Origin of the sequence: Chryseobacterium sp. 7, assembly GCF_003663845.1 — a bacterium.
Taxonomy (GTDB): Bacteria; Bacteroidota; Bacteroidia; order Flavobacteriales; family Weeksellaceae; genus Chryseobacterium.
Map to the genome: position 1 here is coordinate 3,979,328 of NZ_RCCA01000001.1, position 57,671 is coordinate 4,036,998.

Annotated in this window: 57 protein-coding genes, 7 tRNA genes and 1 other RNA gene (2 of these 65 running past the window's edge); 46 read left to right on the forward strand and 19 right to left on the reverse strand. The window is 37.4% G+C overall.

Annotated elements, in window-relative coordinates; translation table 11 throughout:
- Together CLU97_RS18245 and CLU97_RS18250 are read left to right on the forward strand one after the other, a co-directional pair.
- On the forward strand, positions 1 to 6,208 hold the 3' portion of the coding sequence (locus CLU97_RS18245; protein ID WP_228437795.1) for an RHS repeat domain-containing protein. It extends 521 nt beyond the left edge of the window; 6,208 of the gene's 6,729 nt are visible here — the last part of the coding sequence; its start codon lies beyond the left edge, outside the window; the stop codon is at positions 6,206 to 6,208.
- A gap of 9 nt (positions 6,209 to 6,217) precedes the next feature.
- Positions 6,218 to 6,724: a hypothetical protein gene (locus CLU97_RS18250; protein ID WP_147436517.1), complete on the forward strand. Its 507-nt coding sequence runs from the start codon at positions 6,218 to 6,220 to the stop codon at positions 6,722 to 6,724.
- A 121-nt stretch (positions 6,725 to 6,845) separates the two neighbouring features.
- Here CLU97_RS18250 and CLU97_RS18255 read toward each other — a convergent pair whose 3' ends face one another.
- From CLU97_RS18255 to CLU97_RS18265, 3 genes are all read right to left on the reverse strand, one after another.
- Positions 6,846 to 8,123, reverse strand: coding sequence for a tyrosine-type recombinase/integrase (locus CLU97_RS18255; RefSeq protein WP_121489201.1), 1,278 nt, complete (start codon positions 8,121 to 8,123; stop codon positions 6,846 to 6,848).
- 284 nt (positions 8,124 to 8,407) lie between these two features.
- A complete protein-coding gene (locus tag CLU97_RS18260) occupies positions 8,408 to 9,043 on the reverse strand; it encodes a hypothetical protein (protein ID WP_121489790.1) in 636 nt (211 codons plus the stop codon).
- Between the two features lie 54 nt (positions 9,044 to 9,097).
- Positions 9,098 to 9,904, reverse strand: a complete 807-nt coding sequence (locus tag CLU97_RS18265; RefSeq protein ID WP_121489202.1) for a helix-turn-helix transcriptional regulator — start codon at positions 9,902 to 9,904, stop codon at positions 9,098 to 9,100.
- A gap of 81 nt (positions 9,905 to 9,985) precedes the next feature.
- On the opposite strand from CLU97_RS18265, the gene CLU97_RS18270 reads away from it, so the two are divergent.
- The 15 genes from CLU97_RS18270 to CLU97_RS18340 all read left to right on the forward strand — a co-directional run bounded on the left by CLU97_RS18270 (position 9,986) and on the right by CLU97_RS18340 (position 20,349).
- On the forward strand, positions 9,986 to 10,186 hold the full coding sequence (locus CLU97_RS18270; protein ID WP_121489203.1) for a hypothetical protein: 201 nt from the start codon (positions 9,986 to 9,988) through the stop codon (positions 10,184 to 10,186).
- A 2-nt stretch (positions 10,187 to 10,188) separates the two neighbouring features.
- Positions 10,189 to 10,419, forward strand: coding sequence for a hypothetical protein (locus tag CLU97_RS18275; protein WP_121489204.1), 231 nt, complete (start codon positions 10,189 to 10,191; stop codon positions 10,417 to 10,419).
- Between the two features lie 188 nt (positions 10,420 to 10,607).
- Positions 10,608 to 11,183: a hypothetical protein gene (locus CLU97_RS18280; protein WP_121489205.1), complete on the forward strand. Its 576-nt coding sequence runs from the start codon at positions 10,608 to 10,610 to the stop codon at positions 11,181 to 11,183.
- Positions 11,164 to 11,958 carry a phage antirepressor gene (locus tag CLU97_RS18285; RefSeq protein WP_121489206.1) on the forward strand — a complete coding sequence of 265 codons (795 nt, stop codon included), beginning with the start codon at positions 11,164 to 11,166 and terminating at the stop codon, positions 11,956 to 11,958. The genes CLU97_RS18280 and CLU97_RS18285 overlap by 20 nt, the downstream gene beginning before the upstream one ends.
- Before the next feature lie 51 nt (positions 11,959 to 12,009).
- Positions 12,010 to 12,390 (forward strand): hypothetical protein, encoded by a 381-nt coding sequence (locus CLU97_RS18290; protein ID WP_121489207.1) that lies wholly within the window; start codon positions 12,010 to 12,012, stop codon positions 12,388 to 12,390.
- Positions 12,391 to 12,422: 32 nt separating this feature from the next.
- Positions 12,423 to 13,328, forward strand: a complete 906-nt coding sequence (locus CLU97_RS18295; protein WP_121489208.1) for a hypothetical protein — start codon at positions 12,423 to 12,425, stop codon at positions 13,326 to 13,328.
- On the forward strand, positions 13,294 to 13,935 hold the full coding sequence (locus CLU97_RS18300) for a hypothetical protein (RefSeq protein ID WP_121489209.1): 642 nt from the start codon (positions 13,294 to 13,296) through the stop codon (positions 13,933 to 13,935). Before CLU97_RS18295 ends, CLU97_RS18300 begins: the two co-directional genes overlap by 35 nt.
- A gap of 10 nt (positions 13,936 to 13,945) precedes the next feature.
- On the forward strand, positions 13,946 to 14,779 hold the full coding sequence (locus CLU97_RS18305) for an AAA family ATPase (protein WP_121489210.1): 834 nt from the start codon (positions 13,946 to 13,948) through the stop codon (positions 14,777 to 14,779).
- Positions 14,730 to 15,092 carry a hypothetical protein gene (locus CLU97_RS18310; RefSeq protein ID WP_183084609.1) on the forward strand — a complete coding sequence of 121 codons (363 nt, stop codon included), beginning with the start codon at positions 14,730 to 14,732 and terminating at the stop codon, positions 15,090 to 15,092. The genes CLU97_RS18305 and CLU97_RS18310 overlap by 50 nt, the downstream gene beginning before the upstream one ends.
- 237 nt (positions 15,093 to 15,329) lie before the next feature.
- On the forward strand, positions 15,330 to 15,869 hold the full coding sequence (locus CLU97_RS18315) for a hypothetical protein (RefSeq protein ID WP_121489212.1): 540 nt from the start codon (positions 15,330 to 15,332) through the stop codon (positions 15,867 to 15,869).
- Entirely contained in the window at positions 15,859 to 17,694 is a 1,836-nt protein-coding gene (locus tag CLU97_RS18320; RefSeq protein WP_121489213.1) for a phage terminase large subunit family protein, read from the forward strand. The genes CLU97_RS18315 and CLU97_RS18320 overlap by 11 nt, the downstream gene beginning before the upstream one ends.
- Before the next feature lies 1 nt (position 17,695).
- The gene (locus tag CLU97_RS18325) at positions 17,696 to 18,058 is read left to right on the forward strand and encodes a hypothetical protein (RefSeq protein ID WP_121489171.1); all 363 of its coding nucleotides are present in this window, start codon (positions 17,696 to 17,698) and stop codon (positions 18,056 to 18,058) included.
- The gene (locus tag CLU97_RS18330; protein ID WP_121489214.1) at positions 18,034 to 18,255 is read left to right on the forward strand and encodes a phage head-tail joining protein; all 222 of its coding nucleotides are present in this window, start codon (positions 18,034 to 18,036) and stop codon (positions 18,253 to 18,255) included. The genes CLU97_RS18325 and CLU97_RS18330 overlap by 25 nt, the downstream gene beginning before the upstream one ends.
- Positions 18,246 to 19,703, forward strand: coding sequence for a phage portal protein (locus CLU97_RS18335; RefSeq protein ID WP_121489215.1), 1,458 nt, complete (start codon positions 18,246 to 18,248; stop codon positions 19,701 to 19,703). The genes CLU97_RS18330 and CLU97_RS18335 overlap by 10 nt, the downstream gene beginning before the upstream one ends.
- Entirely contained in the window at positions 19,672 to 20,349 is a 678-nt protein-coding gene (locus CLU97_RS18340; RefSeq protein ID WP_121489216.1) for a phage tail protein, read from the forward strand. The genes CLU97_RS18335 and CLU97_RS18340 overlap by 32 nt, the downstream gene beginning before the upstream one ends.
- Before the next feature lie 127 nt (positions 20,350 to 20,476).
- Here the strand turns inward: CLU97_RS18340 and CLU97_RS18345 are convergent, their stop codons facing one another.
- Positions 20,477 to 21,448, reverse strand: a complete 972-nt coding sequence (locus tag CLU97_RS18345) for a HaeIII family restriction endonuclease (protein ID WP_121489217.1) — start codon at positions 21,446 to 21,448, stop codon at positions 20,477 to 20,479.
- Positions 21,448 to 22,539, reverse strand: a complete 1,092-nt coding sequence (locus tag CLU97_RS18350) for a DNA cytosine methyltransferase (RefSeq protein WP_121489218.1) — start codon at positions 22,537 to 22,539, stop codon at positions 21,448 to 21,450. Before CLU97_RS18350 ends, CLU97_RS18345 begins: the two co-directional genes overlap by 1 nt.
- 164 nt (positions 22,540 to 22,703) lie before the next feature.
- Between CLU97_RS18350 and CLU97_RS18355 the strand changes: the two genes are divergently transcribed.
- From CLU97_RS18355 to CLU97_RS18475, 26 genes are all read left to right on the forward strand, one after another.
- The gene (locus tag CLU97_RS18355; RefSeq protein ID WP_183084610.1) at positions 22,704 to 24,623 is read left to right on the forward strand and encodes a prohead protease/major capsid protein fusion protein; all 1,920 of its coding nucleotides are present in this window, start codon (positions 22,704 to 22,706) and stop codon (positions 24,621 to 24,623) included.
- A 27-nt stretch (positions 24,624 to 24,650) separates the two neighbouring features.
- Positions 24,651 to 24,971, forward strand: coding sequence for a DUF2190 family protein (locus CLU97_RS18360; RefSeq protein WP_121489220.1), 321 nt, complete (start codon positions 24,651 to 24,653; stop codon positions 24,969 to 24,971).
- The gene (locus CLU97_RS18365; RefSeq protein ID WP_147436519.1) at positions 24,964 to 25,299 is read left to right on the forward strand and encodes a hypothetical protein; all 336 of its coding nucleotides are present in this window, start codon (positions 24,964 to 24,966) and stop codon (positions 25,297 to 25,299) included. The genes CLU97_RS18360 and CLU97_RS18365 overlap by 8 nt, the downstream gene beginning before the upstream one ends.
- Complete coding sequence (locus CLU97_RS18370; protein ID WP_121489222.1) at positions 25,296 to 25,754, forward strand: Gp37 family protein; 459 nt, start codon at positions 25,296 to 25,298, stop codon at positions 25,752 to 25,754. The genes CLU97_RS18365 and CLU97_RS18370 overlap by 4 nt, the downstream gene beginning before the upstream one ends.
- A 21-nt stretch (positions 25,755 to 25,775) precedes the next feature.
- Positions 25,776 to 25,937, forward strand: coding sequence for a hypothetical protein (locus CLU97_RS23810; RefSeq protein WP_183084611.1), 162 nt, complete (start codon positions 25,776 to 25,778; stop codon positions 25,935 to 25,937).
- Between the two features lies 1 nt (position 25,938).
- Complete coding sequence (locus CLU97_RS18375) at positions 25,939 to 27,354, forward strand: phage tail sheath family protein (RefSeq protein WP_121489223.1); 1,416 nt, start codon at positions 25,939 to 25,941, stop codon at positions 27,352 to 27,354.
- Between the two features lie 6 nt (positions 27,355 to 27,360).
- The gene (locus tag CLU97_RS18380; protein ID WP_121489181.1) at positions 27,361 to 27,885 is read left to right on the forward strand and encodes a phage major tail tube protein; all 525 of its coding nucleotides are present in this window, start codon (positions 27,361 to 27,363) and stop codon (positions 27,883 to 27,885) included.
- A gap of 133 nt (positions 27,886 to 28,018) precedes the next feature.
- Positions 28,019 to 28,369 carry a hypothetical protein gene (locus CLU97_RS18385; protein WP_121489185.1) on the forward strand — a complete coding sequence of 117 codons (351 nt, stop codon included), beginning with the start codon at positions 28,019 to 28,021 and terminating at the stop codon, positions 28,367 to 28,369.
- Between the two features lie 139 nt (positions 28,370 to 28,508).
- Positions 28,509 to 30,689: a phage tail tape measure protein gene (locus CLU97_RS18390; RefSeq protein WP_121489224.1), complete on the forward strand. Its 2,181-nt coding sequence runs from the start codon at positions 28,509 to 28,511 to the stop codon at positions 30,687 to 30,689.
- Positions 30,686 to 31,537: a phage tail protein gene (locus CLU97_RS18395; protein ID WP_121489225.1), complete on the forward strand. Its 852-nt coding sequence runs from the start codon at positions 30,686 to 30,688 to the stop codon at positions 31,535 to 31,537. The genes CLU97_RS18390 and CLU97_RS18395 overlap by 4 nt, the downstream gene beginning before the upstream one ends.
- Positions 31,537 to 31,758 carry a tail protein X gene (locus CLU97_RS18400; protein ID WP_121489226.1) on the forward strand — a complete coding sequence of 74 codons (222 nt, stop codon included), beginning with the start codon at positions 31,537 to 31,539 and terminating at the stop codon, positions 31,756 to 31,758. Before CLU97_RS18395 ends, CLU97_RS18400 begins: the two co-directional genes overlap by 1 nt.
- Positions 31,746 to 32,801, forward strand: coding sequence for a phage late control D family protein (locus tag CLU97_RS18405; RefSeq protein WP_121489227.1), 1,056 nt, complete (start codon positions 31,746 to 31,748; stop codon positions 32,799 to 32,801). The genes CLU97_RS18400 and CLU97_RS18405 overlap by 13 nt, the downstream gene beginning before the upstream one ends.
- Positions 32,802 to 32,854: 53 nt before the next feature.
- Positions 32,855 to 33,340: a hypothetical protein gene (locus tag CLU97_RS18410; protein ID WP_121489228.1), complete on the forward strand. Its 486-nt coding sequence runs from the start codon at positions 32,855 to 32,857 to the stop codon at positions 33,338 to 33,340.
- Positions 33,340 to 33,561, forward strand: a complete 222-nt coding sequence (locus CLU97_RS18415) for a hypothetical protein (RefSeq protein ID WP_121489229.1) — start codon at positions 33,340 to 33,342, stop codon at positions 33,559 to 33,561. Before CLU97_RS18410 ends, CLU97_RS18415 begins: the two co-directional genes overlap by 1 nt.
- A 51-nt stretch (positions 33,562 to 33,612) precedes the next feature.
- Positions 33,613 to 34,530 (forward strand): GPW/gp25 family protein, encoded by a 918-nt coding sequence (locus CLU97_RS18420; protein WP_121489230.1) that lies wholly within the window; start codon positions 33,613 to 33,615, stop codon positions 34,528 to 34,530.
- Entirely contained in the window at positions 34,530 to 35,633 is a 1,104-nt protein-coding gene (locus tag CLU97_RS18425) for a baseplate J/gp47 family protein (protein ID WP_121489231.1), read from the forward strand. The genes CLU97_RS18420 and CLU97_RS18425 overlap by 1 nt, the downstream gene beginning before the upstream one ends.
- Complete coding sequence (locus CLU97_RS18430) at positions 35,626 to 36,258, forward strand: phage tail protein (RefSeq protein ID WP_183084612.1); 633 nt, start codon at positions 35,626 to 35,628, stop codon at positions 36,256 to 36,258. The genes CLU97_RS18425 and CLU97_RS18430 overlap by 8 nt, the downstream gene beginning before the upstream one ends.
- A 1-nt stretch (position 36,259) precedes the next feature.
- Positions 36,260 to 36,700, forward strand: coding sequence for a hypothetical protein (locus tag CLU97_RS18435; RefSeq protein ID WP_121489233.1), 441 nt, complete (start codon positions 36,260 to 36,262; stop codon positions 36,698 to 36,700).
- 1 nt (position 36,701) lies between these two features.
- Positions 36,702 to 37,679 (forward strand): phage tail protein, encoded by a 978-nt coding sequence (locus CLU97_RS18440; protein WP_121489234.1) that lies wholly within the window; start codon positions 36,702 to 36,704, stop codon positions 37,677 to 37,679.
- A 1-nt stretch (position 37,680) separates the two neighbouring features.
- Positions 37,681 to 39,060 (forward strand): hypothetical protein, encoded by a 1,380-nt coding sequence (locus tag CLU97_RS18445; RefSeq protein WP_121489235.1) that lies wholly within the window; start codon positions 37,681 to 37,683, stop codon positions 39,058 to 39,060.
- A 243-nt stretch (positions 39,061 to 39,303) separates the two neighbouring features.
- Positions 39,304 to 40,137 carry a DNA adenine methylase gene (locus CLU97_RS18450; RefSeq protein WP_121489236.1) on the forward strand — a complete coding sequence of 278 codons (834 nt, stop codon included), beginning with the start codon at positions 39,304 to 39,306 and terminating at the stop codon, positions 40,135 to 40,137.
- Positions 40,138 to 40,677: 540 nt separating this feature from the next.
- Entirely contained in the window at positions 40,678 to 41,511 is an 834-nt protein-coding gene (locus tag CLU97_RS18455) for a cell wall anchor protein (RefSeq protein WP_121489237.1), read from the forward strand.
- A 4-nt stretch (positions 41,512 to 41,515) separates the two neighbouring features.
- Positions 41,516 to 41,974 (forward strand): hypothetical protein, encoded by a 459-nt coding sequence (locus CLU97_RS18460; RefSeq protein WP_121489238.1) that lies wholly within the window; start codon positions 41,516 to 41,518, stop codon positions 41,972 to 41,974.
- 5 nt (positions 41,975 to 41,979) lie between these two features.
- On the forward strand, positions 41,980 to 44,505 hold the full coding sequence (locus CLU97_RS24100; RefSeq protein ID WP_228437797.1) for an FG-GAP repeat domain-containing protein: 2,526 nt from the start codon (positions 41,980 to 41,982) through the stop codon (positions 44,503 to 44,505).
- 74 nt (positions 44,506 to 44,579) lie between these two features.
- Positions 44,580 to 48,572 carry an RHS repeat-associated core domain-containing protein gene (locus CLU97_RS18470; RefSeq protein WP_228437799.1) on the forward strand — a complete coding sequence of 1,331 codons (3,993 nt, stop codon included), beginning with the start codon at positions 44,580 to 44,582 and terminating at the stop codon, positions 48,570 to 48,572.
- Entirely contained in the window at positions 48,569 to 49,159 is a 591-nt protein-coding gene (locus CLU97_RS18475) for a hypothetical protein (protein ID WP_121489239.1), read from the forward strand. Before CLU97_RS18470 ends, CLU97_RS18475 begins: the two co-directional genes overlap by 4 nt.
- A 142-nt stretch (positions 49,160 to 49,301) precedes the next feature.
- On the opposite strand, the gene CLU97_RS18480 is transcribed toward CLU97_RS18475, so the two are convergent.
- The 12 genes from CLU97_RS18480 to rpsU form a co-directional block, all read right to left on the reverse strand.
- Positions 49,302 to 49,862: a hypothetical protein gene (locus CLU97_RS18480; protein WP_121489240.1), complete on the reverse strand. Its 561-nt coding sequence runs from the start codon at positions 49,860 to 49,862 to the stop codon at positions 49,302 to 49,304.
- 67 nt (positions 49,863 to 49,929) lie between these two features.
- Complete coding sequence (locus CLU97_RS18485) at positions 49,930 to 51,159, reverse strand: tyrosine-type recombinase/integrase (protein ID WP_121489241.1); 1,230 nt, start codon at positions 51,157 to 51,159, stop codon at positions 49,930 to 49,932.
- 98 nt (positions 51,160 to 51,257) lie between these two features.
- A tRNA-Thr gene (locus CLU97_RS18490) sits at positions 51,258 to 51,329 on the reverse strand.
- Positions 51,330 to 51,370: 41 nt separating this feature from the next.
- Positions 51,371 to 51,443 (reverse strand) — tRNA-Gly (locus CLU97_RS18495).
- 86 nt (positions 51,444 to 51,529) lie between these two features.
- A tRNA-Tyr gene (locus tag CLU97_RS18500) sits at positions 51,530 to 51,610 on the reverse strand.
- Positions 51,611 to 51,630: 20 nt separating this feature from the next.
- A tRNA-Thr gene (locus tag CLU97_RS18505) sits at positions 51,631 to 51,704 on the reverse strand.
- 88 nt (positions 51,705 to 51,792) lie between these two features.
- Positions 51,793 to 51,865, reverse strand: a tRNA-Gly gene (locus CLU97_RS18510).
- Positions 51,866 to 51,952: 87 nt separating this feature from the next.
- Positions 51,953 to 52,033 (reverse strand) — tRNA-Tyr (locus CLU97_RS18515).
- Between the two features lie 18 nt (positions 52,034 to 52,051).
- A tRNA-Thr gene (locus CLU97_RS18520) sits at positions 52,052 to 52,125 on the reverse strand.
- A gap of 109 nt (positions 52,126 to 52,234) precedes the next feature.
- On the reverse strand, positions 52,235 to 52,525 hold the full coding sequence (locus CLU97_RS18525; protein WP_034693158.1) for an HPF/RaiA family ribosome-associated protein: 291 nt from the start codon (positions 52,523 to 52,525) through the stop codon (positions 52,235 to 52,237).
- Positions 52,522 to 53,409, reverse strand: a complete 888-nt coding sequence (locus CLU97_RS18530) for a tyrosine-type recombinase/integrase (protein WP_121489791.1) — start codon at positions 53,407 to 53,409, stop codon at positions 52,522 to 52,524. The genes CLU97_RS18525 and CLU97_RS18530 overlap by 4 nt, the downstream gene beginning before the upstream one ends.
- Before the next feature lie 78 nt (positions 53,410 to 53,487).
- Positions 53,488 to 53,685: a 30S ribosomal protein S21 gene (gene rpsU, locus CLU97_RS18535; protein WP_034693154.1), complete on the reverse strand. Its 198-nt coding sequence runs from the start codon at positions 53,683 to 53,685 to the stop codon at positions 53,488 to 53,490.
- 271 nt (positions 53,686 to 53,956) lie between these two features.
- On the opposite strand from rpsU, the gene ssrA reads away from it, so the two are divergent.
- Both ssrA and CLU97_RS18545 read left to right on the forward strand, forming a co-directional pair.
- Positions 53,957 to 54,358: a transfer-messenger RNA gene (gene ssrA, locus CLU97_RS18540) on the forward strand.
- Positions 54,359 to 54,780: 422 nt separating this feature from the next.
- Positions 54,781 to 55,929, forward strand: coding sequence for a hypothetical protein (locus CLU97_RS18545; protein ID WP_121489242.1), 1,149 nt, complete (start codon positions 54,781 to 54,783; stop codon positions 55,927 to 55,929).
- Positions 55,930 to 55,936: 7 nt separating this feature from the next.
- Here the strand turns inward: CLU97_RS18545 and CLU97_RS18550 are convergent, their stop codons facing one another.
- Together CLU97_RS18550 and CLU97_RS18555 are read right to left on the reverse strand one after the other, a co-directional pair.
- Positions 55,937 to 56,524 (reverse strand): recombinase family protein, encoded by a 588-nt coding sequence (locus CLU97_RS18550; protein ID WP_121489243.1) that lies wholly within the window; start codon positions 56,522 to 56,524, stop codon positions 55,937 to 55,939.
- A 59-nt stretch (positions 56,525 to 56,583) separates the two neighbouring features.
- Positions 56,584 to 57,126 (reverse strand): antirestriction protein ArdA, encoded by a 543-nt coding sequence (locus CLU97_RS18555; RefSeq protein WP_121489244.1) that lies wholly within the window; start codon positions 57,124 to 57,126, stop codon positions 56,584 to 56,586.
- Positions 57,127 to 57,527: 401 nt separating this feature from the next.
- On the opposite strand from CLU97_RS18555, the gene CLU97_RS18565 reads away from it, so the two are divergent.
- A protein-coding gene (locus CLU97_RS18565) for an ATP-binding protein (RefSeq protein WP_121489246.1) crosses the window boundary here: on the forward strand, positions 57,528 to 57,671 show its beginning. Its footprint extends 1,698 nt past the window's final position; only the first 144 of its 1,842 coding nucleotides appear in the window; it begins with the start codon at positions 57,528 to 57,530; its stop codon lies beyond the right edge, outside the window.

Consider the following 57,671-nt stretch of genomic DNA (forward strand, 5'->3'; position numbering starts at 1 on the left):
TGATTATTCTGATTATTATAGTTTTAATGGTCAGCGATTGATTTTAAAATCTGGAGAATATGGTAAAGATGGTGCAGAATATGTGACAGAGAAATATTCTAATATCAAAATAAAATCTGTCGGAAATAGTTTAAATATTTCAGGACCTAACTATTGGGAAGTGACTTTTGAAAATGGTTCTCAAGCTAAATATGAGAAAACATTTTCAACAGGATTTATGGGCGATACTACCCCAGCATTGGAGTATAACATCACAAAATGGAAAGATCCTCAAGGGAACTTCATCACATACAACTATGAATATACACCACTTGGTTCCGCGGGTATTAATGGTGGCGTGTCCAGAATATCCACTATAACATGGGGAGGAAATGAAACATTAAACAAACCTCATTATAACAGCATTGAATTTACTTATATAGACAGGGACTTGATCGAACAGTCATATGTACAGGGATTAAAATATACTCAAAATAAACTTTTGTCCGAAATTAAGGTAAGTTACAATGGCAGTCAATTTAAAAAATATGGAATTGATTACATTAAAAATGGAACAAATTATCAATCAGTTGATAAGATAACGGAGTACAATGCAGAAAACAAAGCTGCTAATCCGGTAGTTTTTACTTATCCAGCTCCTACCCAGCCTGTTTTAGAGTTTTCAGATAATAATGTAGATAGCTTTGAAAACGTAAAGCTGACAGGTGACTTTAATGGTGATGGATATTTGGATTTTTCAATGAACAATGGTGTAGTGAAGCTTGGAGGATTGAATAATACCTTTACGGATATTTCCACAGGTAAAACCTTTAATACAGAAGCTAAAGTTATCAGTACGTTGTTAGATGAAGAAGGACAAATCCATAATGGAAACGGAATTGTTCAATACGAAGGCGGCAAAGTAGTAGGGTACATTTTCAGAGATAATACCTTTGCTAAAGTATTTGAGAAGGTGGTTTATGTTGATCCAAACTGTACATATCAGGGAGGTGGCGTAGGCTGTAGTATACAAATGGCTTCATTCAATGAAGGAGATATTAATGGTGATGGTATTTCGGATGTATTTGTGAAGATCAATAAAAAAATTTGCCAGTTTGAACCAACACCCGGATGTAATGATTTAACAAAAACAACTATGTCCACTTCTGATGGTACAATTAACAGACCACCGCCATGTCATGAACTCAATTGTAATACTTATTTGGTAGGGAATTATATTGTTGACTTAAAAAATGCTGACAATCCTTTATCAACCTATACAGTTGATTCAGGGATCAATGAAAGTTCTTATTACAAGCAGCAATATCTGGATGTAGATGGCGATGGTAAAATAAATATTATTGATATTTCCAATACAGCCTATACCGTATTTGAGTTTATAAAAACAGCTCCTAATCAGTATCTTAAGAAGATAAAATTCTCCGGTAATTTAGCTGAAACAAAAGCACCTGAATTTCCTGTTTTGTTTGGAGACTTTAACGGTGATGGGAACCTTGACTTTACGATCCCAACAACAGATAACAAGGATAAAGATAACTGGAGGTTTTATATGGGGACAGGAAAAGGATTTTCCAATATCTTAAAAACTGACTTTTTGAAATACAGAAAACCTAATGACTATCAAAACAGTAATTACCCTACTTTTAATATTTACCAGCATGTATATTCGGTATCAGACATCAATAAAGACGGGAAATCGGATATTGTACATATACTGCCCTATAATAAAGCAGGTGTAGTAAATTCAAGTGGACTTATACTGAATAGATATTACGGCTATACTATTGACACTTATACATCTAATGGAGCTACGGCCAATGGAAGTCCTGATTTTTATACAAGCTATACATATAACGGCTCTAATTATGTAACAGGTACCAGTGAATTTGCTTTATTCTCTCCTATCACATCACAGGTAAAAATCAACAACAACTATTATGATGTACTATTATTCTGGAAAGAGAGAATGCACAAGCTTAAATCACCTTCTTCTGCTGGAAAGCTGTCTCAAGTGCAAACTATTACTCAGGGAGGGATTACTACATCAGCAGATTATTTAGAGGTAATCCCGAATAATCCTCTTAACCCTAATTTTTATCAAAAGGTTAAAAAAGAATATTATCCTTATTTTTCTTTAAGCAGGGTTGACCAATCCTATGCTGTATCTCAACTTAGACAAGAAGGCAGAAAGCAGGATTTTCGATACAGAGGGATGACCGGACATATGCATGGAAAAGGGATGATGGGCTATTATCAATCTGCCCGCAGTTCATGGTATGCAGACGGTTTTGAAAATACGAAAATCTGGTCAGCAGTAGAAATAGATCCTCTTTTTGATGGGCTTCCGGTGAAAGAATGGAGTATCTCGACCAACGACGAATCAAAAATATTCCCTGCTGATATTTCTGAGAACAACACCCAGCTATTAAGTTTCAAATCTACTATTTACCAAACAGATAAATTATTAAACGGACAAATCGTAACAGGCATAATTGCTGATGCTGATAAGCCAAAGGTGATAACTGCTACTGTTCCCAAAAGTACTAAAACAAAGGATTTCCTGAATGATACATTAACAAACGCTTCTATTACTTATGGGGATTATTATCTTCCAAAGCAAAGTGTATCGAATGTTAATAATGGATATGCAATAACAACTTCTAATTTTGAATATATTCATAATACATCAGGAATTGCGGCAGATTACTTTGTAGGTCGTCCTCAATCTAAAACTGATCAAATCTCAGCTTACGGAGATACCAAATCCGCAAAAGAAGAATATACTTATGAGAGTAATCTCTTAAAAACACAGAAAACCTGGAACAGAGATAATACCGGATATTTACTGGAAACTTATAGTTACGATGGTTTTGGAAATATTACCGGAAAAATAACTAGCAATAGTATTGATTCCCAAATTCAGACAGAAGCAAGCGTATATGATCCGAAAGGGAGATTTGTTGTAAAGAAAACAGATAACTTAGGATTAGAAACAGGTATTGAGTATAATGACTGGGGGCAGATCAAAAAGCAAACTGATCCGTTAGGAAATATCCTTACCAATACCTACGATGCATGGGGTAAAATCCTTACCTCCAAAACAAATCTTGGAGGAACGACTACCTATCAATATAATAGAGATAACAATTCTAATATCACTGTTACACAGTATAATCCGGATGGAGATATTTCAAAAAAATATACCAATAAGCTAGGACAGGAATATAAAGTCTCTACGAAGGCATTTGGACAGGGACAATTTGTTTCTAAAGAAACCCAGTATGACATACTGGGAAGAAAAATTAGGGAATCCGAGCATTATTTTGAAGGACAAAGTGCTTCTGGATGGAATACCATTACTTATGATGACTCTGTTTTCCCTATCACCAAAGCAACCGCTACATCATTCAATGGTAAGCAGATGGAAACTACTGTCTCAGGCTTGACCACAATTGTCAAAGAACTTAACGGTTATGGAAGAACTACTTCCAAAAACACTGATGCTTTAGGAAATGTAGTTTCTTCAACGGACAAAGGAGGAACGATTACCTTCTTCTATAATGCAGCCGGAGAGCAAATCAAAGCACAGTATGCAGAAAATATTGTCACCACAAAATATGATTCCTGGGGAAGAAAATTAGAATTTAATGATCCTTCCAACGGATTGTACAAATATGAATATGACGGATTCGGACAACCGAAGAAGATCATAAGTCCGAAAGGAACAAAAGAATATATGTATAATAATCTGGGACAGTTGGTTGCTCAGACGGAAATTTCAACTATAGACGGAGGGCAGGCTACCAACAAAACAATTTCTTTTACTTATGATAATAAAGGAAGGTTAGTTTCAAAAGATGGAACATCTAAAGGAAAAGCTTACAGTTCAAATGTGTCTTATGATCAACAAGGAAGAGTATTATCATCCTCAGAAAGCAGTAACGGAAAATACTTTATCCAGAAAGGAATTACCTATGATGATAAAGGAAGGGTAATTTCTTATGAAAAGCAGCTCTATTCTTCCGGTGCTCTTACTAAAGTTCAGATTGAGAATCTGTACAGCGCCTGGAGTGGTGAACTGTATCAGGTAAAAGACAAAAACTCTGGTAAAATCCTATGGGAATTGACAGAAGCCAATGCCAAAGGGCAAGTGCTGAAAGCAAAATTAGGTGCGGCTAACATTAATAATACATACGATGATAATGGTTTCCTTACGAATGTGAATCACTCTTCGGCACTAAAACCAGGTATTCTCCAACTCTCTTATTCATTCAATGCTATAAAAAATGAACTCAAGAGTAGAACAACAGGTGGAGACTTTAATATTGTTGAATCTTTCGATTATGATGATAATAATCGTTTGGTAAACTGGACAAATCCTGTGACAGGGATCAAGCCAACAAGCAACAGAAACGTTTATGATGTTAAAGGTAGAATCATAGAGAACGACCAAGTGGGAATCATGAAGTATGAGAACTCAGCTAAGATCTACCAGCCAACAGGAATGACTTTGAATGCAGCAGGAACACAAAATTATAACAATGATTTAATACAAAGCATTACCTACAATGAGAACAATGACCCTGTATTCATTGATGGAATGAAAGGAGATGTTGCCTTCCAGTATGGACTTACGAATATGAGACAAAGAGTTACCTATGGTGGTAATTTCAGTATTGATGGAGATGGTAAGTTCACCAAATTTTACAGTGAAGACGGAAGCTATGAAATCGTAAAAGATAATACGACCGGAAAAGAAAAGCATATCATTTATATTGGGGGCACACCTTATGAATCCAATATTGTATATTTAAAAAACTTTACAGAGAGCATCGGTTCTTACAAATTTTTACATAAGGATTATATTGGAAGCATCCTAGCCATCAGCGATGAAGCCGGAAATAAATTAGAGCAGAGACATTTTGATGCATGGGGTAATTTCACACACCTCCAGATAGGAAATGGAGTCATTATTACAGATAAAAATATCATTGATAATGCTTCGTTATTAGTAGACAGAGGCTATACAAGCCACGAACATTTTGCAGAAGTAGGAATCATCCACATGAATGGTAGATTATATGATCCGTTATTGAGAAGATTCTTAAATGCAGATGAAAATATCCAGGACCCTACAAATACCCAAAACTATAATAAGTACGGGTATGTGATGAATAATCCCTTGATGTATAATGACCCTAGCGGGGAATTCTGGCAGATTTTTGCAATTCCTATTGTTAAAGCGTTACTTTTTGCTGTAGTCTCTTACACTGCTACTGTTTTGATTACTGGTGCGAAGTTTAATATTCTTAACTTATATTCTAGCATTGTAATGAGTTTGATAAGTGCGGGGATAACAACTGTTATAGGGGATGTCTTTTCTACTGCAACTGCAAGTATAGGAAATGAAGCTTTAAAAAGCCTCGTCCATGCAGGTGTACAGGGAACATTAAGCTTTATGCAGGGTGACAACTTTTTCACTGCAGCAGCAAGTGCATTTTTATCCAGCTTTGCTTCTTTTGGATATGCTAAAGCTATTGGAGAAGCTGCATATAGCGGTGTAGGCCAGGTTGCATTCAGCATGCTTTCAGGTGGTGTGGGATCTGCCCTTACAGGAGGTAATTTCTGGGAAGGTGTGAAGATTGGTGCTATTGTATCTATTTTTAATCATCTAGCTCACAGAGGAGACAATCTTTTCAAGGCTTCTAAATCAGATGAGGATGGTGATTCTTCAATCATGAAGATAATGAAGGCGAATAGTCCTGTAGGAATTGAATCTGAACAGGGATCTTCTTCTTCTTCTTCTTTTGTTTTTAAAAAATTAAGAAGTACTAACTGGCAGGTTGCTGATGTCTCAAATATCCACTATACTAGTGTCACTTCATTATATCCTAATCTTGACATTTTCTTTTTGTCTGTTACTAGAGGGTATTATCAATTTCCTGTTAAATATGCAAATGGCTATGTTTTACCTAGCAATATAGCAGCAAATATAGCAGCAAAGGCTACTGATTTTGGACTAAAAGAGACTAGAAATTATTACACTATTCGACAAGGTAACGCAATGCAAGCTGAAATGCAAAACTTTTTTAAAACTTCTGTGAATTTTTACCTTGGAACATGGGGAGGCAGGTTTTCATTTTCTCCACCGATGGGCTATAAAGGAATTCCAACCCCATATAGAAGAAATTTAAACCCATTCCAATAAATTATAATTATGAAAAAACTACATATTTTAATTCTTATATTTGTTACTATGAATTTTGAAGCACAAAAAATTGAAGATATTTTTGGAAAAAAATTAGGATCTTTAAATACTTATACTAAAGATCAAACATTTGAAAATAAATTACCTTTATCTTTTTTAGGAAAAGAAGTAAAAGCTTCTAATATTGGCATTAACAATGATACAATAAATTCAATAATTTTTTCCATAGATGTAAAGCATTCAGATATCTTAAGTAAATTATTAGAGTTATATGGAAGTCCGAAAGTTGCTTTTGAAGCCAATCTATTTCCAAGTCAAAACAATAATGATAAAGAAGGTACATTTAGCTCTGGTATAGCATCCAGTAAGGACTTTAAGTTTGATAAAGCTAAATTAAATGAATACATTTATATTGTTTGGGATACCGAAAACTATATGCTAAATTATTATAAGCCTAATTCAGCAATGAATGAAAGTTTGGATGTTAGAATAGAAATGATAAATAAAGGTTTTTAGAAATTTCTTATTCACTAACTTTATATTTTTAGCTCCTGCACTTACTGCAGGAGCTTTTTTATGTAAATATCAGAAGTAATTTTATTTGGTAAACATGCTTACATGAAGCTATTTTAGTCCGTTAAGAACGTTCACCAATCCCAAGTCTCACTTGTTTTAAAGCCTCATTTTCCCTCTTTTTCTTTCCTACAGTGTAAACATTTGTAATAGACTCTGTTCGATGACTGGCTGCTGTCTTTGCAAGATTAATATCCGGTATAGCGATATAATCCGGTGCTAATGGGTCAGGTTTAAATCCATCTAAAATATCTAAGAACAAATGCTTCAGAGCATAGAAATCTTCTGTAACCTTTATAATATTTCCGTTTTCATCTTTTATATTATCAGACTGCTTTATCAGTCTATACCAACGTTTAGTAATTTGATATGGCTGTATTGGATCCTTTCCTGGAACCAAACCTTTGGAAAAAAGATAATCATTTTCAGATTTACACATAGATAAGATTTCCCGCCAATAAGGAATCGCATCAGGAAGAATAACTTTTATAGTTTCTGTATATTGTCTTCCCTTCCTAATAATGACTTTATATTCCTGTTGAATTAAATTAACGTCTTTTTTCTGCAATCTCATTAATTCTGATGTTCTAGCTCCCGAAAGAAAAAATATCTTAAAATATCGAAAGAAATCAGGGTAATTCTCTTCTATATAATCGTGGACTATTTGGTATTTTGAATCTGAAAGAGTTTCCCGGATTGTTACAATTGTTTTCTGCTTGGATATTTCTCTGCATGGGTTATGCTCAATACAACCATACTGTATGAGTTCTTTGAATAAACTCATCATAACACTTCTATACTTATTGTAGACAGAAGGTGTCAATTTAGCATGTTCAAAAGCATTTTTAATATGCCAAATTTTTACTTCTGATATTTTCAGCTCATCATATTTTAACCTTTCAAAAAAAGGTTTTAATCGTGCTATACACTGCTTGACTTGTTTTAAATGAATTGATGATGCACTAATTTTATCGTATGCCAATTCCAATGCCTTTATAAACGGAGTGTACGGAGATAGTTCAATATACTGCGAATCCTCTATTACTGCAATAGATTTTTTTTGAATAGGATTATAACCTTCTTTTAAAGTTTTTAATTCATTTTCTAATAGAATTTTAGTGGCGTTTCGCCTATCTTCAATATCCTTATATTCATTCATACCCTTAACAATAGTAAGACGACCATAAGGGTATTTATCTTTGAATAAGGGATCGTGGAAATAATATTGAATTTTCCATGTTAATGTAAGAGATTTTTTTCCGGCAGTTTTCCAGTCTTTCGGAAATACCGAAGGAGTACTACAAGAACATCCATTCGGAAGTAGAATTTTGCTGCGTTTCATTGCTTTGTTTATTAACGATTTTATTAACGTTTGTAAACTGCAATGCTAAAATGTATTTAAATAAAAAGCGGAAAACCCAATGTGGGAAAGGCTTTCCGCCTAGAGCCAACTACGGGACTTGAACCCGTGACCTCTTCCTTACCAAAGATAAGACTTGCGAATTATCAAAATATATGCTCTGATTATCAATTGTTTATATTTTAAATTTTAACTGTTTTTAATGCTATAAACACGGTTACAAACACGATTGTAAGCACATTTTTAACCTTACATTATCATGTAAATCAACACTTCAAATATCCATTTTCTCTTAGTTCTTTATGGATGGATTGAATGTCTTCAGGGATACCTCCCTTAATGAGCCAGTTTACATCCAGTCCATTCTGTATTGCCAAATCCATTAGAACAGGAATACCTCCTACTTTATGACCTAGCTTTTCAAGTTCCGGATTGAACTCAACCCAATAATCTTCGTGAAGCTTATTTACTATAAGAAGAACTTTAAAAATTCGAGCAATAATAGCTACGTAAAACTTTTCTAACTTCCAATTATATTGAAGATCATTAAGCTGATCTGTAATTTGCTCTAACAATTCGTTTAATAAAAATAGGTTAAGCCACGCTTCACCAAATTTATCCTTGGTAACAGAAACATGCTTGTTTATTAAACCACTCATATCGCGGACATCCATACTCAAATAACCAATTGAATAAATATGTTGAGATGATATTTTGCAATACTTTTTCAACCTCTCCTCTACTTCATCCCTTAACTCCTCTACTGATTTTTCGCTTAACAATTCAAACTGCAATCTATTAGCCAGCACCAAATCCTTTTTCAAAAGTCTGAATATTAACTTATCTTTTTCTATCGAAGGAAGATTGGAAACAGCTTCTTTAAACTCTTCAGAGAATTTCATTCTATCTCTTTTTTTAGGCATTAAACAAATCGATTATTATAAAAAAACTAACACTTATTTCTCTTCTAAATAATAGACAGCATCAGGCTTTGTCGCCAAAATTTCTTTAAAGTTATTCATATCAAATGATGGTTGATTAAAAGAAATTACCGCAGTGAAACTCCATATTTCTGAGATGTATCTAATATCAACATATATGTCAGGATAAATATTACTGATGTTGTTATTATCAGACCTAAGAATAATTACATTTTGATCTTTAGGATGCCTGAACACTCTTTTTAATAATAGAGAATCAAGCTCAGGTATTATTAAGGCATGAATCCTACCCTCTCCAAAATTTCTAATATTGTCAATAAATTTTCCCACAAAATAATCTCCATCTTTGATCCCCTCTTCCATAGAGCATCCCTGCACCTCAAAACATCTAAATGTTCCGTTTCTAAGATATGGCAATCTAAAGGTAGGTAATGCTTCTACAAAACTGGCATCCATAAATCCACCTCCCACATAGCCGGCTGCAAGTTTAGCAGGGACCGCCAGAATATTTTCTTCCTCTTCGTTAGATTCAACAGTAACTACAGCAGGCAAGCGATTATAATTGATATAAGGCCTCTTTTCAAATTTAGACCCTGAAACAGCGCTGCTATCGCATTCTGATCTTAACATTTCACCTTTGCCTGTTAGAAGCCACTCAGGATTAAAATCAGGATATTTATCAATGATAATTCTCAATTTATCTACCCCTAAACTATTACCACTATCTAAGAATCCTGTTGAAAACCCAGTTGTTGTATAAAATTTATTTTTACTTATCCCTTTATAATCAAGAAACTGTAAAATTTTCTCCTTATCAGTCATGATTTTTATCTTTAATAATTTTCAAATATAAGATAATTATCATATATTTGTGTTGTAAAACAAACATGAACATTTAAAACTATGGACAAAGATAAGAAAACAAAACAGTACAATGGTTATAATAAGGATATTATAAGAAGACTCAAACAAAAACACGGCTTTACGGCACGTTTCATCTATGCCTCTCTTAGAGGGAATAGAACCAGTGATAGCTCAACCAAAATAGTTGATGATTACAATAAAATGAAAAAGGCAATTCAACAGGTCCTAAACAATATATAGTAATGAAAACAGAAAACTTACTGCGGAGATTTAATGCACTAGAGCAACGCATACGCCGAAGTGAACAATCTTTGGAAGAAGCTAAGCTTGAGGCGTCTACATTAAAACAATTAATCGACAACTCGCAAAGTACTAAAAAAGAAGACATCTCATTTTTAGCTTCTTTGGCAGTAAGTAAGAGAAACGCTCGATTGGGAATAAAGTATGTGGACGGTAAACCTGTGAAAATATAAAAGCCACCCGCACCCAGCAGATGGCTAATGTTTAAGAAAAATTGCTAAAAAAATGATGACAACAAAAGTAAAAAAAATAAATAGCCATGAAACCACACACTAACGACCTCCCTACTACACTTGCAATAGCTCTGATAGTAGTAGGAACAATTTTAACCGGATATGTTCAATCACTAAATTTTTAAATCATGATGAAGCTTGAAAATAAGCTAAGAATAGTACGCATTTCAGCGCTGGTAAGAATGTTTGACACTTTTACTCAACTTAAATTATTTGAAACTGTTATTAAACAAGAAAAAAGGTCTGACTGGGATATATCAGAGCTATTTAAAGAACTGTTCAATATAGATTTATCTGCTTATCATAAAACAGAAGATGAAGAAGCCAATAAATGCATAGAACTTCATTCAGAACTTGAATATCTAATAGAGCGTTATAAGGGATTTGATTTTCTAAAATTTGACAGAGAAAACATAATGGCATTTCTCAACTATACTGAAAATAAAAATCATTCCCTAAAGATTAATCACTTAATGTATAGTAGTGTTATGGAGGTTGTTTGCAGCTACTATAATAATACTACTATCAGCGAAGAAGACTTTTTTAAAAGTATAAATTACTATAAGAGCTTAACATTTCCTGTTTTTCCACTTAATGTAAAAAGTATGGTTAGAAGTCTTCAAGAAACAGAAAAAAGTTTTATAACGATCAGTGAACTAAGAACAACAAGAAAACAATTAAAAGATGGAATTACAAATATTTAACAGTCAAAAATTCGGAAAAATCAGAGCTTTCCAATCTGAAGACAGCAGCCCTTTATTTGTCGCTGTTGATGTCGCAAGGGCTCTGGGATATGAAGATCCGGCTAAAGCAATCGCAACTCATTGTAAATCAGGCGACACGACAAAACGGTTTGTCGCTCACAAAAACGGTATTGGAGGAACATATGTCCAGATCATTAATGAGCCCAACCTTTACAGGCTGATTATGAAATCTAAATTAAAGGAAGCAGAGTCTTTTCAAGATTGGGTTTTTGAAGAGGTTCTTCCTACTATGCGTAAACATGGAGGTTATATAGTAACCCAGGTAACGGACACGAATGAAATGATCATGGCTAAAGGGTTTCAAATAGCAATGCAAACTATCGAAAATGTAAAGCTTAAGAACAAACAATTGGAAATGCAAAATGAGATCCAGCAGCAACAGATCATAAGTGACGCTCCTTGGGTTGACTTATCAAAAAACTGTTATAACAGCACCGGATCCTACACAGCCTCTATCCTATCAGCAAGATTAGGATTTAGAAGTGCAAAAGCATTGAATGCAGAATTGAAAAAGTTAGGCATTCAATACAAAATAAAAGGTGATGATTGTTGGAAGCTTACTGCAAAATATTCTGGCAATGGATATACTAAAACAATACCATATCCATTTTTCAGATCTGACGGAACCTCTGACACCAGAAACAGAATGGAATGGACCGAGAAAGGATTTGTTTTCCTCAGGGAGTTTTTGAGTACAAAACAGATCATACCATAAATTCTTTCAAATGTGCTAAAAAAGCACTTTTAAACCCTATAAAATAATATTATGACATTTTACCAAGACAACAAAAGAAACCCATCACAACCATTCAGTAACGATACTTTTAAACTTAGCTTATCAGAAATTCTACTCGGATGCGTTCCAGACATTGATAAGTTCCTGAAAGAGTTCTTATCAAGTAATGAATACCTGGAATATTCAGACATAAGCCCAGTGTACTCAAATGATCAGACCCGCAAAATACCTATAAAAGAAAGGGAAATAATAGATTATCTGGTAGAGATTCCGGCAGCAGCACACATCCTGTACTGGCTTTTCTTTAAAACAACAGATGAGTATTTTAAAAACAAGATTGACCTTCGTATAACGGAACTCAACCAGGCAATAGGTCCTCGTACAGGAGAACTGGTTATTAAGAATTATTAATTTTTTACCTGAAACATTTCAAATTAGTTAGAATGAATCTTAAAACAGCTATGGACCACTTTTGGAGTATGAACGAAATCCATTCATTCAATTCGACTGAGATCGCTCTTTATATGTATCTGATACGCATAAACGACCTTTGCTCATGGAAAGAATCCTTCAAGCATAACAATAGTAAAATCATAGCAAGCATCAAAGTTACATTCAAAACTTTGGCAAATGCCCGAAATAAATTAAAACAGGCAGGAATGATAGATTTTGTAACCAAAAACGGAGCTTCTGAAACGCTATACTCCCTAACCTTTGGAAATTTTACAGAGGCTCGGGATGAGGTTCCTACCAAGGTTAAGGATGAGGTTTATTCCAAGGTTTCGCCGAGGTTTGGTAAGGGTAAAGTATATACTAACTGTATTAATAATAGTAGTATTAATAATAGTAGTATTAATAAATATATTGTGAAGGGTCAGGAAAAAGAAAAATTTCTTTTTGTTTCGATTAAAAATCTCAACGACTATCTTCAAAATTTTAAGGGCAATAAATCTCACTTTATTCTGGCCTACAGATTTTGGAAATTATGGATCGAAGAAAACCCTAAAGCTTCGCATCTGCTCAAAGCCGATGTTTATCAGTGGGTAAATACCATGAAATTAATTATTGTCAACGACCAAAACGGAGTGGAAAGAATGCTTGCCATCCTGGAACATTTCAAAAGATGCCAGGCGAAGCAATTGGGCTTTAACGATTTTTGGTTTACCACCATTTCAAGCCTGAAAGCTTTTCGCAAAACAGGCAAAGATGACGTAAAGCAGATTGATAAAATCGCAAAAGAAGTCAATCAGACCGCCGAAAAACAGCCCGAATTTCATCTGGCTATTGAAACCGCAATTAAAAAATTTAAACAGTATGAAAGCTCTTGTACACCTTCGAAACAGGTTTGATTATGCCAGTAGAAATTCAGGAACATTGAAGTTAACTCAAACCGACATTGATGCCTTGCAGCAGCTCATTAATGAAGAGAATTCCAAACAGCGAAATACCTCTCTCGAGGATGCTCTTCTCTTATTTTACCTTCTAAAATGCTATAAAGTTCAGAATGAAAATAATAAAGCCGTTTTGCGGGAAAAACCGTTAGAGGAAATCAATTTTCCAATGGGAATGCCTGATGCCATGGATATTATGAGAAGAATAACCATGCTCATAGACCCAAAAGAAGAAGTGATACGAAAAATTACAGATGAACTTTGGATTTATCAGCAGTATGAACGCATACCGAAAGATCGGGATGTATACCTGAAAGAAATGTATAGAGAACAAAACTGGGAACAAAATGATCATCTATCGACTTTAAAAGTAACGCCACAAAAAATGGTCCCAATCAAAAAAGAAGAGAGGATCACCTATCAGCAGGTAGAAGAGTTAATCAATAATCTGCTTAAAAAAGCTAAAGAAGAGTTTCCAAAACTTAAATTATGGAATGAAGGATACAGATTCAAGGAAGTTAAACCTTTGAGTTCTGCCTATCAACAAAGATCGGATAATACGTAATTTTTGAGTAATGATTGAGCCGATTAAACCCATTGCAGCAGGATATGAAGATCCAGTGTTACTCAATATTTCAGATTATTTAATCCGCAGAACGGATCATTATCCCAAACCCATTCCCATACTTTGCATTAAGCAGGATGGATATCATATCCCTTTCATGTCTGAAGATAATATCTCCATTCTTTTCGGACCTGCAAAAGCAAGAAAATCAGGACTTATAAAATCAATGTGTCAGGCTATTTTAAATGGAAGTAATGAAAAAATGTTCTCAACCTATCAAAGCAAAAAAATTGCAGTAATTGACACCGAACAATCACAGCATGACAGCCACGATGCAGTAAAAGGAATTTATTATATGACAGGCGCCGATATAGATTATTACAGTGTTTTAACCCTTACCAAAGACCAAAAAAAACAATTGGTAGAGCAGCATTTGAAACAAAACCCCGATTGCAAAATGCTGATCATTGATAACATTGTACACTTTGTAAAAGACTTTAATAACGTTGCGGAAAGTGGGGAAATCACTCAGTGGCTGCTCAAATTAAAATCAGAGTATAAAACACATATTCTTGTGGTCATTCATGAAAACCCATCCGGAACTTACAATCAGAGCCTCAAACCCCGCGGAAATCTGGGAACCAATCTTATGAACCTCTGTGAAACAGCCATCAGAATTCAGAAAGATCCCGATGATGAAACAAGAAGTATTGTCTCTGCTGCCCTTACCAGAGGAAAAACATTCCGGGACTTTATCCTGATGATGGATGACCAGAAAATCCCCTTCCTCATGGATGATCATTCTTTACATGAAAAAAAGACCGCCAAAAAACCCAATTATTAATGAAACCCATAAAACTGAAAATCGTAGCAATATCAATATGAAAAGTTTACAATCAAAAACCAGAGACGGTACAGAAATAGAGATCATTATATCAGACAATGCCATTAAATCGGGGTTCAGCATTGGGAAGCCGACAGATCTGGAAATGATAGTAACGGATAAAAACAACGAGCAGTATCAGGCTGATGTGTTTTTAAAGTCGGGATGGACCCATAAGGAGCTTCAGGAAATCATAACAGAGACCGTCCTAAGTTGCGATGCAAAAGTTAAACGGATACGGGCTACAATCAAGGGGCTTGTGTCGATAAATTAAGTAAAAAATAACATACACCCCTGGAATCCGAGTAGGTACTTTACGGAAATCCCCTTCTACGGCGCTACGAGCCCCAAAAAAGCGCTAGTCACAGAATTTTTTCCTGGTTGCCGGTTGCCAGTATGACAGCACAAAAATGCAGCATTAATAAGGGGTTTGGAAAGACCAGCCTGGCAACCAGACACCACTTTAGTTGCCACCATGGTTGCCACTTTGGTTGCCACTCACTAAAAAATTATGAAAAAAGAAAAATATTTATCCATAAGAGCATATGCCAAGCGCGTAGGGGTAAGTCATGCTTCGATTCAGAAGGCCATCAAAGCAGGAAAAATTTCTAAAGGCTATGATTCAGAAACCAAAACCATCAACCCCGATATTGCAGATCAGGAATACGGTTTTCAGACCGAGATCAAAAAGATCAATGAAAAATTAAAAGAAAATATATCCCAGCAGCAATTGGATGCTTACAGCGGTCTCGATGTCGTTGAGATACAAATCTCTCATCAGGACACAGCACCCGAAGCCTTGCGAAAGCAAATCATCATTAAAGCGCAGCTCGATCTCTTGAAACTCAAAACAGAAAGCGGGCAGCTCGTAAACAAAGAAGAAGTGTATAAAGAAATTTACGCCTATGGCAAAGAAATTAGAATGAGTCTGCAAGCTATCCCCGACAGGATCATAGATCAGCTCCTGACCATGGACCGAAACGATGCCCATAAATTATTAACAGAAAGCATCAACGAATCTTTAATAAAACTTACAACCTATGCTCATTAAAGGATTTTTAGACGCCTTACAACCAGAACCCATACTATCTGTGAGCCAGTGGGCAGATCAAAACCGACTCTTAGACAGTAAAAGTTCAGCAATGCCAGGAAAATACAGAACTTCCATCACTCCGTTTCTCAAAGAGATTATGGATCATCTCGGGGAATATTCTCCTGTAGAGGAAGTTATTGTCATGAAAGGAGCACAGCTGGGCGTGACCGAGGCTGGAATCAACTGGATAGGCTACACCATTGATGTTTCACCCTGTCCTATGCTTTTTGTAGAACCCACCAAAGAAGTGGTGGAACTGGTAAGCAAGACCAGAATACAGCCCATGCTCGAAAGCTCGCCCAGCTTGGCACACAAAGTAAAGCCACCAAAGTCCAGAGACAGCGGAAATACCCTGACAAAAAAAGAATTCCCAGGTGGGATATTGAGGTTAGCGGGAGCCAACAGCGCCGCAGGGCTCAGAAATATGCCCGTCAAAAGACTCATGCTCGATGAGGTAGATGCTTATCCTGTGGATTTGGATACTGAAGGAAATCCCATTGACCTGGCAAAGAAAAGGACTTCCACATTTGCCAAAAGAAAAATCTTCATTTTATCCACTCCGGTAACAAAAGGGCTTAGTGTTATTGAGCCCCTGTTTGAGAGTACCGACCAGAGATACTTTTTTCTCCCATGCCCTCATTGCGGAGCTTTGCAGCATTTGAAATGGGAAAATTTAAAATATCAATACAACAAAAGCTCAAAAGTGGCAAAAGAGGTTTACTACCAGTGTGAACACTGCCAGGAAGGTATTCAGGAATCCGAAAAAACAAAAATGCTGGAGAGTGGAGTTTGGATACCTACAAAGCCTGAGAATCAAAATAAAAAAAGAGTAGGCTATCATATCAATTCCCTCTATTCCCCTTTAGGATGGAAAAGCTGGGAGGATTTGGCCATAGAATATGAAGAGGCCATTGGAGATGTCCCGAAAATGAAAACGTTTTACAACACCTCCTTAGGACTGACCTATGAAGAAAGCGGAGATAAGCCCCAGTGGGAAGCATTGTATGACCGTAGAGAGGATTACCCAAGAGGAAAAATACCCACTGATGAAATTGCTTTTTTAACAGCCGGGGTAGATATTCAGAAAGACCGTATCGAACTGGAAATAGTAGGCTGGTGTGAGGGGAAGGTTTCCTACTCCATTGATTATAGAGTGCTAATGGGGTTTGTGGCAGGTGATGGCAGCGCCCAGGTTTGGCAAAAACTCGATGCCGTCCTGAATGAAACATGGATAAGACCCGACGGCACACAGATGAGTATCAGAATGATGTGTGTGGACAGTGGAAACTGGTCCAGTGAAGTCTATGCTTTTTGCGGCCGTTATCCCCCTTCAAGAGTCGTCCCCATCAAAGGACGTGACAATCAGATTACCATTATTTCTGCTCCAAAAGCCGTGAATGTTACCAGAAAAAACAAATCCGTGGACGGGGTCAAAGTATGGCATGTCGGAGTTTCATTATTGAAGTCAGAGTTATACGGCTGGTTAAGAGTTAATCCAGGAGATCCAGGGTATTGTCATTTCCCGATGTATGATGAGGCCTACTTCAAAGGACTGACCTCTGAAGAACTTATTACAACCAAAAATAAAAATGGACACACGGTACAGAGGTGGGTGAAAAAGTTCACCCGAAATGAGCCCCTCGATATCAGGAACTACGCCAGGGCTGCGGCCCATATGGTCGGCATGGACTCCTTTTCACCCAAACATTGGGAACTCATGCGAAATAAAAGAACCGGAGCAGTTAAAAATAAAGTAAAGAAGAAATCAGATTTTTGGAATTAATATGGAAAAACACATCACAATACGCATTCAAATGCCGTTAAGCCTTGCAGAAATGGCCATTCATGCTGCATGTATATACTATCAGACCACCCCAGAAGAATTATTTGGAAAAAGTCCTAATCACGAGCATTCAGAAAGAAAATCACTCGTCTATCATTTGTTAAAAACAGAATGCAATATGACAGTCCCGGAAATTGCAAGAATAGCCGGTACCAGCCGACAATATGTGAGCTATATGCTCGATCGTGTGGATATCCGCTCAAGATTGTATTTGTCAAATGCTTGCCACTACAAAAATATACACCATATTTTCACAACTTTACAGAAAGAACAAAAAAAATGGATGGACCAGAATTCACAATAGAACAGTATTACGCCTTGAATAAGAGTATCGCACAGGGAACCTTAACTGTTACCTATGGTGATAAAACCGTTACCTACCGCAGCCTTGATGAGATGCTCAGAATCAAAAATCTCATCGCAGCAGAATTGGGGCTTATCAAAAAAGACAATGGCCGAAAAGTAGGAGTCTTTAGTAAAAACTGGAAAAAATGTCCTTAGAATTAAATTTACTCGATAAAGTAGTTTCTTATTTCAGTCCGCAGTGGGGACTAAAAAGAATACAGCGGCGTAATGCAATGGATATCCTACAAAGAGGGTATGAAGGAGCACGAAAAGACCGCCGTACCAAAGGATGGAATGTGAATGATTTTGAACAGGCCGCAAAACTAGCCGAAATTAAAACCCTGAAAAACAGAAGCAGGGACCTCTACCGAAACAACCCCTATTCTTTCCGGGCTCACAATTCCATTGCCAACAATACCACCGGAAGAGGCATTGTTCCGGCCATTAAAAATGAACTGCTAAAAAAAATCTGGAAGGACTGGGCCCATCAGACCTCAGTGGATTTTGACGCCAATTGTAATTTTTATGGATTACAGAACCTTTGCATGAGAACACTCTCTATGCATGGTTCAGTACTCATCTTAAGAATTAAAACCAATAATAAAGAACATATTCCATTAGAACTCAAGGTGGTTTCCACTAAATTTTTAGACCTCTCAAAAGATACCATAAAAACTTCCACCGGGTCATATATTTCCGGGGGAATTGAGTTTGCTTCCACCGGAAAAAGGAAAGGATACTGGATTTACGATAAGGATCCGGAGCTGGAATATTCTAAAAGCACATTTTGGAAAGATCAGGATGTGATCCATCTCTTTTTCCAGGACGAACCCGGGCAGATCCATGGAGTTCCATTTGGTTCTCCCTCCATGATGAGCTTAAGAGATTTTGACGATTATTCGGATGCGCAGCTGGTAAGACAAAAGATCGCCTCCTGCTTCTCCATATTCATCACCAAGACAGATGCTGAAATGATCGGGGCAGACACCCAGGATTATGAAGAGTTTGACAGGGTGGAACCAGGGCTCATTCAGACCTTAGAGCCAGGCAAATCGGTCACTTTTGCTTCCCCTCCTCCCGCAGACGGGTATGGCGAATATTCCAAAAACGTCCTTACAGGTATTTCAGCAGGCTACGGCATGAGCTATGAAGCCATGACAGGAGATTTAAGCCATGTCAATTACTCCAGCGGACGCATGGGGTGGTTAGAATACCAAAGAATGATTGAGACATGGCAGAATTTTATTCTCATCCCTAAATTATGCGCGAAAGTATGGCTTTGGTTTGTAGAGGCAGGAAATTTATTAGGCATTCTTCCCAAAGACACGCCTAAAACAGTGGAATGGACCGCCCCGGGTAGAATGATGATTGACCCTGTAAAAGAAGTGAACGGACTTTTAGCACAGGTAAGAGCCGGATTTATGAGCTGGCAGGAAGCCGTAAGACTTTTAGGCTATGCCCCGGAAGAAATTCTGGAAGAGATGAAAATTTCTAAAGAATTATTTGACAAGGCAGGCCTTCACCCAAAATCAGATCCCCGATATGATGCGGTAAATCTAAAAAATCAGAGTAATGATACAGGTAACAATAGCACACACCAGTAATGGCCTCAACTTTTTGCAGAGACAATTAGAGGACAGAAATCTTAAGAAAGCCAGCACAAGGGCCCTAAATAAAGCAATTGCAAAAGGTAACACCCATTATAGGCGAATGATTTCTGAATATTATAACATTAAGCCTATTGATATCAGAAATTCTATTGTGCTGAAAAAAGCAACCTATTCACAGAATGAGGCTTCTATCTCAGGAAATTTCAAACCCTTGAGCTTATCCAGGTTTGGTCCACAGTTTGTTAATGGCCGAAGTGTTATTTCTATTCGCTCGGTGAGAAATAAAGAAACAGGAAGAAGAACTTTACAGCAAAGAACCCGAAATGCAAGGAAAAACGAGCAAGCCGGTGGAGGGGTTTCTATTGAGATCAAAAAAGGAAGCAGAAAAGTTATTCCTTATGCTTTCTTAACAAAATCATCGGCAAATACCGGAGTTGAAAAACAAATTTTTGCCAGAGGAAAATACGCCGGAGGAAAATTCGAGAAAGCAAAAGAAAGATTCCCCATTACCGCCATGAAAACCACTTCTGTTTTTGGGATTTTGACTAATGACCCTATTCAAAGAAAAATAGAAACAGAATCTAAAGAAACTCTGCAAAGAGAGTTTGAAAGACAAATTTATTTATTAATAAGAAGATAACGTTTCGCTGTTTTGCAAAGTGGCGGATTGTATGCACAACTGTTGATACGAAGCAGTTCGCATTCATACACCTCACATTGGCGAGGCATTATAGGCAGGCTACCTGTCAGCGTACTATTGACCGACCTTAACCAATAAACAACTGATTTGAGAAAAGAGAGTGAGGTGCGGATACTAAATTAATATCAAACTTTAAAGATGGCTCAATCCGAGAACTTGCATTATGAATACGGAAAGAAATTTGCCAACCTTCACTTAACGTTACTAAAATAGTTGTCTTTGAATTATCTTGGTAAACTACTTCAATCAAACGGTTTGGTAGTTTCAGACGCTGAATTTTTGCTTTTGGTTTTACGCTTTCAAAAGGTAAATTCAATGTTCCGTGTAAATTATAGGCTTGAATTTCGACCTTGTTTTTACCTTTTATGACTTTGTAAAAATCTTGATTACCAATCAAATACTTAATTAAATTTTCGGCTACAATTCCAGGGTTTTCGTTATCCAAACGCAATAATTCTTTCTTAAAAGCATCCAAAACAGGAACATAAACGGATGTATGATAATCGCCTAAGGTATCCCATTTTTGGGTTGCTTTGCTTGCTGTTCTCAGCTTTGCCAAATTATCGAAAACAGGTTTGACTTCTTGGAAATATTCAGCAGAACAAGGAAAGCCTAACCACTTTTGACCAAAATCAATATCGTTTGACAAACGAGAATGTTTTACGGCTCTATGATTGTTTTTTGCCGAAACTCCTATTTCCCATTTTTGCAATGAGCGAATAGCCAAAACATCGCGAACATCACCGGTTTGACCAGCTTTGTCGGCTACAATCTCGAGTTGTAGAATATCTTCATCACTAATTCCGTTTGATAAACGTGGCTCAATATCAAGTAAAAAATTTACCGCAAAACTTGCCACTAATTTGTAATGACTTTGTTCCTTTTCGTCAAAGCTTGTAAAACATTTCAAAGCAGTTTTGTAAGGTTCATTTTCAACAAATGAAACAGAAGTTAGCACTCTTAAACGTTCTAAAAACTCGATTAGCAAAGCATATTCAAATGCTTTTCCGTTTATGGTTTGGGTTGCAATTTTTGACATTATACTGTTACTCGGTTTACAATTTCATTCAGTTTTTCAATTACAACATTTCCATTGTATTCAGTAGAAATAGGTTTTTGAACAACTTTATTAATAACGTTCAAATGATCTAAATCAGCATAAATCTTTTCTGCCAAAATCACACCCATTCTAACAGGAACAGCATTTCCAATCATTTTGTAACCAGCGGATACACTGCTATATTCAAATGAAAAAGTATCCGGAAAAGTTTGAATTCTTGCACATTCCCGAACACTTAATCTTCGATATAAATGTTCTTGACCTTTCACAAATTCACGCAAATTTTGTTCAATAAGTTTCATTTTTGGAGCTTGTGGGTGGATTGGTGCATGACGACCACCAGCTTGGATTGTAAATGACACTTCATCCCAAGAGCGAACCCTATTTCTTGACATAAACATCGACGAAAAACCACCAATCATATATTCATGGTTTGATACTTTGCAGTCTTTTCCATTGGTATAGTTCCCTTCTTTTGCAGGTAAGGCAGTATCTTTTAAATCACTAATTGCTTTTTCAAGAGTAATTTTGTTTTCTAACGTTGTGGGTCTTGGAAAGGTGAATTTAATTCCCAAATCTTTACGATAACCTATAAAAAAAACACGTTTCCTATCTTGTGGAACGCCATAATCTGAGACATTCAATAACTGAAATGACAAGTCGTAGCCTATATCAGTAAACATCTGTTTTATGTTTGCTAACGCTTCTTTATGAGCAGGCAACAACATTCCAGACACATTTTCAGCCAAGAAAAATTTAGGTTTCTTATCTGCTAAAATTCGCATAAATTCATAAAAAAGCTGACCTCTTTTATCTGCAATTCCTCGCTTTGAACCAGCCTCCGACCAGCTTTGACAAGGAGGTCCGCCAATAATTCCATCACAATCAGGAACTTCATTTGATGGAATATCGACAATACTTCTTCTATCTAAAATTGTGTTTTTATGGTTCTTTTCATAGGTTGCCCAAATTTCTTTATCATATTCATTTGCCCAAACGACATCAAAACCAGCTTTCTCAAACCCTAAATCAAGACCACCTGCACCTGCAAAAAACGATACGACTTTCATACCTTGGAAATTTAATTATTCAACAACAAACTTACTAATTTAAAAACATTTCGCCCAAATTATGAGCGGGAAAATTGACCAGTCTATAACAAGAGTTTTGCATAATGGCGGTGTGTCAAATATTTAGCAAATATAATTTGAATACGAATTCTTTGTTTTGTATCATGAAAAAGGCAAAAGTTTCCTTATCCTACGTCAGGGCTTCAATACCCGAGAACAGCTTCAATGAAAAGAACAACACCATTGAGGTGGTTTTCGCTACAGAAACTCCAGTAAAAAGGTATGACTGGAATGAAGGATGCTATTTCAATGAAGTTCTCGAGATTTCCAAAGATGCCATCAATTTTGAAAGACTCAATAGAGGACTTTCTGTTTTGGACTCCCATCAATCCTATGGACTGGAAAATATTCTGGGCGTGGTAGAGTCTGCCTGGATCGATGAAAACACCAAAGAAGCCAAAGCCATTATCAGACTTTCCAGCACGGAAAAAGATGCAGATATCATTTCTAAAATCAAACAGGGCATCATCCGTCATATGAGCGTTGGCTACAAGATAGACCAGTACACCGTTTCAAAAAATGGCAAAGAAATTCCAGAGTATAGAGCCACCCAATGGACACCCAACGAATTATCACTGGTACCCGTTCCGGCAGACTTTAATTCCGGAATACGATCTCAGCAAAAAGAAGAACATTTTAATTTAATTGATATAATGGACCAAGATAATATCACAGCGGATGAAGTCCCAACACCGCCAAAAGTTCAGGCAACACCCACTCCTGAACCCAAAGTAAATGAATCAGAGGTAAGAGCAGAGGCTGTTGCCCAGGAAAGACAAAGAGCAATGGATATTTCAGAGGTCTGCCAGCGGGCAGGCTTAGAAACAGCCTTCACAGATTCACTCATAAAAAACGGCACCTCGCTGCATGATGCCAGGGCATTAATCATCGATGAAGTAGCCAAAAGAGCCAATCCGGCGCCCGTAGCAGCTCCCCCGCCAGCAGAAGTGGCGCAAGATGAAGCCCAGAAAAAAAGAAACTCAATGGTAGAAGGAATTGTGGCAAGAGCTATTCCCGGATCTATAGACCTTAAAGGAAACGAAAAAGCGCTACAGTTCAGAAACATGAGACTTCTCGATGTAGCCAAAGACAGATTAACAGCAGCGGGTGAAAACTTCTCGATGTTAAGTGAACAGGAAATGGTAAAAAGAGCATGGGCTACCACAGACTTCCCCACCCTCTTATCCCTGGCCTTTGACAGATCCCTCAGAAGGTTCTATGAAGGCTACGCCGATGAGTGGAGATTCATCGCAAGGCAGGAAAACGCTACCGATTTCAGAGAAAAAACAGGAATCAAAGTCGATGGTGCTGTGTCTTTTGATGAAATTCCCGAAGGAGGAGAATACAAAGAAAGCAATATCCTTCAGGCGGAAGATGCCAAAATAAAACTTAAAAAATTCGGAAGAAAATACAGCATCAGCGATATTGCCATTATCAATGATGATTTGAGTGTCTTCAGCAGACTGCCACAAATTATGGCACTGGGAGCCCAGCAATTCCAAAGTGATTTAGTTTGGTCCAATATCACCGATAACAAAAATGCGCCGGACGGAAAGGCTTTATTTCATGCTGACCATAAAAATTACGATGCCACAGGAGCCCCTCTCACCACCGATGCATTAAGCATTGCAAGAACCGCTATGAGAAGGCAGAAATCCCCCGCAGGATTAAAATTAGGAATTAAACCCCAGTATCTGTTAGTACCCCCGGAATTACAAACCACCGCAGAAAGACTCGTATCAGCAGTACTGGCTACCGAAACCGGAAATGTTAACGTTTTCGCAGGGCAGCTCAAGGTCATGGTAAGCGATCAGCTCGAAGATCCCAAAGCATGGTACCTCCTGGCAGATCCTTCAGCCATTTCAGCAGACGGCATCGTGTACGCTTACCTCAATGGTCAGGGAGGACTTAAAACAGAATCAAGAGTCAACTGGGATACCGATGCCCTGGAAGTAAAAGGATCCATGGCTTTTGCCACCGCCGTATGGGGATGGGAAGGATGGTATAAAAACAAAGGAAAATAATTTTTTTTCTAAAAATTACAATTAAACATGAAAAATTATATCGAAAAAGGAGAGTTTCTCCACACTGTTTTAGAAGATACTGTAAAAGGAGGAGATCTGGTGATCAAAGAAGACACCATAGGGGTAGCCGTTTCAGATGGGAACGGAATAGATCTATGCGCTATAGCCGTTGAGGGAGTCTTTGAACTTCCTAAAGCTACAGGGGTCGCTTTGAGTCAGGGGAAAAAAGCATACTTCATTTCTGCTGACAAAACCGTTACCGGCGTGGCTTCAGGCAATACACTCATCGGCTACGTTTGGGAAACTGCTGATGCCACTAACCCTGTAGTAAGAGTGAAAATTGGATAATGTATTCGACTCCTTCAAGGCTCAGACATTCGATGTTATCGCAACAACGATGGGATATGATGCCCAGTGCAGAGGAATCACAGCAAGAGTACTTTTCAACCATCCCAGTGAAAATGAAAAGCTCTCCGAACATAATTATGATTATGACCGTCCTACTTTAGAATTTAAAGTAAATGACTGGGAAGGAATCCGGGAAGCTATTGAACGAAAAGAAGATGTTCTGATCACCCTCAGAGAAAAAGAGTATTACGCTATGAAAATCATAGGCGATGATCGTATAGCCCAAGATGGAGACACCTATAAAGTACTACTAGAAGAAGCATCATGAATTACCAGGCAGTAGAATCAGAACTCGCACATCAGCTGGAAGCAAATACAGATTTATCTGCAATAGCAGATATTACAGTACTTCCGGAAGATATTGCACAATACAAAATACCGGTTGTGAATGGTTTAGTGACCGTTGTTTTTATGAGTGAAATCTTTGATAAAAATCAAAGTATCGGCCCAATATCACAACACAGCACCGCGACCTTTACTATCAGCATTCAATCCAGAAGATTAAGAGGTCCAAAAGGAGTTTACAGCATTTCAGAACTCATCAAGCAGTCCTTGATGGGGTTTACCCCTACAGATTGCGGAGCGGTTTCTTTAGGGGATTTTGCTTATGTAAACTACCAGAATGATGTCTGGGAATATTCCCTGTCAGTAGCATGCAGATCACTCAGAACACAAATCCTCCCCCACTCTGTTGATCCTCCGCTAACGGATCAACCGGTATAGGATCAACCCGAATAATGACATATGAAAAAGTACATCTATAAAGGTCTTGTTAAAACGACACTTGGCGGCTATATTGTTGTTCCAGGCTCAGTCATTGAGCTCTCAGAAAAAGACGAAAGAGTAAAAAGTCTCCTGGCACAGGGACTTTTAGAATTAGTAGAAACCAAAAAACAAACAAAATAATATGGCAGCAAATTATCTTCACGGGGTAGAAACACTCGAAATGAAACAGGGCACCAGGACCATACAGGTGGTCAAATCGGCCGTAATAGGTCTGGTGGGTACTGCCCCGTCGGGTGAAAAAAACACCCCTATTCTGGTGAATTCAGAGAAAGATGCAGCGCAATTTGGAAGTACAATATCCGGATTTTCTATTCCCGGAGCTTTAGAGGCTATTTTCAATCAGGGAGCCGGAACAGTCATCGTGGTCAATGTTTTTGATCAGACCAGACATACCACACCGGTAACCGATGAGTCGTTGAAAGTAGAAGACAGAGCCCTTAAATTAACCTACCCTCCCCTGGATACGGTCATCATAAAAGATGCTGACGGAAACCCCGCAGACTATGTGCAGGATATTGATTACAGCATCGATCCTTTTGGAAACTTCAAGGCATTGACTCCCCGTATTGCAGATGGAATATTTATCAAATTTTCCTACAAAAGACTCGATGAAACTAAAATTACGGCCGGCGATATCATCGGGGAGATCAACCCCGCAACCGACCAGAGAACCGGACTCAAATGCCTGGAACTTGCTTACAATCTTTTCGGGTTTTCTCCAAAAATTATCATTACCCCTACCTTTTCCGATGACAAGACCGTGGCAGCAGAGCTTATTTCCACCGCTGAAAAACTACGGGCCATATGCTATTTGGATGCTCCCTATGCCACGACCGTGCAACAAGCCATTGAAGGTAGAGGACCAGAAGGAACCATTAACTTTAACACCTCCAGTAGTAGAGCACAGCTCCTGTATCCCATGCTCAAAACCTATAACACACAAGCCAATTTAGAGGAATTATTTCCTTATTCAGCCTTCCTGGCAGGGGTGAGAGCTAAAGTGGATCATCAAGAAGGCTATTGGGTGTCGGATTCCAACCATGAAATTAAAGGAATTACAGGAATTGAAAGAGAGATCAGTGCCGGTATCTCTAATAGCAGCAGCGATGCTAATCTTTTGAATGAAAAAGGAATTACTACCGTATTTAATTCCTATGGCACCGGGTACAGAACATGGGGAAACAGAAGCGCAGCATTTCCTACAGGTACAAGTCCTGATAACTTTATCGCCGTAAGGAGAACAGCAGATGTGATTAATGAAAGTATTGAACAGGCATGCCTGCAATTTGTAGACCAGCCCATCACTCAGGGATGGATTGACACCGTCAGGGAAACCGTGAACGCCTTCTTAAGAACTCTCCAGGGGCGCGGAGCCATCATAGACGGGGTATGTAAATATTTGCAAGAAGATAATCCCCCAACACAGCTGGCACAGGGACATGTAACATTCTATGTCGACTTTATGCCGCCAACACCCGCAGAGAGGATTTCCTTTACTTCACTGATCAACATTAATTATCTAAGCTCTTTAAAATAATATAAAATGGCTCAAAAAATCAAAATCGGAAGACTCACCAACGCCAATATATATGTGGATGGAGGGAGCCTTTTGGGGCGTGTTGAAGAATTTCAATGCCCCACCCTTACTTTCAAGCAGTCTGAACATAAAGCCTTAGGAATGAATGGTACCATAGAATACTATTCCGGCATCGACAAAATGGAAGGTTCCATGAAATGGACCTCTTATTATCCTGAATTTTTAAAGAAAATGGCCAATCCATTTAAGGCCGTAAGAATTCAGGTAAGGGGAAGTTTGGAAGAATACCAGGGCGGAGAAAGAATAGCACAGACTCCTGCCGTTGTTTTCCTTACCATTCAACCAAAGAATTTTCCCCTCGGAAATTTCCAGCAGCATGATAATGTCGAACTTTCCACAAATTATGGATGTACCTATGTCAGACTGGAAATTGGAGGAGAAGTCATTACGGAAGTAGATGTAGAAGCCAATATCTTTAAAGTCGATGGAGAAGATCTGTTAGCCGCTTACAGACAAAATCTGGGGATTTAATCCCTTTTATTGTCAATATCTGTTTTAGCGTTTTTTATCCTTTTATAACATTGGTTTAAGGAAAAGCTTGTCAAATATTTGGCAAGTTTTTTTTCTGCTTTCTTTCCTAGTTTTGAGCTTTAAACAAAGTATTATGAATAAAGAAATTTTCCCAACAGAGCCCAGCGAGGATGGCTTTTTCTACCAAAGTGAAGAGGAGAAAAACAGCGGCATATTAACCCGGAAATACGACAACGGAAGTGAAGTAAAACACCTTGAACTCAAGGATGGCCGAAAAGCTTCGGTGAGAAAGCTCAAAGGCCGGGATTTTGTCGAAACCAAGAAAAGAATGCAAAACGATCCTGCCGGTGATTTTGAAACCATCAATATGAGTGTTGCTACCACCATAGAGGGGAAACAGCAGCCCCCGGAATTTTATCTCGATGATCTCTTCCAGGATGATTATGCAAAACTCATGATCGCGTTTTCTTCATTAAATTTTTAATAGGGCTCAGGGAAATAGCCTTTACAGCGCACTTCTATGGCATATCACCATTAGAGGTAGAACAGTGGTACAGCCGGGAGATATACCTTTATTATAGAGAAGCGGTAGCCATTCATAATACCTTAAACTCTATCGAAGAATGAATCATGCAGCAACCGCCGTAACCCTTTTACTCAGAGCCGATATTTCAGGCGCAGAGTCCGCCATCAGACAACTTGACAGATCTTTCTCCGGCACATTAAGCAGAATCAATGCACAGGGACAATCCTTGATCAATAAGGGGAAGAAAATGCAGGAGGCAGGCCTTTCCAACATGGCCGGAGGTGCTGCCATGCTCGCTCCATTAGGTTTAGCCGTAAAACAGTCCATAGAATTAGAATCAAAAATTGCCGATGTGGCCAAGGTAACCAATGATGATTTTGGAAGTAAAGGGTTTGCTGAATTAACCCATAATGCCATCGCTGTTTCTAATCTATACGGAGGGGCTGCTACCAGTGTAGCAGAACTCATGGCCGAATTGGCAGCAGGAGGCGTGGCCAAAAAAGAAATTGATGGAGTGGCCAGGTCTGCCAGTAAGATTTCTTTCGCCTTTGACATGGCAGCAGGTGAGGCCGCCAAAGGCTATATGGTCATTAAAAATGCCATGGGCATTACCCTAAAAGAAACCGATGCCGTAATGGATGCCATGAACGCCGCCACCAACAAATTTGGAGGTAAAGCTTCCAATTTAGTGACTTTTATGGCCAAGGGCGGAGCCTCTGTAGCCAGTACATTAAAAGTTTCAGGAACTCATATGCAGGCCTTCGGGAATGCCCTGCAGGTTGTAGGACAAAGCGGTGAAGAGTCCGCAACCATTATGAAAAGATTCCAAAAAGCCATCATGGGAAATAAGGAGCTAAGCGCTATGTTTAATAAAGCAGGCGGCGGAGCTAAAGGACTCATCGCTATTTTGGAAAAAGCCAAAGCCAGCGGAAATGCCTTTAGCTGGCTCAATAAAAGAGATGTCGGTGAATACAGTAACGCTGTAGCTCAATTAGCAGCCAATATGGATACAGCAACCGGAGTCAGAAATCAGCTCAACTTTCTCTCTAAAAATTCCAATGTGACAGGCAGTGTTCAAAAAGAAGCCCAGAACCGCTTAAAAACAACAGGTGCACAACTGGAAATCCTAAAGCAGCAAACCATCAATGCCGGTATTAAAATAGGAGGCGCTTTATTACCCTCCCTAATGAAGCTGGCTCAGGCTGCAAAACCATTCATAGACAACCTTTCTAAATGGATAACAGAAAATCCTAAATTAGTAGAGGGTATTGTAAAAACCATTGCAGCCATTGCCGCTCTAAAGATAGGAGTCGGCGCCTTACAATTTGGACTTGGCAGTACGATCACCACGATAGGAAAATTTATCACTGGCGGAAGTAAGGCCCTAGGTGCCATTTCTAAGTTTTCCTCAACAATAGGACCGCACATCGGTAAAACTTTCACCGTAGTGGGCAGAGTTTTTACCGCCATAGGACCCGCCGCTATCAAAGCAGCTATGGGTCTGGGAAAAGCATTCAGGGTTATTGGGATCGCTTTTTCAGCAGTATCAAAATTACTCATCGCAAATCCCTGGATACTTGCCATTACAGCCATTGCAGCAGGTGCATACCTTATTTATAAAAACTGGGATAAGATCTCCACCTGGTTTTCTAAATTATGGACCAGGGTAACCGCTATTTTCCGATCCTATATTAAACTCATAACAGCCCTGCTCATAAAATTTACGCCTGCCGGACTGATCTATAAACATTGGGATAAGATAAAAGCATGGTTCTCCTCACTCTGGGGCACTCTAAAAGAACTCTTTAATAAAGGACTGGAAGGCATTAAATTTTTATTTTTGAATTTCACCCCGCAGGGGCTGATCTACAAACACTGGTCTCCCATTACTGCTTTTTTCCAGAAGTTATGGGACAAGGTCAAAGAGATATTCGCTAAAGCGATCAGTTGGATAAAAAATTCTGCAATAGGACAATTAATCAGTAAGATGTTAAGTGGCCTGCAAGGAGCCGTGAGCAGTACCCGTTCCGCTCTTGATTACGCCTCAAAAAATTCTCTGGACGCAACAATTAATCATGTGGGAGGCGCCAAAGGGCTCCCTCAACCCAAATCGTATGCCCGAAATCTAAACAGCAGCATGAGCTTCGCACCGGTGATTAATATAAGCGGCAGTATGGATCAGATCACCCAACAAAAACTGACCGCTCAGATGCGTAGAGATTTTGAAAAGCAAATGGCAGACTACAGTCACGGACAAAAAAGAAAAGGATTCGCATGATATTTCAATTAGGCAATAAAGAATTTTCAGGACTTTACGCCCCGGAAGCATGGTCTTATTCCGGAAACGAGGCCGTGCTCTCCCAGTATGATTTGATAGGCTCCAAGCCAAGGCTACAATTGGGGAGTGAAACCCTGGAAGAATTATCCCTACAGCTCACTTTAAGAGCTGATTTCTGTAATATCAATCAGGAATTACAGGATTTTGAAACCTGGAAAAGCACAGGAGAAATATTACCGCTGATATTAGGCAATGGGGAGTATATCAACGATTTTGTACTCAAATCCGCAGCGAAGACCATCTCGCAGACTTTCAGCGATGGCTCCCCTGTTGAGATTCAGGTTTCCCTGTCTCTTTTGGAAGTCGCTAATGATCCTGATAAGAAAAAAATCAATGCAAGGAAAAATGCACGCGCTGTTGGAGATAAACAGCAGATCAATACACTTCCTCCACAACCCAAAACCTCAGAAGCACAGGCCCATAAAGCACTCATGGATGCCCAGTTAAAAGCATGGCAGGCCGCTGAAACAGCCAATCAAACCCTCCAGATGGACAATCCCGCTTCTTTATTTGACAAAGTTAAAAACACTCTCGATCAGGCGCAGAATAACATGACCAAAGCAATCGATGCTATTTCCCAAACCCGGCAGCAGATCCATAATGCCGCCGGTATTATTTCAGCCCTTAAAGAGTCTATGGCTCAGCTCACAGAGGTTAAAAGTTTAATGAAAGAGCCTTTTAAACCAGAAGAGGTAAAAGTTTCTGTTTTGAATGTAAAGAACGGAATCAGAGCAGTGAATATCGCTTCTGCTGTATTCACTAATGATATTATTCTAAGAAAAATATAATGGCTGATACCATTCAATATATTACGCAAGATGGAGAGAGATGGGATTCCATTTCCTGGAAAATGTATGGAACCGTGAGAGAAATTCCACGATTAATTTCTGCTAATCCCCAGGTGCCCATTTCCGAAAGACTAAAAGCAGGTACAGTGCTGGTGGTTCCGGTGCTGGAAAGTTACAACCTCAAAACCGATAAAGACCAATTACCGCCATGGAAACAATAGATCAGATATACATCAAAGTACTCTATAATGGTAAAAACATTACCGCAGATGTAAGCAAAAGCCTCATGTCTTTGGGGTATACCGATCATATGTCCCAAGCCGACACCCTGGATATTTCCCTGGAAGATTCACAGGGTAAATGGCAATCTGAGTGGTATCCGGAGAAAGGAGCCACAATTACCGCTCAAATCGGGATTTTAGGAGCTGAGGTCTTAGATTGCGGAACCTTTGAAATTGATGAGATTGAATTGTACGGCAGCCCCGATGCTGTCAATATACGCTGTATCGCAGCCGGATTTAAACAGGGACAGAAAAGAACCTTAAAAAGTCATGTTCACGAAAAGAAAACCCTTTCTCAGATCGTGCATACCATTGCCGCAGATTTAGGGTTGAAAGTCATTGGCACTATCGGTAATATAACAGTAGACAGGCTCGTTCAGCAGAAAAAAGGAAACCTGACCATGCTCAAAAAACTCGCTTCCAGATACGGCTATACCTTCAATGTCAGGGACCAGAATTTAATTTTTATTAAAAATCAAGAGCTCGAGAGTAAACAGGCCGTAGCCTATTTCGATAAAACCGATCTGATCAGCTTCTCTTTAACCGATAGAACTTTTGGTACCTATAGCTCCGCATCTATCAGATTTCACAATCCGGAAGCAGGAGCCATTATTGAGTACAAGACCTCTGAGGGAGGACTCCCTAATTCAGATGATATCCTGCATTTAGAACAGAGCGTAGATAGTATCGAGCAGGCACAGCAGATCACAAAATCAGCCCTCCGGGAAGCGAATAAAATGCAGCAATCAGGAAATATTTCCCTTCCCGGATCTGTGGTTCTGATAAGCGGCAATATCATTTCCCTGCGTCGCCTGGGAAGACTTTCCGGGGGTTACCTGATCAAAAGTGCTTCTCATACCTTGAGCAGTACCAGCGGCTGGCTGGTAGATGCAGAGGTCTATAAAGTAGGATGTAAGGAGGAGCTAGAAAAACAGACCGAAAAAAATACCCCGAAAAAAAATAAAAAAAACAGCAGCCAGTAAGTTTTAATGATAATAAAGCCAACTGGAGAATCCTTAAAAAATTGACCACCACAATGCTAAAATTCGGATTTATAACAGAAATAGACCACGCTAAAGGGTGTGTCAGAGTGAACTTTGCCAGCGATCAGATCGTCAGCAATCCCCTGCCGGTATCTGTACCGGCTTCAAAAAAAGATAAATACACATTCCCATTTTCAATCAATGAGCAGGTATGGTGCCTGATGGATGAAAACTGTGAATTCGGAGTCGTGGGCGGTGCCATCTATTCCCAGAAAGATTTCCCGCCACAAGGAGCCCGTGAAGATAAGCTCATCACAGAAATGAACGATGGTACATTTAGACTGGAAATCGATAAAGCAAGCGGGAAATTCAAGATCAGCAATCCGGATGTTAGTTTTAAGGAATTGTTTGAGGATTTAAAATTACTCATTCAAAACCTCAAAGTCAAAACATCCTCAGGACCCAGCGTAGGACTCCTGCCCGATACCATAGAGCGGTTAAACCAGTTCGAACAGAAATACGAAAAAATACTATCCTGATGCCATTAGATAAAAATACATTAAAAACCGAAATTAAAGCCATTCTATCCGATATGGAAAACAAAGAAACGGACAGCAAAGAAGAATTCGCCCAAAGACTTTCAGAGGCTATTGATGCATTTGTTAAGAGCGCTACGGTAACCATTGCTGCAGGAATTCCGGTAACAACCTCCGGCGGATCGGGCTCTACTTCAGGGGAAGGAGCTGGAACCATCTCCTAAAGGCAAATATTCAGCAAAAATTTTCCCGGCACAAGACATTAAGTTTGCCCTATGCAAGTGAGCGATATCCCAACAAAAAACTGGCAGTTAGACCTTAACAATGCAGGGAAAATTCTAACCGGATATGATGATATTCAGCAGTGTATTGCTGTTATTCTGCGCACCCGAAAAGGAGAAGATCCCCTGAGACCCGACTTTGGAAGTGATATCTGGAAATGGCTCGATAAACCCATATCCGCCTCAATTCCCAACATGAAAAGAGAAATTATTCAGGCCCTGCAATCATATGAACCCCGAATAACCATCCAAAAAATTGTCCATGAAATGGATATAACAGAGGATAAAAGCAATATTATTTTTGGTATTACCTACAAAACCGCAGAAGATTACACGGGTACCTTTCAGTATTCCCTGAAACAGGACACCAGGCCTTTGGCTCTTTCCGCTTCCTACCTGACTAATGCATTCCTCTATTTCATTGATATGTCTTTACAGGGAATGCCCGTGAGTCCCGCTAGTCCACAAAATGGGTTCCTGTCTATTAATGAAATGATGAAATGGGTTCATCAATTTTGGGGAAATTTGGGCAATTGGTACTTACTCCTCCAGGAAAACAAGGTGATCGTGTATATCAATACCCAATTAGGGGCATCCGGTAAACTTGCCATCACAAGTGTTACTGGTGAATTACACGCACCATTTCCAGAGAGATACGATCTTATGAATTACAATGTTGTATTGAAGAAAGAGGGGAAAAGAATATCGCCATGGCCATCAGAAGGTTTTGAGACAGAAAATGAAGCGTTGAATTTCGTAAGTCAGCAATACAAAGACTATGGGAAGTGGATCTTAAAAGACAATTATTTAGTGCTCATAGCAAGTGAGCCTTTAGATGGCTGTACGTTAGAAATTAACCTATTAACAAAAGGGGCTTTTAGCTCTGATTTTAATGAAGACTTTGAAATATAATGGAAGCACCTGAATTTATAGATATAGACCCTGAAACCATTATCCGCGAGATAAAATCGGACTACGAGCAGATGACCGGCAGTACCCTTTATCCCGGACAGGTAGAACAATTGCTGATTAATGCTTTGGCCTATCGGGAAGTCTTATTAAGAACACAGATTCAAAATGCCGCAACACAGAATCTGGTAGCCTTCAGCTCTGCTCCCTTTTTAGATTTCCTGGGAGATCTGGTCGGCGTAAAAAGACTTCCCCCTTCTAAGTCTTTCGTTCAGGTAAAAATGAAATGTACGCCAGGACACGGAGTTCTCACCATACCAAAGGGCATCAGAATACAGTCTAATAATACCGGGGAGGTCTTTGCTCTCATGGAGGATGTAACCTTTCAGGCTGATGAAGATGAAAAAACAGCATCACTTGTCAGTGTGAATAACGGCGCACAGGCTAATGGATTGAATCCCGGGGAAATATCAATCATATTAGACCCTCAGCCTTATCTCTTCTCGGTAACCAACATCAATACATCCACAGGCGGAAGCAATGAAGAATCGGACGAAGCTTTGCGCCAGCGTATTATGCTGGCCCCACAATCATTCAGCAATGCGGGAAGCCGCGGAGCGTATGCTTTTTTTGCACGCAGCGCCAATGCAGCAATTATGGATGTAGGAATCACCTCCCCTGTTCCGGGACAGGTTAATATTTATCCATTAATGAAAGATGGAGAATTACCTGACCAGGGCATTTTAGATGAAGTAAAGATGGCTCTTGCCGATGAAAAAGTAAGACCCCTCACAGACACCGTTATCGTACTGCCCCCTACCGCTAAAAGTTACCAGATTGATGTTGATCTCACATTAATCACAGGGGCTTTACGTTCGGAAGTTATCGCTATGGTACATGATAAACTCATCAATTATGCCAGCAGCAGGATGATGAAAACAGGGCTTGACGTGGTTGTCGAAAAAATTATAGGGGAAGCCATGAAAGTAGATTCTGTGTATGACGTAAAGGTAAATTCACCTTTATCGACAATCCTTGTCGGTGAAGATCAGGTGGCCCTATGCACGGGGGTCAATGTTAAAGCAACAGGATATAGCGATGAATAATATACTGCCCGAGAGCTTGCAGCAACCCCATATTATCGCTTTTGACCTTTTGGCAAAAAAACGCTTTAATGCCATAGAGCTAGATACTCTGCTGGCCTACATGATTGATTCTGTCCCAGAGTCCGTCTTAAGAACATTAGCGATTCAGTTTGATCTCATGGGATACAATGGATGGAAACTCGCAGACACCACCGAAAAGAAAAGAGATCTTATCAAAACAGGAATTGAGCTTCACAGGTATAAAGGGACGCTCTGGGCCATCAAAGAAGCCCTGAGAACAGTCGGATTTGCTGATGCAACCATTACTGAGCATGTAAACCACTGGGCAGGATTTACCATTGAACTGGGTATTGGACAGAATGCTGTAGATCCACAGCGTATTGAAGATGCTCTGGCCATGGTCAAAGCCTATAAGAATGAACGCTCACATCTGATGGGATTTGAATTTAAACTCGATTTCGATGAGGGCCTTACAATAAAAGATGACAGCTATGAAGCGCCCGGAATAGAAAGTGAAGATGCGGTATTCTTAGGGGGTGACTTTATATATGACGGCACCTACACCTACAATGGTGAAAAAAATTACAACAACGACAACGATGTTTTAGAAATCATAATAAGCTGATATGAAAGAAAATATAATAACAAAAGGATCCCTGGAAATCATTGTAAAAGATTCGGCAACACGACAAACCCTGGAGCGGATGAGCGGTGATAATCTTATTGTTTCGGGAGGAATCATCAACGTAGCGAAACTATTGGGCGGAGAAGCTTCCGGGAAAAGTATTTCCAAAGTAGGTTTTGGTGAAGGTCTCACCGATCCCTCACCACAAGACAATGCCCTGGTCAATGGGTTCTATAAAAATATAGATAGCATTACCTACCCTTCCCTGAGTAAAGTACAATTTACTTTTTCTTTAGCTGCAGGGGAGGCGAACGGACTCAAAATTACAGAGCTGGGACTTTTTAATGCAGATCTGGTCATGTTTTCAAGAAAAACCAGACCGGAAATACTCAAGACATCAGCAATTATTTTAACAGGAATCTGGACCATAACAATTAACTAAAATGGGAGTTTTACAGGAATCAGCAGAGTGGGAAAACAGCATCTATCAGATTGAACAGTCTGATGTGGTACGTGGAGGCGATCCGCAATCGGGAGGTGTTGCTAACAGACAGGCTCAGCAGTTGGCTAATAGAACGAAGTATCTGTATGATAATTTCAGCAAACGAAAAGCCGTAACAATCAAGCAAGTCTCAGCGAGCATTACTTTGGCTTTGTCAGACGTGATGGATAAGGATGTTGTTTTGGATATTCAAAGTAGTGGCAAAATAATAACTGTAAATACTTCGGGCATTATTGATGGTATTGCTATTTCTTTCACTGCACTAGCCACAAATAGAAACGCCGTGAAAATAGAAATGGGGCTACCGATAGAAGGAACTCCAGATGATGAGTTTAAAACGGATTTGTGGTTACATGGAGGAGAAAGTTTTTCAGCCGTTCATTATGGGGGTAAATTGTATATGATAAGTGGAAATATTCACCTGGAAAATATTGGAGAAGTAATCTATGGGTATACTCCACAATCTTTTTGTGTGCCGGCAAACGGTACTGTTATTAACCGTGCAGACTTTCCAAGACTATGGCAAATGATTAACAAATATGCAAAAGTTGTTACAGATTCCGAATGGCTTAGTGGTAATAATTTAAACAGTGGATATTTTTCTTCCGGCAATGGTGTTTCCACTTTTAGAACCCCAGATTTACGAGGCCTGTTTATCCGTGGATTAGACGGAGGAAGAGGTATAGATTTAGATAGAAATTCAAGCACTTTTAAAGATGGTTCTTTTCAGACGGACGCTATAAGAAAGCATAAACATCAACTTGATGATATTCATCCTTATGGTGGATTTGCAGACGTAGGAGGCGGATTTGATGGCGGAGGAAATAACTTTAAATGGAGAAATACCGATACCCAGGAAGTCGGAACCTATGAAACAAGACCACAAAACATAGCCTTAACACCTTATATAAGATTTTAAGATGGATACCACCAATATTAAAAATAAAATCAACCTAAACATCAAAGACAATCAGGCAAGGGAAATTACCGCTGAAAAAGTCAGGGACGTGCTGTATTATATCGTGGATGAGTTTAATGATAACTTTCTCGATGAAAAAGGCATTGATGGAAAACTCGATAAAACTACACAGACTGTTTCAGGTCCTGATACCGTTTTTAAGTATGCCTATATTCTTGACCAGGATAATAATGTCAGAAGAATCCTTGCCGGTGATATGGGGAAAAATGTTGCCAATTCGGCATTGACATCAATTGCCGGAGCCGGATTGACTCTAGGCGCCAACTGGACCATTAATACAGCAGGGTTCTATTATTACCTCAAAAATTTGCCCGATAAATCAACAGATTCCACATTTGTAAGAATGAGAGTCCAGGATTCAACAGGCCAGGAAGCATGGAGTAACGGGAAAAATATCGTTTTACGTTTTCCCTCTCTGGCAACCGATGCCGAAAAAACGACCTTTAGAAATGGACTCAAACTGTCAACTGAAAATTTCTCTACAGGTACCCCAAGGATTGATGTTTTACTCCTTCCTTTTATTGACAATACAAAGAACTTCATTCAATATACAACCCTTGTAGGATTAAATCTATTCGTGGATAATGTTACCCCAAACGCCTATATCAAAATTAAAAGAATCAAGGATATAAACGGCACAAATCTTCCGGCACCCGAAGTATATGATGTCGATAATTTCACTGTGCTACAGAATTTCCCCAATAACCTGAATTTTGGAATCAACTGGAAAACAAAGCCCGAAGGATATTACCAGGTTTTTGTAACCCATAATGGGTTAACAAATTCAAGCTCCCCGGAATTAATCGTAAAAGAAGGATTAACTTACAGTCAGTTTACAGGGATAACGAACTGGAAGAAAGCTTCAGGAGGGGATTCTTCCGTAAATGACACAGCCATTTCATCTGGATCTCAAAACACACTCTATTACTCAGATAACTTAATAAATACCGCCGAAGTAAATGCAGGTTTTATGGCCTCATTTTCTTTAAATAATCAATTAACCAACTATGGAGCGAACTTCGTTAACTTTTGGAGATGCGGGTTAATTGGCAACGGGGATAGCGTATTCTATGGAGTACAGTACTACGATGGCGGGGGAATAGGGATGTTACCCAACACTACATTAGCCGTAAGAAACGATACTTTTCATATTGCCTATTATAACGGAGTCGTATATGTCATCGCCGAAGGAAATGGGAAGACGTACCAACAGTTTAACAGTACTTACAATTTATACCCGAAAAGGTTTGTTTTCCAACTAGGTGGAGGCGGGCAAGGATCTATGAGCATGCAGTTACTAGGAAAAATTCTATTGTCTTAACAGGTACGAACATTTAAACGTACCGAAAAATATTCAAAAAATTACCTTTTTATAGTCAGTTTGTTCTGCACATTAGGTAAACACCTTATAAAGTGGGATTATAAGCTGACTACATTATATGCCATTCTAACAAGTAGTAATCTCGTTTTTGACAGCATTGCCTATGCCCAAAAAGATGAATAAAAAAACTCAGAAGCTATTACAGTGATGCTAATATATTAATCGTTTAATACAATAATCACAATGAAAAATTATACTCAGGCTCCTTTGCCTTTTCAGGGACAGAAAAGAAAATTTTTAAAACACTTTAAAGAAGCTTTAAAAGAATTCTCACCCAATGCTACCTATGTAGATTTATTTGGTGGATCGGGACTGCTCAGCCATACTGTCAAAAATTTCTATCCGAATGCAACGGTTATTTATAATGATTTTGACAATTACACCGTACGCATTGAGAATATTGATAAGACCAATGTTTTACTGGCCGATATTCGGGCAATCTGTTCTAAAAACTCCAATAGAAAAGACAAAGAAAAACTAAGCGAAGGCATTTGCCATGAAATTATTGAAAGAATAAGCCATGAGCAAGGTTTTATCGACTGGGTGACCATATCATCATCGTTACTGTTCTCCATGAATTATGTGACAAACTTTGACCAGCTGAAAAAAGAAACATTCTATAATAGGGTCAGATTAAATGATTATAACGCAGAGGGCTATCTTGAAGGGGTAAACAGGACTAAAAAAGATTATCGTGATTTATTTGCCGATTATAGAAATAATACAGATGTAGTCTTTTTGGTTGATCCTCCCTATCTATCAACAGATACCACAACATACAACCGTAATGATTATTGGAAATTGTCAGACTATCTCAATGTACTCAAGACTATTGAAGATACATCTTACTTCTATTTTACAAGCAATAAAAGCCAAATTACAGAGCTTTGCGAGTGGATGCAGCAGCATGGATACTGCAGAAGTCCTTTTGATGGAGCTAAAACCATAACTGTAGGAACACAGTTAACTTACAATGCCGCTTATAATGATATAATGATCTATAGAAATATTTTTTAAACAGTATTTCAATTCTATTTAAAGCATCCCAAATGGATGCTTTTATTATATATACAAACAACAAACATAACAATAAAGTCAGGTCAGTACTTTTCCCGTTTTGTATCGCCAATTATAAGTTCAAAAAATATCTCTATATTAGCACCCATAATTTTTACGAAACAAGCGTAAGCTCTGTCGAATTGGTATTAGAAAACTAGGAATCTTCTCATACAACCAAATTTGATAGACTTACGCCCATGTCCTATACTGGGCACTGGGCGGAGTCTTTCTGGTTGTAGGGTATCCTAGTACCTCTAATACGGATTGACTTTTGCTCCGTGCCTTTCTTATTTTAATATGATTTTTATCACAGGTAAGAAAATACGTCACGGTTTGTCGCCGTGTCGTGATAGCTTTGCATTAGAACGGCTGAAAACACATAAATAATAAGGTTAAGAATGTTCATGCTAAATCTATAAAACAACTCTTTATCTTGTGAACAAAAAAATATACTTTTGCAGGAAAGTTAAAACATAAATATTTAATACATATATAATTATGAAAGTACAATTATTTTCGATTGCACTATTAGTGTCATCATTTTCATTCGCCCAAAGCTGGAATACTACTGGGAATTCAGGGACTAATCCATCCAATAATTTTATTGGAACTACAGACAACCAACCTCTGGTTTTTAAAACGAACAATACAAAAGTGATGAACATTCTTCCAAATGGAGTAGTACACGTAGGGATTAATGATCCGGGAGGAAGTGGTGAGGCTTATTTCAGAATCTATAAGGAAGACAATCTGGCTTTTGAGATCGCTAATTCATTGGGATCATTCCAGATCGGAAAATCAGGCTGTTCAGGCTGTTGGGGTGGACAAATCGGAGATACAGTTCTTAGAAACTTAGGAAAAAGCCACAATATCATTATCGCTCAACCTAATGATGGTAATGACGGTTCTACCTATTTCGGTATTCAGGATGCTTATAATGGAACCTGGGTCAAGTTCTTCAATAATGCCATTGCCAGATTTGACGGTAAAATTAAGGCTAAAGAAGTTGAAGTAAAAGCTAATGTATGGGCTGATTATGTCTTTAAAAAAGAATACCAGCTGAAATCTTTAGAGGAGGTTGAAAAACATATTATTGAAAAAGGGCATTTGCCTAACATTCCCACTGCTCAGCAAGTACTGGAAAACGGAATTAACGTTGCTGAGATGAATTCTAAGCTGCTTGAGAAGATTGAAGAATTAACATTATACTCTATTGAGCAAAATAAGAAATTACAGCAACAGTCAGAAAAGATTGAAATATTAGAACAGCAATCCAGGGAACTTAGAGAGTTAAAACAACAGGTTCAACAATTATTATCAAACAAAAAATAATCAAATGAAAAGAAAATTACTATCACTTTCATCCCTGATGATAGGCTTCTTTGGATTTTCCCAAACCGAAGTCTATTTCAAATATGATGAAGCAGGAAACCAACGGTACAGGGGAACTAATATCGCTGGGAAAACAGCACAGGAGCCTGTACAAACCGTAGCTAAAACAGTTTCCTCCACCCAAATTATAGATGAAACTTCATTTTGGAAACAGATAAGATTATATCCAGTTCCGGTAAATGACTATCTTACGATTGACTGGACAGAGGAAGTAGATGGACTCATAGAATCTGTTTCACTCTATCAGCATAGCACTGTTCACTGGAAATTCCACGAGCAGAATACACCTGATCTTAACAAGCAAGTCAAAATTAACATGACAGGATATGACTGGGGAGTATATATTGTACAATTTACCCTAAAAGATGGAAGAATTTTTAGTAAAAATATCACCAAACGATAACAATCATGAAACGTTACGATAAGAAAATACAACTATTTTCATCATTCATACTGTCTTTATTTTCGGTAATGGGATTTTCGCAGACCATACTGTATCAGACAGAAGGTGTCTCAAGAACGGTTCAGGATCCACAATCAGTGGTGTTAGCTGAGGGATTCTATGCTTCTTCCAGCTCATCGAATCCCTTTGTTGCTAAGATCGGTCCAGCTACTGAGAATCCGGGAGGTGGACCAATTGATTCTAATGCAGGCACAACTAATCCATCAGGGACAACTGCACCTGTTGGAAAGAGTTTTCATGACACTAAAGGAAATATTGAAGTTAATGGAGCCGGGCAATTGCAATTCACATTACCTATTGCCCTGCCTCCAGGAGTAAAAAGTGTAGCACCACAGATCAATCTATTGTATACCAGTGGGGCTTCTAATGGAATAGCTGGTTATGGATGGAATATTTCAGGAATTACCTCTATTTCAAGAGCCGGAAAAACAATTGATAAAGACGCAGAAGCTAAAGCAGTACAAATGGATTATTCTGATTATTATAGTTTTAATGGTCAGCGATTGATTTTAAAATCTGGAGAATATGGTAAAGATGGTGCAGAATATGTGACAGAGAAATATTCTAATATCAAAATAAAATCTGTCGGAAATAGTTTAAATATTTCAGGACCTAACTATTGGGAAGTAACTTTTGAAAATGGTTCTCAAGCTAAATATGAGAAAACATTTTCAACAGGATTTATGGGAGATACAACCCCTGCATTGGAGTATAACATCACAAAATGGAAAGATCCTCAAGGGAACTTTATCACATACAACTATGAATATACACCACTTGGTTCCGCGGGTATTAATGGTGGCGTGTCCAGAATATCCACTATAACATGGGGAGGAAATGAAACATTAAACAAACCTCATTATAACAGCATTGAATTTACTTATATAGACAGGGACTTGATCGAACAGTCATATGTACAGGGATTAAAATATACTCAAAATAAACTTTTGTCCGAAATTAAGGTAAGTTACAATGGCAGTCAATTTAAAAAATATGGAATTGATTACATTAAAAATGGAACAAATTATCAATCAGTTGATAAGATAACGGAGTACAATGCAGATAACAAAGCTGCTAATCCGGTCGCTTTTACTTATCCAGCTCCTACCCAGCCTGTTTTAGAGTTTTCAGATAATAATGTAGATAGCTTTGAAAACGTAAAGCTGACAGGTGACTTTAATGGTGATGGATATTTGGATTTCTCCCTGAATAATGGTGTAGTAAAACTTGGAGGACTTAATAATACCTTTACTGATGTTTCTACAGGTAAAACTTTTAATACAGAAGCAAAAGTCGTTACTACATTGCTCGACGAAGAAGGGCAAGTTTATAACGGAAATGGGATTGTTCAATATGAAGGCGGCAAAGTAGAAGGTTATATATTCAGAAGCAATATTTTTGTTAAAGTATTTGAAAAAGTAATATCTCCAACAGTATGTACAGTATGTGATGCCACCTTGAATGAAGGTGATATTGACGGAGATGGGGTGTCTGATGTTTTCCTTAATTTAACAAGCTCTGGCGCGGCCAATGGGTTTACTGATAAATTTATCATAGACTTGAAAAACTCAAACAATACTGTTTCTAATTATTCCCTGGAAAGAGGCCAATCTGAAAGTTTTTACACAAATCAGAAATATCTCGATATAAATGGGGACAGGAAAGTAGATATTATTGATATCTCCAATACCGCTTATACTGTATTTGAGTTCATAAAAACAGCTCCCAATCAATATCTTAAAAAGATAAAATTCACAGGTACTTTAGTCGAGACAAAGGCATCGGAATACCCTGTGTTGTTTGGAGACTTTAACGGTGATGGAAACCTTGACTTTACGATCCCAACAACAGATAACAAGGATAAAGATAACTGGAGGTTTTATATGGGGACGGGAAAAGGATTTTCCAATATCTTAAAAACAGATTTTTTGAAATACAGAAAGCCAGATGACTTTCAAAATAGTAATTATCCTACTTTTAATATTTACAGGAATTTTTACACTACCTCAGATATTAATAGGGATGGAAAATCAGATATTGTACACATCAACTCTTTTAATAAAGCGGGTGTAGTAAATTCGAGCGGATTAATACTTAAAAGATATTATGGCTATACTATTGATGCTTATACGGCTAATGGAGCTATAGCAAATGGAAGTCCTGATTTTTATATCAGTTATAATTATGGAGGGTATAATTACGTAACCAGTTCCAGTGAATTTGCTTTATTCTCTCCCGTCACCTCACAGGTAAAGGTCAACAACAACTATTATGATGTACTATTATTCTGGAAAGAGAGAATGCATAAGCTTAAATCTCCTTCTCCTGTTGGAAAACTAGCACAAGTACAATCAATTACGCAAGGAGGTATCGTTACATCAGCAGACTATATGGAAGTGATTCCGAATAATCCGACACTTCCTAATTTCTACCAAAAAGTAAAAAAGAATATTACCCATATTTTTCATTAAGTAGGGCAGACCAGTCCTATGCAGTTTCTCAGCTTAGACAAGAAGGCAGAAAGCAGGATTTCCGATACAGAGGAATGACAGGACATTTACAAGGCAAAGGCATGATGGGATATCATCAGTCTGCCCGATCGTCATGGTATGCTGACGGTTTTGAAAATACCAAAATCTGGTCTGGAGCAGAGATGGATCCTCTTTTTGATGGTGCCCCGGTAAAAGAATGGAGCATCAGGACAAGCAATGAAAATAATATTTTTCCAACAGATATTTCCGAGAACAATTCTCAATTATTGAGTTTCAAATCCACTGTATATGAGTCTTATAAATTGTTAAACGGACAGATAGTAAGTACTCCTGTTTCTGATACAGATAAGCCAAGGATCGTTACAGCGACTGTTCCAAAAAGCACTAAAACAAAGGACTTTCTTAGTGGAACGATAACAAACAGCTCTATTGTTTACGGAGATTATTACCTTCCGAAACAAACTATTACCAATGTAAATAATGGTTATGCCGTAACCACTTCCGATTTTGAATATACTCATAATATAGCAGCGGCAGGTTCTGATTATTTTGTGGGACGTCCACGGTCTAAGACCGAGCAAATTTCTGCCTACGGTGATACGAAATCTTCCAAAGAAGAATATACCTATGAAAATAATCTATTAAAAACCTTAAAAACATGGAATCGGGACAATACAGGGTATTTGCTTGAAACATACAATTATGATGGTTTTGGAAATATTACCGAGAAGACAATCAGCAATAGTGTTGACTCCCAAACCCAAACAAATGGAACCCTGTATGATCCTAAAGGAAGATTTGTTGTAAAGAAAACAGATAATTTAGGATTAGAAACAGGTATTGAGTATAACGATTGGGGACAGGTAAAAAAACAAACTGATGCTTTAGGAAATACGCTTGTTAATACCTATGATGCCTGGGGAAAATTATTGACCTCTAAAACCAATCTTGGAGGCACAACAACCTATCAATATAATAGAGATGATAATGCTAATATCACTGTTACACAGTATAATCCGGATGGAGATATTTCAAAAAAATATACCAATAAGCTGGGACAGGAATATAAAATCTCTACGAAGGCATTTGGACAGGGGCAATTTGTCTCTCAGGAGACCGGGTATGATGTACTGGGCAGAAAGATCAAAGAGTCTGAGCCTTACTTTGACGGGCAGAGTCCAAGTCAATTTAATACCATTGCTTATGACGACACGGTTTTTCCTGCTAAAATAACAGCCACTTCATTTAGTGGTAAGCAAATGGAGACCTCTGTTTCAGGTTTAACATCTACTGTAAAAGAACTAAATGGATATGGGAGAACAACGTCAAAAACTACTGATGTCTTAGGCAATGTAAGTTCTTCCACGGATAAAGGTGGAACAATCCAGTTTACTTACAATGCGGCAGGAGAACAAATAAAGGCACAATATGCTGAAAATATTGTGACCACTAAGTACGACTCCTGGGGTAGAAAATCAGAATTTAACGATCCTTCCAATGGCATTTACAAATATGAATACGATGGACTTGGACAGCCGAAAAAAACAATCAGTCCAAAAGGAACAAAAGAATTTACCTATAATAACTTAGGTCAGCTCATCTCGCAGAAGGAGATTTCAACAATAGACGGAGGACAGGCAACCAATAAACTGATTTCGTATTCATACGATAATAAAGGAAGGATTATTTCCAAATCGGGAACATCTAAAGGAAAAGCCTATAGCTCAAATGTTTCGTATGACCCTCAGGGAAGGCTGTTATCTTCATCTGAAAGCAGTAATGGAAAATATTTTATCCAGAAAGGAATTACTTATGACGATAAAGGAAGGGTAACCTCTTATGAAAAGCAACTCTATTCTTCCGGTGTCCTTACTAAAATTCAGATTGAGAATCTCTACAGCGCATGGAATGGTGAGTTGTATCAAGTAAAGGATAAAGTTACAGGCAAAGCCCTTTGGGAACTAAAAGAAACCAATGCTAAAGGACAAGTGCTGAAATCAAAGCTTGGAGCAGCAGATATTAACAATACCTATGGTACGAATGGTTTCTTGACAAATGTGAATCATTCTTCACAGGTAAAACCAGGTATCCTGCAATTATCTTATTCATTTGATGCGATCAAAAATGAACTCAAGAGTAGAACTACCGGAGGGGATTTTAACATTAATGAATCTTTTGATTATGATGATAATAACCGTTTGGTAAACTGGACCAATCCTGTTACGGGAGTTAAACCTCAATCTAACAGAAATGTTTATGACATTAAAGGAAGAATTACACAAAACGATCAGGTAGGAACAATTAAGTTTGAAAATTCTGCTAAGATTTATCAGGCTACAGGAATGACATTAAATGCGGCTGGAGAACAGAATTATAATAATGATCTGATCCAAAGCATTACCTATAATGAGAACAATGATCCTGTATTCATTGATGGAACGAAAGGAGATGTTGCCTTCCAGTATGGATTAACTTCAATGAGGCAGAGGGTCACGTATGGTGGAAATTTCAGCAATGATACAGAAGGTAAATTCACTAAATTTTATAGTGAGGATGGAAGCTTTGAAGTCGTGAAAGATAATACTACCGGAAAGGAAAAGCATATTCTCTATATTGGTGGAACACCATATGAATCAAATATTGTATATTTAAAAAACTTTACAGAGAGTAGTGGTTCTTATAAATTTTTGCATAAAGATTATATCGGAAGTATTTTAGCCATCAGTGATGAAGCCGGAAATAAACTTGAGCAGAGACACTTTGATGCATGGGGAAATTTCACTCATCTACAAATTGGAAGCGGAGCAATTATTACAGATAAAAATATAATTGACAATACTTCGTTGTTATTGGAAAGAGGCTATACCAGCCATGAGCATTTTGCAGAGGTAGGAATCATCCATATGAACGGAAGGCTGTATGATCCTTTATTGAGAAGATTCTTAAATGCAGATGAAAATATTCAGGATCCTTACAATACCCAAAACTATAACAAGTATGGGTATGTATTGAATAATCCTCTGATGTTTAATGATCCAAGTGGAGAGTTTTGGGTTGCCGGATTCTTTTTAACTTATTTAGCACCAGTAATTTGGGGAGTAGCAGTAGGAACACTGATCAGTGCAGGGATGTATGCGATACAGGCACTGGTCATGAATAGCTGGTCATGGAATGGTTTTGCCAATGCCCTTCTAATGGGTGCAGTCACAGGAGGCGTCTCCGGGGGGCTGGGACAGGTATTCAGTGCCAGTGGTTTCTGGGGATCTGTAGGAAGCAGTGCTTTTGTAGGAGCAGGAACAGGAGGTGTTACGGCTTTGCTTAGCGGACAGAATTTCCTTGAAGGAATAATAAAAGGGGCGGTAATAGGTGGTGCTATTGCAGGAATATCTTATTATGGAGCTAAATTCTTTTCAACACCTAATGATTATCAAGGTCAAACAGTAGACATATTAGATACTGAATCTGAAAGAATTTATGGTACTCCTGTTGAGCATAGTTCGGATCAGGTTTTAAAAGTTATAAATAAAGAATATAAAGGAGCATTACCTACTAATGCGAGTGTCCTCGCATTACATGATGCAAATGATCTCCCTCAATATCTGAAAGATAACGGATATACCTTTGATGGAACAGTTCTGAGAAATGGCGATAAACAAGAAGTTCTAGCAACTACGACCCCATTTTATAAAAATAAATATATGCGATACGTCTTTGCTCCCAATGTGTCAAGATCTTACCAGCAGTTAGTAAAAACTACAGGACATGAGCTATTGCATGGGACTTTTTTTTCAAAAGGTATAAGCTCATTTGATATGGTGCTTCAGACGTGGGGAATTAAAGCATATCCAGATGAATTGACGAACCACCATGGGATAATCTCTGTATGGGAAGATAAGTTTTTGAAATATAAAGGATGGCAAAATCTCCCAATTAATAAATTACCTCCAATTAATTTGGACGGCTTAAGGCCTGCATCTCCAGGACATATATTTCAAAAAGACTTGATGCTTAAAATTATGAATAACTTTTTTAATAAAACCAAATGAAAAAATACATATTGATATTCTCATTAATTTTTTTATTCTCTTGTTCAAAAAAAGAAGAGGTAAGAAAGGATACCGTTACATTGGAATATAAATACAATTTAAATAAGAAAGAATATAATTTAATATTTACAAATAAAACAAATGAAGATTTAACCATTTTAATTCCTAATGAGCTCGCTTTTGTTTTATATTATAAGACAGATGAAGAAGACACAAAAAATATATTAGAAAATGTTGAAAGGGTAATTTATTGTAATATCAAAAATCGCCCTGCTTCAAAATCTGCTATGATTCTAAAAAAAAGTTATTTCAGTTATTTTCATAAGAATGATTCAAAATATGAATTTACTGCTGTTGATTTAAAATGTAACGAGAAAAAAGAAATTTCATATGATATTCTGGTGAATAAAAAGACCAATTTCGGGCATAGAAATTTATATAAACAGTATATTCCCAAAATGAGGGATTTACTAAATCAGGATCCTTACGTCAGTGTTATTAAACAATATTTAGAATTTAATGAACATAGCTATAAATTATATTTGGAGGATTTTGATGTTAAAGATAGCTTAATCATAAAGCCTTAATTTAACATCTTAAATTCCTGTATCAATTGATGCAGAAATTTTTCACTGTTACTTCACCCTTAATAAGAGGCTGTCCAAATTTTTCGGACAGCCTCTTTATTATCATTTATTTATAAAATATCAATTCAGCACTTTTACTGAACTATTCCGCCACTTCATATTGTGAATTTTCCCATTTTATATAATTCATATACAATATCAGCTTCATGAAATGCATCATCGGCACCACGGTGCAGCTCTGTATAATCGGTTTTACCAAAAAGAAGTCATATGCTTCTTGAACATTTGGCCATTTATAACCAGACATTGACGGAATTTTACATACATCTGTAGCAATTTTCATTGGACAAGACAGTTTTTTAGGGAAAATAAAACCTCTATGTTCCATGAATCCAAAGTCAAAAACATTATTGTAGGCCGTTGTACCATATTGATAAGAATAAAGAATTGATTGAATCTCAGGTTTAAGTAAATCTAAAGATTTAGACCTTCTTATATCTTCTATTGTAAGGGTTGAATTTTTAACAATCCATGAGTTTTTGACTTCTTGTTTCGTAATTCCTTTTTCATGAGTAACTTGATCAAATAATATTTTCTTTTTACCATTTGAAAGATCAAGCTCAACAATTCCCACTTCAACGATTTTACCTCCCTCTTGAAGAAATCCTGTTGTTTCAATATCAAGGATCAATATTTTTTCCATTATTTATGTGTTAATCATAACAAAGATATGAAATATGGTAAACATGCCTATAAGCTACTTTAATCAGTTAAGAACGTTCACCAATCCCAAGTCTCACCTGTTTTAAAACCTCATTTTCCCTCTTTTTCTTCCCTACAGTGTAAACTTTGGTGATAGCATCTGTTCGATGGCTGGCTGCTGTCTTTGCAAGATTAATATCCGGTATAGGGATATAATCCGGCGTTAATGGATCAGATTTAAATCCATCTAATATATCTAAGAACAAATGCTTCAGAGCATAGAAATCTTCTGTAACCTTTATAATATTTCCATGTTCATCTTTTATATTGTCCGACTGCTTTATTAGTCTATACCAACGTTTGGTAATTTGATATGGCTGTATTGGATCCTTTCCCGGAACCAAACCTTTGGAAAAAAGATAATCATTTTCAGATTTGCACATGGATAAAATTTCCCGCCAATAAGGAATCGCATCAGGAAGAATAACTTTGATAGTTTCTGTATATTGTCTCCCCTTCCTAATAATGACTTTATATTCCTGTTGAATTAAATTAACGTCTTTTTTCTGCAATCTCATTAATTCTGATGTTCTAGCTCCCGAAAGAAAAAATATCTTAAAATATCGAAAGAAATCAGGGTAATTCTCTTCTATATAATCGTGGACTATTTGGTATTTTGAATCTGAAAGAGTTTCCCGAATTGTTACAGTTGTTTTCTGCTTGGATATTTCTCTACATGGGTTATGCTCAATACAACCATACTGAATGAGTTCTTTGAATAAACTCATCATAACACTTCTATATTTATTGTAAACAGAAGGTGTTAATTTAGCGTGTTCAAAAGCATTTTTGATATGCCAAATTTTCACTTCTGATATTTTCAGCTCATCATATTTTAACCTTTCAAAAAAAGGTTTTAATCGGGCTATACACTGCTTGACTTGTTTTAAATGAATTGATGATGCACTAATTTTATCGTATGCCAATTCCAATGCTTTTATAAACGGAGTATTAGGAGACAGCTCCTCATAATCCAAGTTCGGGAATTTTTTCAGAATAGGATCGTAGCCTGACAAAAGCAGATTTTTTTCATTTTCTACCAGCTGTTTTGTCAAATTTCTCTTTTCTTCCAGAGTTTTAGCTCTATTCATACCTTTTATTCTTATTTGCTTACCTTTTGGGGCAAGGTCTGAATAAAAGTAATAAGAAATAATCCAATCTTTAGTTAATAAATCGGATCTAGTTCCTGTCTTCCAATTTGCAGGAGTTACTGTGATTTCGGAAAATTTTGTTGTCATTTTACAAACACTTTTATAAGCACTTTTTAAAATTGACAACTCGCAAAGTATTTAAATTAAAAGCGGAAAACCTAATGTGGGAAAGGCTTTCCGCCTAGAGCCAACTACGGGACTTGAACCCGTGACCTCTTCCTTACCAAGGAAGCACTCTACCGCTGAGCTAAGTCGGCATTAACTAAAAAAATCACACTAAGTAGCGTGATTTTTGTTGAGCGGAAGACGGGGGTCGAACCCGCGACATTCAGCTTGGAAGGCTGACGCTCTACCAACTGAGCTACTTCCGCAATTTTGTTTCCAAAATTATTGGTAAACGCTGTGCAAACCTAAGAAAACTTATTTAATTTTGCAACTTTTTTTATAATATAAAATGTGGGGAGAGCAGGATTCGAACCTACGAAGCCGAAGCAACTGAGTTACAGTCAGTCCCATTTAGCCACTCTGGAATCTCCCCAGATATTTTATATTAAAATGAGCCTCCAGAGGGATTCGAACCCACGACCCCGAGATTACAAATCACGTGCTCTGGCCAACTGAGCTATGGAGGCATTTTAATAAAAGACTGAAATTGATCGAGAAACTCTACTCTACAGATTTCAGTGTTAAAAAAAATCACATTATAAAGGTGATTTTTTGAGCGGAAGACGGGGGTCGAACCCGCGACATTCAGCTTGGAAGGCTGACGCTCTACCAACTGAGCTACTTCCGCAATTTTGTTTCCAAAACTATTGGTAAACGCTGTGCAAAACTAAGAAAACTTATTTAATCTTGCAAGTTTTTTTATAAAAATATAAAGTGGGGAGAGCAGGATTCGAACCTACGAAGCCGAAGCAACTGAGTTACAGTCAGTCCCATTTAGCCACTCTGGAATCTCCCCAAAAGTTTATATTTTATGAGCCTCCAGAGGGATTCGAACCCACGACCCCGAGATTACAAATCACGTGCTCTGGCCAACTGAGCTATGGAGGCAAATATAAAAAAGAATTCAAAAGATCGCTGTTCCTTTTTTGCGAGTGCAAATATAGAACGGATTTTTTGAATTCTCAAATATTTTAGAAACTTTTTTTAACTTTTTTTTCTATGCCATTTCTTTTTTCTTGATTAGTAGCTTTTTAGCTGTATCAACACAAAGATCCAAACTTTCTTCAAAACTCGCGGATGTCTTCTTTACTACGATATCGTCTCCCGGAACCGCCAAAATAATCTCAGCCGTTTTATTAGCTTTATCAGCGTTATTTTCCACTTTTAAAAATACCTTGCACTCCTGAATTTTGTCATAAAAGGTATCCAATTTGCTTACTTTTTTGTCAATGTGTGACTCTAGTGGTTCGTGTGGTGTTAAACCAATTGATTGAACTGAAATCTTCATAATTCTTCTTTTTTTGATGCTCGAGGGTGAGCCTGATTAAACACTTTTTTCAATTGTTCAATATTAGCATTCGTATAGACTTGAGTACTGGCAAGACTGGAATGCCCTAATATTTTTTTCACTTTGGAGATCTCCGCCCCATTATCCAAAACGTGTGTAGCAAAGCTATGCCGAAGGATGTGAGGACTTTTTTTTTCTTTCGTTGTTACAAGACTAAGGTACTTATTAACTACCACATAAACAAATTTTTCGTTGAGTTTTTTCCCTTTCTTATTGACGAAAAAATATGATTTAAATTCTGTCTGCGGATTTCTTATTTCCAGATAACTTTTAAGGAGTTCAGACAATTCATGGGAAATAGGAATTACCCTTTCTTTATTTCCTTTTCCTATTACTTTTAATTCATTTCCATATAAGTCAACATTCTCAAATATCAGGCCACAAAGTTCGGCTTTACGCATCCCTGTCTGATAAAGCACCTCCATAATACATTTTTCCAGCACATCATGTACATGTTCGAAAATTCTGTCATTAAGATCTGTCATTTCTTCTTTAGACATAGGTATCTGTTTTTCAGCGTAAAACTTCAGGGAAGAAATACCTTCTGTGGGAGAAACTTTAATTTCGCCTATTTTTAAAAGAAAAAGATAAAAACTACGGAGGGAAGATAATTTTCTATTGATACTTCTTTTGGAAATATCATTTTCGCTTAGTTCAACGATAAAATTTCTGATAATTTTCTTGTCTGCTTTGGCCAGATTGTCTGAAGATTCTGTTCGGAGAAAGAAATGGAAAAAGTCTTCAAGGTCTTTTTTGTAGCTTGTGACGGTATGAGGAGAATATCTTTTTTCGAATTGTAAGTATTCTAAAAATTTTTCCAGCATCATAAGTATAAAAATAAAAATTCACTCCTCAAATATAAGAATTTAAGAAGTGAATTAATATATGGTTAAGAAAAAATCTTAAGCCTGCTCTTCTTTGCTAAGTGCTCTTTGTTTGTAAGCCGCTTTTAGTCTAGCTTGTCTCAAAGTTACAGAAGGCTTAATAAACTGTTGTCTAGATCTTAATTGACGAACAGTTCCTGTTTTATCAAATTTTCTCTTGTATTTCTTTAAAGCTCTGTCGATGGATTCACCATCTTTTACTGGAATTATTAACATATTTTACATCTCATTTTGGATTGCAAAACTAAACATTTTTTTTTACAACACAAAATATATTACCATAAAGAAGCACTACACGATGTCAAATATTTCAATAAACCCATTATTAAAAGCAGTTAGCGTATAATAATATTTTCATCCACAATCACTGAAGATATTCCAATTCTGATATTTTCAACTTGCCTATCCCACCTACTATTTTCATTAAAATCATCCATATTAATGAAATGTAAACAAAAAGCATTATCTTTGCGTCCACTTTATTCATGGGGTTGACTGGTTTCGACAGCAAGACCAATGGGTAAGTAAGCATGCAGAGAACCGTAGCGCGATCTCTATAATCCCTTGCTACAAAATTTTAACTGGCAACGAAGAGTTCGCTCTTGCAGCTTAATATCGAAGTATAGTAGATCAAGCGTTTTCCCGAAGATTTCAGTAGGGAAGCAAGATATTCCACAAATGCTCTGTTCTGCGGCGTTTGATCCTGGGATATAGGAATGCGGAAATAAGGCTTTAGAAGCTTTGACTAAAGCTCGAAAACTTCAGAAGATAAGCTGGTAGTTGGGTGTCTATCCTCTGCTTCCAGTCGAAAACCAATGGTAGAATAAGCATGTAGAAAGCTTATGTATTGCTTGTTTGGACGAGGGTTCGAATCCCTCCAACTCCACTTTTTAAACTAAAGAGAATTTGTAAATTATTGAATTTTAAATAATTACATTTTCTCTTTTTTATTTTGTATCCGAAATTGTATCCGAAAATTAATATTGCTAATTATTATATCTAATTAAACCTTATTTAATTCATTTGAATAACACCTCAATTATAATGGTTTTATCAAATGTAAAGATACGAATTACCGAAATAATTTCAAATAGATAAATACCATTTTAGATATATAGAATAATAAAAGTAACTACTAACACCCCGATAGTAAAAACGTCTCGTTTTACCTCATTTCTGATTTGTCGATAGTGATAATTATATTTTCTTGGAGTGGGTTACCCTTCATTTTGGCTATATTTAAAGTGATTGTAATCTTCGTTTTAAATATTTGAAGTAAAAACATTAGTATATTTGAATATTAAACCGCACATGAAGAAATCCATTCAAAAACCAGAAAATTGGCAAGACTTTGAAACCCTATGCAAAAAATTATGGGGTGAAATTTGGAATATACCTACGAAAATTAAAAAAAATGGGAGAAGTGGTCAGTCACAATCAGGAGTTGATGTGTATGGAATACCGAAAGGTGAAAGTTCCTATTGGGGAATACAATGTAAAGGGAAAGACAATTATACAAATGCTCGACTAACAACAAAAGAAATTGAAAATGAAATAACAAAAGCAAAAACATTCAATCCAAAACTTGAAGTTTTTATTTTTGCCACTACAATGAATAAGGATGTTGAAATTGAAGAATTTATACGTTTAAAAGATATTGAAAGTAGAGAAAATGGTGATTTTGAAATTCTTTTATTCTGTTGGGAAGATATTGCTGATTTAATTGAGGAGAATTTGGACACATATAATTTTTGGGTTGCAAATAAACTACATAAAACTAAATTTGATTTTGAAGTTTATTTGAATGAATTTGAAAATGAATTTGTTATCAAACCAAAATGCATTAGAAAAATAAAACGATACAGATTAAAAGAGCCTGAAGTAGAGAGATTAGATACTGGAATTTCACCACTATTTAATAATGCTGAGTTAGTGAGAAAACTTTCAATGATTGGCTACCAGCAACCCATACTTCAAAATAATTTTAGTTCTCGAAAAGTTAACGAAGCAATATGTAGTTTTGAACTAATTATGGCAAATACAGGCTCAGCAGTTATTGAAGATTGGAGATTGACGTTTAGAGTAACGGGGGAACATAAAGAAATTATGGACCAGTTGGGAACTGGACCGATGGGAATGATTGACATAGGATTTTTAAAACACAAGAGAACTCACGTAACTGGTAATAGAATTTCTTATAATCCAAAAGATAACGAACCATTAATCCAAAAAGACAATAGATACTTTGAGGCATTTATTATACCATTATGTAAAGAGTATATTATACCTGTTGAATGGGAATTATTAGCAAGAGATTTTGATAAATCTGGAACTTTATTTTTAAATATAAAGCCTCAGTATGAAGACAAAATCACCTATGAATATGTCGATACTGAGGATGATTTGAAAGAGGATGAAATTATTTCCATTGACGAGAAGAAAAACTATACGGATGACTAATAAATTTTCACAAATTATTTTTAACTTTCTGAACAGTTCCAATGCTAACATTACAAATTTTTGCAGTGTCCCGGATTGAATTTCCTTTCTTTAGGCTTTTAATCACCTCTTTATACTTAGATAGAAAATCTTCCATGCTCTCCGTAGAACCTTTCTCACGCCCTTTGTAAATACCTTTAGCCTTTGCAAGTGCTATTCCCTCACGTTGACGTTCTAAAATGGTTTCTCGTTCCATTTCGGCGATGTTAGCCATAACAGAAATTATGAGTTTAAATGCCTGATTTTCCTTTCCTTTGATTAAACTTTCTATTCCGAGATTATCCACTTTGAGAATAACACCCTTTTCTTTGAAAAATTCCAGAGTAGTAAGAATGTCGTAAAGATTCCTTCCTAGTCTGTCAATAGAACTTACAGAAACGTAATTTATTTCGTTCCCTTCAATTGCCTTTATAAGCTCTTTTCCCTGTGCTCTATCCTTAAAGGGAGTAGAACCGCTAACAATATCAGTAAATATTCTTTCACCCTGCGACTGTTTTTCTTCCTGTCTTGCTGTGTTCTGCGCTCCTGTGGAAACTCTTATATATCTTGCTTTCATGCTATAAATTGTTATAAAGCACCTTGCATTTAAGCAAGGTGCAAAGATTGTTATTGTGATTAGTTTCGGAAGTAATATCCGTTAGAACTCATATAATCATACATCAAATGTCTGGCGGTTGCTTCCCAATCAATGTAAATGTAAGAGGGCAGATTTTCAGGGATTGAGCCGTCCTTTTCTACAGTAGTCTGGGCAAAATCTTCGTCCGAACTGTACTCGCCATAATATGAATCTGAAAGACTATTTAAAAGGTCTTCTACGTCCTCATGATAGTAACTCATGCACTCTGCATAGGCTTCTATAATCTCGAAATCATAATCTGAATTGTTGATTTCTTCGGCAATCTCATAAATGCTTGCTGAAAGATGACATTCGCTGATTAGCTTTTGTTTGATAAAGAACTGACTACATTCATAGTCCTGAAACATATATTCGGGGTCATCTTCGTCTTGGTGAAGTTCTTGCATAGCCTGTAAAAGCTCGTCATAATTTGAATAATCCGAAAGATTTAACCATTCACCATAGATTGACCCTTCGTTGTACTTTTTGTACGTTCCGACATAGATACTGAAAGTATCAAGACAATTTGTTAACTTTGCCATTGTAAGTAAGTTTTAATTAGCGTTAGAATTTTTTACACCTCCCCGTTCAATATTCCTAGTATTGACGGGGCTTTTTGTTGGTTTTTATTGCTCGAAAACTGTGCCAAATGTTATAAAAATAGGGTGATATTCAATGAAATAGCAAAAATATTTTGAATCCGTAGAAAATCTTTTCAAACATGTTCTAACTTTGGACTGTAGTCTAAAATTATTCAAAAAAATGTCTAGGTTTTTATACTCCCCCGAAAACATTTGACCAGTTTTCAAGTGGTGGGGGGTACTACCAAAAACGTGTCCTATGGTGGGGTACTTTTGTATAGATACCTCCTCTATTAACATATATATTCCAGATATGGTTAAAGCATACAAAAATTTTATATTTTTACACAATAGTTAAAGCAATGAAAGTAAAATTAGGTCAAGCAGTCAAAATGTTTTTTGGAAATTCATCTTTAGAGATGATTTACTTTGAGGCAATAAGCAATGCCTTAGATGCTGATGCGACTGAAATTGAAATTGAAATTTCAATAGAAGCAATCAACAGA

Bases quoted from the DNA above. Each gene is read 5' to 3' on its own strand.
- CLU97_RS18250 (WP_147436517.1), top strand. From the start codon at position 6,218: ATGAAAAAACTACATATTTTAATTCTTATATTTGTTACTATGAATTTT.
- CLU97_RS18255 (WP_121489201.1), bottom strand. From the start codon at position 8,123: ATGAAACGCAGCAAAATTCTACTTCCGAATGGATGTTCTTGTAGTACT.
- CLU97_RS18260 (WP_121489790.1), bottom strand. From the start codon at position 9,043: ATGAAATTCTCTGAAGAGTTTAAAGAAGCTGTTTCCAATCTTCCTTCG.
- CLU97_RS18265 (WP_121489202.1), bottom strand. From the start codon at position 9,904: ATGACTGATAAGGAGAAAATTTTACAGTTTCTTGATTATAAAGGGATA.
- CLU97_RS18270 (WP_121489203.1), top strand. From the start codon at position 9,986: ATGGACAAAGATAAGAAAACAAAACAGTACAATGGTTATAATAAGGAT.
- CLU97_RS18275 (WP_121489204.1), top strand. From the start codon at position 10,189: ATGAAAACAGAAAACTTACTGCGGAGATTTAATGCACTAGAGCAACGC.
- CLU97_RS18280 (WP_121489205.1), top strand. From the start codon at position 10,608: ATGATGAAGCTTGAAAATAAGCTAAGAATAGTACGCATTTCAGCGCTG.
- CLU97_RS18285 (WP_121489206.1), top strand. From the start codon at position 11,164: ATGGAATTACAAATATTTAACAGTCAAAAATTCGGAAAAATCAGAGCT.
- CLU97_RS18290 (WP_121489207.1), top strand. From the start codon at position 12,010: ATGACATTTTACCAAGACAACAAAAGAAACCCATCACAACCATTCAGT.
- CLU97_RS18295 (WP_121489208.1), top strand. From the start codon at position 12,423: ATGAATCTTAAAACAGCTATGGACCACTTTTGGAGTATGAACGAAATC.
- CLU97_RS18300 (WP_121489209.1), top strand. From the start codon at position 13,294: ATGAAAGCTCTTGTACACCTTCGAAACAGGTTTGATTATGCCAGTAGA.
- CLU97_RS18305 (WP_121489210.1), top strand. From the start codon at position 13,946: ATGATTGAGCCGATTAAACCCATTGCAGCAGGATATGAAGATCCAGTG.
- CLU97_RS18310 (WP_183084609.1), top strand. From the start codon at position 14,730: ATGATCATTCTTTACATGAAAAAAAGACCGCCAAAAAACCCAATTATT.
- CLU97_RS18315 (WP_121489212.1), top strand. From the start codon at position 15,330: ATGAAAAAAGAAAAATATTTATCCATAAGAGCATATGCCAAGCGCGTA.
- CLU97_RS18320 (WP_121489213.1), top strand. From the start codon at position 15,859: ATGCTCATTAAAGGATTTTTAGACGCCTTACAACCAGAACCCATACTA.
- CLU97_RS18325 (WP_121489171.1), top strand. From the start codon at position 17,696: ATGGAAAAACACATCACAATACGCATTCAAATGCCGTTAAGCCTTGCA.
- CLU97_RS18330 (WP_121489214.1), top strand. From the start codon at position 18,034: ATGGATGGACCAGAATTCACAATAGAACAGTATTACGCCTTGAATAAG.
- CLU97_RS18335 (WP_121489215.1), top strand. From the start codon at position 18,246: ATGTCCTTAGAATTAAATTTACTCGATAAAGTAGTTTCTTATTTCAGT.
- CLU97_RS18340 (WP_121489216.1), top strand. From the start codon at position 19,672: ATGATACAGGTAACAATAGCACACACCAGTAATGGCCTCAACTTTTTG.
- CLU97_RS18345 (WP_121489217.1), bottom strand. From the start codon at position 21,448: ATGTCAAAAATTGCAACCCAAACCATAAACGGAAAAGCATTTGAATAT.
- CLU97_RS18350 (WP_121489218.1), bottom strand. From the start codon at position 22,539: ATGAAAGTCGTATCGTTTTTTGCAGGTGCAGGTGGTCTTGATTTAGGG.
- CLU97_RS18355 (WP_183084610.1), top strand. From the start codon at position 22,704: ATGAAAAAGGCAAAAGTTTCCTTATCCTACGTCAGGGCTTCAATACCC.
- CLU97_RS18360 (WP_121489220.1), top strand. From the start codon at position 24,651: ATGAAAAATTATATCGAAAAAGGAGAGTTTCTCCACACTGTTTTAGAA.
- CLU97_RS18370 (WP_121489222.1), top strand. From the start codon at position 25,296: ATGAATTACCAGGCAGTAGAATCAGAACTCGCACATCAGCTGGAAGCA.
- CLU97_RS23810 (WP_183084611.1), top strand. From the start codon at position 25,776: ATGAAAAAGTACATCTATAAAGGTCTTGTTAAAACGACACTTGGCGGC.
- CLU97_RS18375 (WP_121489223.1), top strand. From the start codon at position 25,939: ATGGCAGCAAATTATCTTCACGGGGTAGAAACACTCGAAATGAAACAG.
- CLU97_RS18380 (WP_121489181.1), top strand. From the start codon at position 27,361: ATGGCTCAAAAAATCAAAATCGGAAGACTCACCAACGCCAATATATAT.
- CLU97_RS18385 (WP_121489185.1), top strand. From the start codon at position 28,019: ATGAATAAAGAAATTTTCCCAACAGAGCCCAGCGAGGATGGCTTTTTC.
- CLU97_RS18390 (WP_121489224.1), top strand. From the start codon at position 28,509: ATGAATCATGCAGCAACCGCCGTAACCCTTTTACTCAGAGCCGATATT.
- CLU97_RS18395 (WP_121489225.1), top strand. From the start codon at position 30,686: ATGATATTTCAATTAGGCAATAAAGAATTTTCAGGACTTTACGCCCCG.
- CLU97_RS18400 (WP_121489226.1), top strand. From the start codon at position 31,537: ATGGCTGATACCATTCAATATATTACGCAAGATGGAGAGAGATGGGAT.
- CLU97_RS18405 (WP_121489227.1), top strand. From the start codon at position 31,746: ATGGAAACAATAGATCAGATATACATCAAAGTACTCTATAATGGTAAA.
- CLU97_RS18410 (WP_121489228.1), top strand. From the start codon at position 32,855: ATGCTAAAATTCGGATTTATAACAGAAATAGACCACGCTAAAGGGTGT.
- CLU97_RS18415 (WP_121489229.1), top strand. From the start codon at position 33,340: ATGCCATTAGATAAAAATACATTAAAAACCGAAATTAAAGCCATTCTA.
- CLU97_RS18420 (WP_121489230.1), top strand. From the start codon at position 33,613: ATGCAAGTGAGCGATATCCCAACAAAAAACTGGCAGTTAGACCTTAAC.
- CLU97_RS18425 (WP_121489231.1), top strand. From the start codon at position 34,530: ATGGAAGCACCTGAATTTATAGATATAGACCCTGAAACCATTATCCGC.
- CLU97_RS18430 (WP_183084612.1), top strand. From the start codon at position 35,626: ATGAATAATATACTGCCCGAGAGCTTGCAGCAACCCCATATTATCGCT.
- CLU97_RS18435 (WP_121489233.1), top strand. From the start codon at position 36,260: ATGAAAGAAAATATAATAACAAAAGGATCCCTGGAAATCATTGTAAAA.
- CLU97_RS18440 (WP_121489234.1), top strand. From the start codon at position 36,702: ATGGGAGTTTTACAGGAATCAGCAGAGTGGGAAAACAGCATCTATCAG.
- CLU97_RS18445 (WP_121489235.1), top strand. From the start codon at position 37,681: ATGGATACCACCAATATTAAAAATAAAATCAACCTAAACATCAAAGAC.
- CLU97_RS18450 (WP_121489236.1), top strand. From the start codon at position 39,304: ATGAAAAATTATACTCAGGCTCCTTTGCCTTTTCAGGGACAGAAAAGA.
- CLU97_RS18455 (WP_121489237.1), top strand. From the start codon at position 40,678: ATGAAAGTACAATTATTTTCGATTGCACTATTAGTGTCATCATTTTCA.
- CLU97_RS18460 (WP_121489238.1), top strand. From the start codon at position 41,516: ATGAAAAGAAAATTACTATCACTTTCATCCCTGATGATAGGCTTCTTT.
- CLU97_RS24100 (WP_228437797.1), top strand. From the start codon at position 41,980: ATGAAACGTTACGATAAGAAAATACAACTATTTTCATCATTCATACTG.
- CLU97_RS18470 (WP_228437799.1), top strand. From the start codon at position 44,580: ATGACAGGACATTTACAAGGCAAAGGCATGATGGGATATCATCAGTCT.
- CLU97_RS18475 (WP_121489239.1), top strand. From the start codon at position 48,569: ATGAAAAAATACATATTGATATTCTCATTAATTTTTTTATTCTCTTGT.
- CLU97_RS18480 (WP_121489240.1), bottom strand. From the start codon at position 49,862: ATGGAAAAAATATTGATCCTTGATATTGAAACAACAGGATTTCTTCAA.
- CLU97_RS18485 (WP_121489241.1), bottom strand. From the start codon at position 51,159: ATGACAACAAAATTTTCCGAAATCACAGTAACTCCTGCAAATTGGAAG.
- CLU97_RS18525 (WP_034693158.1), bottom strand. From the start codon at position 52,525: ATGAAGATTTCAGTTCAATCAATTGGTTTAACACCACACGAACCACTA.
- CLU97_RS18530 (WP_121489791.1), bottom strand. From the start codon at position 53,409: ATGCTGGAAAAATTTTTAGAATACTTACAATTCGAAAAAAGATATTCT.
- rpsU (WP_034693154.1), bottom strand. From the start codon at position 53,685: ATGTTAATAATTCCAGTAAAAGATGGTGAATCCATCGACAGAGCTTTA.
- CLU97_RS18545 (WP_121489242.1), top strand. From the start codon at position 54,781: ATGAAGAAATCCATTCAAAAACCAGAAAATTGGCAAGACTTTGAAACC.
- CLU97_RS18550 (WP_121489243.1), bottom strand. From the start codon at position 56,524: ATGAAAGCAAGATATATAAGAGTTTCCACAGGAGCGCAGAACACAGCA.
- CLU97_RS18555 (WP_121489244.1), bottom strand. From the start codon at position 57,126: ATGGCAAAGTTAACAAATTGTCTTGATACTTTCAGTATCTATGTCGGA.